This is a genomic window from Nonomuraea maritima, from assembly GCF_900100395.1.
Classification (GTDB): Bacteria; Actinomycetota; Actinomycetes; order Streptosporangiales; family Streptosporangiaceae; genus Nonomuraea; species Nonomuraea maritima.
In genome coordinates this window covers 1-57,671 of the sequence record NZ_FNFB01000003.1, presented here as the reverse complement: position 1 = coordinate 57,671, position 57,671 = coordinate 1, and the positions used below count along the sequence as shown (strand labels likewise).

45 protein-coding genes (1 of these 45 running past the window's edge) are annotated in these 57,671 nt (G+C 71.3%); 24 read left to right on the top strand and 21 right to left on the bottom strand.

Translation table 11 applies throughout. From position 1 onward, the window contains the following. Positions 1–2,269, top strand: the 3' portion of a protein-coding gene (locus BLR04_RS07115; protein ID WP_218128752.1) for a S8 family serine peptidase. 1,424 nt of this gene lie to the left of the window's left edge; 2,269 of the gene's 3,693 nt are visible here — the last part of the coding sequence; the start codon falls outside the window, past its left edge; the stop codon is at positions 2,267–2,269. Between the two features lie 76 nt (positions 2,270–2,345). On the opposite strand, the gene BLR04_RS07110 is transcribed toward BLR04_RS07115, so the two are convergent. Beyond that, positions 2,346–2,813 (bottom strand): adenylyltransferase/cytidyltransferase family protein, encoded by a 468-nt coding sequence (locus BLR04_RS07110; RefSeq protein ID WP_090760929.1) that lies wholly within the window; start codon positions 2,811–2,813, stop codon positions 2,346–2,348. 154 nt (positions 2,814–2,967) lie between these two features. Between BLR04_RS07110 and BLR04_RS07105 the strand changes: the two genes are divergently transcribed. Next, entirely contained in the window at positions 2,968–3,489 is a 522-nt protein-coding gene (locus BLR04_RS07105) for an ATP-binding protein (protein ID WP_090760927.1), read from the top strand. Positions 3,490–3,510: 21 nt separating this feature from the next. Here the strand turns inward: BLR04_RS07105 and BLR04_RS07100 are convergent, their stop codons facing one another. The 6 genes from BLR04_RS07100 to BLR04_RS07075 all read right to left on the bottom strand — a co-directional run bounded on the left by BLR04_RS07100 (position 3,511) and on the right by BLR04_RS07075 (position 12,994). Continuing rightward, complete coding sequence (locus tag BLR04_RS07100) at positions 3,511–4,530, bottom strand: C-terminal binding protein (protein WP_176902980.1); 1,020 nt, start codon at positions 4,528–4,530, stop codon at positions 3,511–3,513. After that, a complete protein-coding gene (locus BLR04_RS07095) occupies positions 4,517–6,277 on the bottom strand; it encodes an IlvD/Edd family dehydratase (protein WP_090760925.1) in 1,761 nt (586 codons plus the stop codon). Before BLR04_RS07095 ends, BLR04_RS07100 begins: the two co-directional genes overlap by 14 nt. Next, positions 6,277–7,647 (bottom strand): glucose-6-phosphate dehydrogenase, encoded by a 1,371-nt coding sequence (locus BLR04_RS07090; protein ID WP_090760923.1) that lies wholly within the window; start codon positions 7,645–7,647, stop codon positions 6,277–6,279. The genes BLR04_RS07095 and BLR04_RS07090 overlap by 1 nt, the downstream gene beginning before the upstream one ends. Before the next feature lie 272 nt (positions 7,648–7,919). Further along, a complete protein-coding gene (locus tag BLR04_RS07085; RefSeq protein ID WP_090760921.1) occupies positions 7,920–9,740 on the bottom strand; it encodes a glycoside hydrolase family 15 protein in 1,821 nt (606 codons plus the stop codon). Between the two features lie 285 nt (positions 9,741–10,025). Then, a complete protein-coding gene (locus tag BLR04_RS07080) occupies positions 10,026–11,138 on the bottom strand; it encodes an acyltransferase family protein (protein ID WP_245740079.1) in 1,113 nt (370 codons plus the stop codon). Positions 11,139–11,203: 65 nt separating this feature from the next. Beyond that, positions 11,204–12,994 carry an AMP-dependent synthetase/ligase gene (locus tag BLR04_RS07075; protein ID WP_090760919.1) on the bottom strand — a complete coding sequence of 597 codons (1,791 nt, stop codon included), beginning with the start codon at positions 12,992–12,994 and terminating at the stop codon, positions 11,204–11,206. Between the two features lie 350 nt (positions 12,995–13,344). Between BLR04_RS07075 and BLR04_RS07070 the strand changes: the two genes are divergently transcribed. Together BLR04_RS07070 and BLR04_RS07065 are read left to right on the top strand one after the other, a co-directional pair. Beyond that, a complete protein-coding gene (locus BLR04_RS07070; protein WP_245740120.1) occupies positions 13,345–15,729 on the top strand; it encodes a phosphoketolase family protein in 2,385 nt (794 codons plus the stop codon). A gap of 146 nt (positions 15,730–15,875) precedes the next feature. After that, complete coding sequence (locus BLR04_RS07065) at positions 15,876–16,484, top strand: TetR/AcrR family transcriptional regulator (protein ID WP_090760915.1); 609 nt, start codon at positions 15,876–15,878, stop codon at positions 16,482–16,484. A gap of 25 nt (positions 16,485–16,509) precedes the next feature. Here the strand turns inward: BLR04_RS07065 and BLR04_RS07060 are convergent, their stop codons facing one another. After that, the gene (locus BLR04_RS07060) at positions 16,510–17,961 is read right to left on the bottom strand and encodes an amidase (protein ID WP_090760913.1); all 1,452 of its coding nucleotides are present in this window, start codon (positions 17,959–17,961) and stop codon (positions 16,510–16,512) included. Positions 17,962–18,402: 441 nt separating this feature from the next. On the opposite strand from BLR04_RS07060, the gene BLR04_RS07055 reads away from it, so the two are divergent. Beyond that, positions 18,403–19,116: an SDR family NAD(P)-dependent oxidoreductase gene (locus tag BLR04_RS07055; RefSeq protein WP_090760912.1), complete on the top strand. Its 714-nt coding sequence runs from the start codon at positions 18,403–18,405 to the stop codon at positions 19,114–19,116. A 27-nt stretch (positions 19,117–19,143) separates the two neighbouring features. Next, a complete protein-coding gene (locus BLR04_RS07050) occupies positions 19,144–19,494 on the top strand; it encodes an SgcJ/EcaC family oxidoreductase (protein WP_090760909.1) in 351 nt (116 codons plus the stop codon). A 15-nt stretch (positions 19,495–19,509) separates the two neighbouring features. Here BLR04_RS07050 and BLR04_RS07045 read toward each other — a convergent pair whose 3' ends face one another. Beyond that, complete coding sequence (locus BLR04_RS07045) at positions 19,510–20,481, bottom strand: helix-turn-helix transcriptional regulator (RefSeq protein WP_090760907.1); 972 nt, start codon at positions 20,479–20,481, stop codon at positions 19,510–19,512. Between the two features lie 164 nt (positions 20,482–20,645). Between BLR04_RS07045 and thrS the strand changes: the two genes are divergently transcribed. The 4 genes from thrS to BLR04_RS07030 all read left to right on the top strand — a co-directional run bounded on the left by thrS (position 20,646) and on the right by BLR04_RS07030 (position 25,358). Next, positions 20,646–21,896: a threonine--tRNA ligase gene (gene thrS, locus BLR04_RS07040; protein WP_281191346.1), complete on the top strand. Its 1,251-nt coding sequence runs from the start codon at positions 20,646–20,648 to the stop codon at positions 21,894–21,896. Between the two features lie 89 nt (positions 21,897–21,985). Next, positions 21,986–23,932, top strand: coding sequence for a TRAP transporter permease (locus tag BLR04_RS41245; RefSeq protein WP_218128750.1), 1,947 nt, complete (start codon positions 21,986–21,988; stop codon positions 23,930–23,932). Further along, a complete protein-coding gene (locus BLR04_RS41240; RefSeq protein WP_218128749.1) occupies positions 23,929–24,879 on the top strand; it encodes a TAXI family TRAP transporter solute-binding subunit in 951 nt (316 codons plus the stop codon). Before BLR04_RS41245 ends, BLR04_RS41240 begins: the two co-directional genes overlap by 4 nt. Positions 24,880–24,947: 68 nt before the next feature. Then, positions 24,948–25,358 (top strand): DUF1850 domain-containing protein, encoded by a 411-nt coding sequence (locus BLR04_RS07030; protein ID WP_090760903.1) that lies wholly within the window; start codon positions 24,948–24,950, stop codon positions 25,356–25,358. Here the strand turns inward: BLR04_RS07030 and BLR04_RS07025 are convergent. After that, a complete protein-coding gene (locus BLR04_RS07025) occupies positions 25,336–26,304 on the bottom strand; it encodes a magnesium transporter CorA family protein (RefSeq protein ID WP_245740077.1) in 969 nt (322 codons plus the stop codon). The genes BLR04_RS07030 and BLR04_RS07025 overlap by 23 nt on opposite strands. Beyond that, positions 26,304–27,011, bottom strand: coding sequence for a DUF72 domain-containing protein (locus BLR04_RS07020; protein WP_090760901.1), 708 nt, complete (start codon positions 27,009–27,011; stop codon positions 26,304–26,306). The genes BLR04_RS07025 and BLR04_RS07020 overlap by 1 nt, the downstream gene beginning before the upstream one ends. Positions 27,012–27,080: 69 nt before the next feature. Here BLR04_RS07020 and BLR04_RS07015 point away from each other — a divergent pair, with 69 nt between their 5' ends. The 3 genes from BLR04_RS07015 (at position 27,081) to BLR04_RS07005 (ending at position 34,520) form a co-directional block, all read left to right on the top strand. Beyond that, positions 27,081–28,454 (top strand): YibE/F family protein, encoded by a 1,374-nt coding sequence (locus tag BLR04_RS07015; RefSeq protein ID WP_090760899.1) that lies wholly within the window; start codon positions 27,081–27,083, stop codon positions 28,452–28,454. A 160-nt stretch (positions 28,455–28,614) separates the two neighbouring features. Beyond that, positions 28,615–29,772, top strand: coding sequence for a HupE/UreJ family protein (locus BLR04_RS07010; RefSeq protein ID WP_090760897.1), 1,158 nt, complete (start codon positions 28,615–28,617; stop codon positions 29,770–29,772). A gap of 29 nt (positions 29,773–29,801) precedes the next feature. Beyond that, positions 29,802–34,520: an outer membrane protein assembly factor BamB family protein gene (locus tag BLR04_RS07005; protein WP_090760895.1), complete on the top strand. Its 4,719-nt coding sequence runs from the start codon at positions 29,802–29,804 to the stop codon at positions 34,518–34,520. An 82-nt stretch (positions 34,521–34,602) separates the two neighbouring features. Here BLR04_RS07005 and BLR04_RS07000 read toward each other — a convergent pair whose 3' ends face one another. After that, positions 34,603–35,460, bottom strand: a complete 858-nt coding sequence (locus BLR04_RS07000) for an NAD(+)/NADH kinase (protein WP_090760893.1) — start codon at positions 35,458–35,460, stop codon at positions 34,603–34,605. Between the two features lie 89 nt (positions 35,461–35,549). On the opposite strand from BLR04_RS07000, the gene BLR04_RS06995 reads away from it, so the two are divergent. Beyond that, the gene (locus BLR04_RS06995) at positions 35,550–36,410 is read left to right on the top strand and encodes a DUF72 domain-containing protein (RefSeq protein WP_090760889.1); all 861 of its coding nucleotides are present in this window, start codon (positions 35,550–35,552) and stop codon (positions 36,408–36,410) included. Positions 36,411–36,417: 7 nt separating this feature from the next. Here BLR04_RS06995 and BLR04_RS06990 read toward each other — a convergent pair whose 3' ends face one another. From BLR04_RS06990 to BLR04_RS06980, 3 genes are all read right to left on the bottom strand, one after another. After that, positions 36,418–37,743, bottom strand: coding sequence for an enolase C-terminal domain-like protein (locus tag BLR04_RS06990; protein WP_245740076.1), 1,326 nt, complete (start codon positions 37,741–37,743; stop codon positions 36,418–36,420). A 9-nt stretch (positions 37,744–37,752) separates the two neighbouring features. After that, positions 37,753–38,667 carry a 5-dehydro-4-deoxyglucarate dehydratase gene (gene kdgD / locus BLR04_RS06985; protein WP_090760887.1) on the bottom strand — a complete coding sequence of 305 codons (915 nt, stop codon included), beginning with the start codon at positions 38,665–38,667 and terminating at the stop codon, positions 37,753–37,755. 139 nt (positions 38,668–38,806) lie between these two features. Continuing rightward, entirely contained in the window at positions 38,807–39,718 is a 912-nt protein-coding gene (locus tag BLR04_RS06980) for a LysR family transcriptional regulator (RefSeq protein WP_090761511.1), read from the bottom strand. Positions 39,719–39,825: 107 nt separating this feature from the next. On the opposite strand from BLR04_RS06980, the gene BLR04_RS06975 reads away from it, so the two are divergent. Beyond that, positions 39,826–41,115 (top strand): enolase C-terminal domain-like protein, encoded by a 1,290-nt coding sequence (locus tag BLR04_RS06975; RefSeq protein ID WP_090760885.1) that lies wholly within the window; start codon positions 39,826–39,828, stop codon positions 41,113–41,115. A gap of 1 nt (position 41,116) precedes the next feature. On the opposite strand, the gene BLR04_RS06970 is transcribed toward BLR04_RS06975, so the two are convergent. Both BLR04_RS06970 and BLR04_RS06965 read right to left on the bottom strand, forming a co-directional pair. Next, the gene (locus BLR04_RS06970) at positions 41,117–41,857 is read right to left on the bottom strand and encodes a FadR/GntR family transcriptional regulator (protein WP_245740075.1); all 741 of its coding nucleotides are present in this window, start codon (positions 41,855–41,857) and stop codon (positions 41,117–41,119) included. A gap of 25 nt (positions 41,858–41,882) precedes the next feature. Continuing rightward, positions 41,883–43,010: an L-talarate/galactarate dehydratase gene (locus BLR04_RS06965; protein ID WP_090760883.1), complete on the bottom strand. Its 1,128-nt coding sequence runs from the start codon at positions 43,008–43,010 to the stop codon at positions 41,883–41,885. Positions 43,011–43,096: 86 nt separating this feature from the next. Between BLR04_RS06965 and BLR04_RS06960 the strand changes: the two genes are divergently transcribed. From BLR04_RS06960 to BLR04_RS06950, 3 genes are read left to right on the top strand one after another with little or no spacing between them, the layout of a single operon-like run. Continuing rightward, entirely contained in the window at positions 43,097–43,915 is an 819-nt protein-coding gene (locus BLR04_RS06960; protein WP_090760881.1) for an ABC transporter ATP-binding protein, read from the top strand. Positions 43,916–43,926: 11 nt separating this feature from the next. Next, positions 43,927–44,919, top strand: a complete 993-nt coding sequence (locus tag BLR04_RS06955) for an ABC transporter substrate-binding protein (RefSeq protein WP_090760879.1) — start codon at positions 43,927–43,929, stop codon at positions 44,917–44,919. Further along, on the top strand, positions 44,916–47,000 hold the full coding sequence (locus tag BLR04_RS06950; protein ID WP_090760878.1) for an iron ABC transporter permease: 2,085 nt from the start codon (positions 44,916–44,918) through the stop codon (positions 46,998–47,000). Before BLR04_RS06955 ends, BLR04_RS06950 begins: the two co-directional genes overlap by 4 nt. Before the next feature lie 61 nt (positions 47,001–47,061). Here the strand turns inward: BLR04_RS06950 and BLR04_RS06945 are convergent, their stop codons facing one another. Beyond that, positions 47,062–48,018 (bottom strand): ROK family protein, encoded by a 957-nt coding sequence (locus BLR04_RS06945; protein WP_245740074.1) that lies wholly within the window; start codon positions 48,016–48,018, stop codon positions 47,062–47,064. A 103-nt stretch (positions 48,019–48,121) separates the two neighbouring features. Here BLR04_RS06945 and BLR04_RS06940 point away from each other — a divergent pair, with 103 nt between their 5' ends. The 5 genes from BLR04_RS06940 (at position 48,122) to BLR04_RS06920 (ending at position 55,126) form a co-directional block, all read left to right on the top strand. Next, positions 48,122–49,126 (top strand): LacI family DNA-binding transcriptional regulator, encoded by a 1,005-nt coding sequence (locus tag BLR04_RS06940; protein ID WP_090760874.1) that lies wholly within the window; start codon positions 48,122–48,124, stop codon positions 49,124–49,126. Positions 49,127–49,478: 352 nt separating this feature from the next. Continuing rightward, on the top strand, positions 49,479–51,026 hold the full coding sequence (gene mmsA / locus BLR04_RS06935; RefSeq protein ID WP_090760872.1) for a multiple monosaccharide ABC transporter ATP-binding protein: 1,548 nt from the start codon (positions 49,479–49,481) through the stop codon (positions 51,024–51,026). Next, entirely contained in the window at positions 51,023–52,318 is a 1,296-nt protein-coding gene (mmsB, locus tag BLR04_RS06930; protein WP_090760870.1) for a multiple monosaccharide ABC transporter permease, read from the top strand. The genes mmsA and mmsB overlap by 4 nt, the downstream gene beginning before the upstream one ends. Before the next feature lie 65 nt (positions 52,319–52,383). After that, the gene (locus BLR04_RS06925; RefSeq protein ID WP_090760868.1) at positions 52,384–53,490 is read left to right on the top strand and encodes a substrate-binding domain-containing protein; all 1,107 of its coding nucleotides are present in this window, start codon (positions 52,384–52,386) and stop codon (positions 53,488–53,490) included. A 451-nt stretch (positions 53,491–53,941) separates the two neighbouring features. Further along, positions 53,942–55,126, top strand: coding sequence for an aldose epimerase family protein (locus BLR04_RS06920; RefSeq protein ID WP_245740073.1), 1,185 nt, complete (start codon positions 53,942–53,944; stop codon positions 55,124–55,126). A gap of 236 nt (positions 55,127–55,362) precedes the next feature. Here the strand turns inward: BLR04_RS06920 and BLR04_RS06915 are convergent, their stop codons facing one another. After that, on the bottom strand, positions 55,363–55,668 hold the full coding sequence (locus tag BLR04_RS06915; protein ID WP_090760866.1) for a 4a-hydroxytetrahydrobiopterin dehydratase: 306 nt from the start codon (positions 55,666–55,668) through the stop codon (positions 55,363–55,365). A gap of 91 nt (positions 55,669–55,759) precedes the next feature. Continuing rightward, entirely contained in the window at positions 55,760–56,098 is a 339-nt protein-coding gene (locus BLR04_RS06910) for a DUF5997 family protein (protein ID WP_245740072.1), read from the bottom strand. An 87-nt stretch (positions 56,099–56,185) separates the two neighbouring features. On the opposite strand from BLR04_RS06910, the gene BLR04_RS06905 reads away from it, so the two are divergent. Next, positions 56,186–56,908 carry a LysR family substrate-binding domain-containing protein gene (locus tag BLR04_RS06905; RefSeq protein WP_090760862.1) on the top strand — a complete coding sequence of 241 codons (723 nt, stop codon included), beginning with the start codon at positions 56,186–56,188 and terminating at the stop codon, positions 56,906–56,908. An 8-nt stretch (positions 56,909–56,916) separates the two neighbouring features. Here BLR04_RS06905 and BLR04_RS06900 read toward each other — a convergent pair whose 3' ends face one another. After that, positions 56,917–57,510 carry a hypothetical protein gene (locus BLR04_RS06900; RefSeq protein ID WP_090760860.1) on the bottom strand — a complete coding sequence of 198 codons (594 nt, stop codon included), beginning with the start codon at positions 57,508–57,510 and terminating at the stop codon, positions 56,917–56,919. Positions 57,511–57,671 lie beyond the last annotated feature (161 nt).

Genomic DNA, 57,671 nt, shown 5'->3' with positions numbered 1-57,671 from the left:
CCTGGTCAACACCGTCAAGACCACGCCCGACTACACCACGTACCAGGCGGGCGCGGGCCGGGTGGACGTCAAGGCGGCCGTGGCGGCCGCGGTCGTCGCCACCGCGTCGGCCTACGTCGGCAACTACCCGCTGAACCACCCGCCGGCGCAGCCGCCGACCAAGACGGTGACCTGGACCAACGAGTCCGGCTCCGACGTCACGCTCGACCTCGCGCTGCGGGTGCCGAACCTGCCGGACGGGCTGCTGTCGCTGTCGGCCGACCGGGTCGTCGTCCCGGCGCACGGCACCGCCGAGGTGACGATCACGGCGAACCTCGACGGGATCGACACCAAGGAGAACTGGGCCGGCCGGCTCGAGGCCTCCAGCGACGGCGGCGTCGTCACGCGCACCGTCGTCGGCATCGGCACCACCGACCAGCCCCGCCACCTCGTCATCAAGGCGACCGACCGCGACGGCACGCCGGTCACCGGCACGCTCGGCATCTACCGTGCCGGCGACCGCTCCGGCTCCTACAACATCTACTTGATGGGCACCGAGCCGCTCGACCTGCTGCTGCCGGAGGGCACCTACTCGGTGTGGATGTGGGCCGACGTGCAGGGTGACCACGGCCCCGGCTCGCGCGGTGCCGCCCTGCTGCGGCAGGACGAGATCGACCTGCAGGCCAACACGACGGTGAACCTCGACGCCGCCACGGCCAAGAAGATCACCGCCGTCACGCAGCACGAGACCGTGGACGTCGACTACCGCATGGACTTCTACCGGTCGTTCAGCGAGACGTCGGAGGTCACCGACTCCTTCCTCATCGACCCCTCGTACGACAGCATCTGGGCGCAGCCCTCCGCACGGCCGAAGACCGGCGACGTGTCGCTCAACGTGCGCTGGCACAAGACCCAGCCGCTGCTGAAGCTGAGCGGTGACGACCGGCACGCCGAGCCGTACCAGGGCCTGTGGGTGGACCCGCGGTCGGCTGTGCTGCCCAAGGGCAAGCACGACATGAAGGCCGTCTTCGCCGGTGACGGCGCCGACTACTCCAAGGTCGACGCGAAGGGCCGGGTCGCGGTGGTCAGGCGGGGCGACGACCTCGCGAGCCAGGTCACCGCGGCGCAGGCGGCCGGCGCGAAGCTGCTGCTGGTCGTCAACGACCAGCCGGGCCGGCTCGTCGACACGGGCGCGACGCCGCTGCCGGTGGCCACGCTGACCCAGGACGAGGGCGAGCAGCTCATCGCGCGGCTCGCGAAGGGCGAGGTGCGGCTGCACGCCGAGAGCCACCCCACCCAGGACTACGCCTACGACCTGGTCCAGCGCTGGGATCACCGCCTTCCCGACCAGCTGACCTACCGCCCGGGGCGGGCTGACCTCGCCGAGGTCGACGTGCGCTGGAACTACGACCTGGGTGCGCGCATCGACGGAGCCCGTATCGACAGGATCCCCCGTACCGGCTACACCGCGGCCACCTACCAGCCGGTCCCCGACCAGCAGCGGCGCACCGAGTACGTGACGGCGAGCGCCGGCGGCGACAAGGTTCTGTGGCAGTCGGCCTGGGAGATGCTCACCACGAACGAGCTGCAGTACGGTCCGACGGTGACGTACGAGCCGGGCGGCTCGACCACCGAGAAGTGGTTCGGCCCGGTCCGGCGTCCGCGCGTGAACTCGCCGGGCTCGGCCACGCGTCAGGGTGACTCCCTGCTGGCGCAGATCCACTCCTGGGGCGAGGCCGGGAACGCCAACACGGGATTCTGGACGCACGGCGCGATCGGTCAGACGACGAGCCTGTACCAGGGCGACACCCTGCTCCTCGAGAACCCCTCCGACTTCGTCTTCGCGCAGCTCAAGCCGGAGGCGCTGCCGTACACGCTGGTGACCAAGGCGGAGGTCGACGCCGCGGTCGACCCGTACTCCCCCCACACCGAGACCCGGTGGGGCTTCACCTCGGGCACCACGGAGGAGAGCAAGCCGCTGCCGCTGATCCAGCTCGACTACGACGTCGACACCGACCTGTCGGGCAAGGCGGCCCGCAACGCCAAGCTGACCGTCGTCCCCATCCAGCTGGAGGGGGTGTCCGCCAAGATCGTCTCGGCCGGTCTTGAGGTCTCCTACGACGACGGCGCGACCTGGCAGGACGCGAAGCCGAAGCACTCGGGCGAGGGCTGGAAGGCCACGCTGCACGCGCCGCGTGACGCGCAATTCGCCACGCTGCGCGCCTCGGCGAAGGACGCGGACGGCGACACGGTGGAGCAGACCATCGTGCGCGCCTTCGGCCTGAAGTGACGGCAGGCGCCCGTCCCGGGATCCGTCCCGGGACGGGCGCTCGCGCCGTTTCGAAGGGCTTCGTCCGTACGGACGATCAGGACTTGGCGGCGGCGTCGACGATGCGGGTGGTCGAGCGGCCGGGGATGGCGTCCATCTCCCAGCACTCGGCCGAGAGGATGGCCGCCGCCGTGGCGCGGGCCCCCGCGTGGGGGTCGCCGGCCGTGTGGGCCAGCGCGCCGGGGCGCATGGGCGCGAGCAGGTCGATGTAGTCTTCTGGCCCGTGCGCCTCGGGCGGGCCCGTCACGATGAACACCCCGGACACGAACCGGAGCGCGGCAAGGACCTCGGCGCGCTCCGGCGCCGGGTTGAGCGGGCGGGTCGGCCCCTTCCAGGCGCGTACGCGCGGGTCGTCCTCCACGCCGACGACCAACGGCAGCCCGCGCGCCGCCACCGCGCCCAGGTAGCGCACATGGCCCACGTGCAGGATGTCGAAGACGCCGGTCACCACCGCCGCACCCGGTCGTTCGTACGGCTGGACCCAGACGGCCTCCAGGCTGCTCACGTGACCCTCCTGCTCCCTGCTGGGCCTAGACGACTCGTCGATCGCAGCGTACTCGGTCGGCGCGGGCAGTCGTGCAGGCGACCTTGGAAAGGCCATTCCTACCTTTTCGCGATACTCTCTGGCCCCCTCGCGGCGCGTCTCATAACGTCGCCGGATGTTGGGGGAGGTCGCCGTGGCACCGCAGGACACGCGCACCATGGGGGATGATCAGGATCTCGTGGCTTGCCTGCCGGGCACGCCGTCACAGGTGTCCAGGGCCAGGGGGCTCGTGCGGGACGCGCTGGGCCGCGACCATCCGTGCTACGACGACGTGGTGTTGCTCACCAGCGAACTCGCCACGAACGCGATCCTGCACACCAGGTCGGGCGACGGGGGCTCGTTCACGGTGGCGGTGCGCAGTTCGGACAGCTCGGTGCGGGTCGTCGTCTCCGACGCGGGGTCGGACGGGCCGCCGTGCGTGTGCCGTACGAGTGCCCACTCGACCAGCGGGCGCGGCCTGCCGCTGATCGAGGCGCTCAGCCACCGCTGGGGCTTCACCCGCGAGGACGGCTCCACGACCGTCTGGTTCGAACTTCTGCACTCGCACATGCCGGCGGGGGTGCCCGTCCAGGCCCAGGTCCCGCGCGATGGGCGCCACGGCTGCGGCTGGCCGCCGGCGCCCGGCACAGGGCGCTGACGGTCGCCTGAAGGCGGTCTCCTAGCCGGGGTTCCGGAAGAGAGCCGCCGTCACGTCGTTGACCGGGCTACGGGCGCCCTGCCCGGTCAGGACTCGTACGGCCTCTTCCGCGGCGATGCGCCGCACCATCGTGACGGCTTCCTCGGAGTAGTAGGCGGCGTGCGGTGTGACGATCACATCAGGGCGGCCGAAGAGGGGGTTGAGCGGGCGCCAGTCACGTTGTTTCGCCGGCTCCTCCTCCAGGTCGTCCAGCGCCGCGCCGGCGATCCACCCTTCGGTGAGCGCCTCGTAGAGCGCCCCGTCCTCCACGATGGGCCCCCGCCCGGTGTTGATCAGGATGGCGTCGGGCTTCATCCTGCGCAGCGTCGCACGATCGAAGGCATGGTGTGTCTCCGGGGTGAGCGGCGCCTGGATCACGAGGTAGTCGGCGCCTTCCACGAGTTCGTCGAAGGACACCGGCCGCACCTGGCGCGATCGCATCTCGGACTCGTCGACGAACGGGTCGTGCGCCCAGACCTCGACGCCGAACGCTGCGGCGCGTTCGGCGACGAGCTGCGCGATGGCGCCGAAGGACAGCAGGCCGAACACCTGTCCTCGCAGCCGCCGGATCGGCCTCCCGCTCTGCCACTGCCACACGCCCCGCCGGGTCGCCCGGTCGTATGCGCAGATCTTGCGGGCGGCGGCCAGCCAGAGCGCGACGGCGTGATCGGCGACCTCCTCCGCGCACCACTCGTTCGGCGCGTTCGTGACCTGGATGCCCCGCCGGGTCGCGGCATCGACATCGACGGTGTCCACGCCCGTGCCGTAGCGAGCGATCACCCGGCACCGGGTGAACGCGTCGATGGCGCGGGCACCGACCCGGGCGTACTGGGTGAGCAAGCCGTCGACGTCCCGGCCCTTCTCGATCACCTCGTCCTCGCTCTTGCACTGTGCGGCGAGCAGCTCGAATCCGGCGCCCTCGACGATCGCGCGTTCGATGTCCACATCGCCGAAGTCGAAGTCGGCGATCATGATCGTGCCTCTGGCATCAGTGCGAGTCACGGGGAATCCCCTTGGTGTGTACGAGGTCCTGGTACGACAGGGCGAGCTCCAGGCAGCCACCGCTGTCGAGCTGCCCGACCGTGGAACGGTAGATCTCCTGCCACGGCGTCTGGTTCTCGAACACCGGTTCCACGTGGTCGGCCCACCGCGCGGCGATCTCGTCGTCCGACAGCAGGACGTCGACGCGCCCGTTGTCGATGTCGACGCGGATGCGGTCGCCGGTGCGCAGGATCGCGAGATTGCCGCCCGCGGCGGCCTCGGGACTGGCGTTCAGGATGGACGGCGCGTCCGAGGTGCCGCTCTGCCGGCCGTCACCGAGGGTCGGCAGCGTGGTGACGCCCTGCCGGATCAGCGCGGCGGGCACCTCCATGTTCACGACCTCGGCCGAGCCCGGATAGCCGATCGGCCCGGTGTAGCGGATGACGAGCATGCAGTTCTCGTCCAGGCCAAGGTCTGGGTCTTCGATGCGGGCGTGGTAGTCCTCGGGACCGTCGAAGACGACGGCCCGGTACTCCGCCACCACGCGGAAGTCCTCGGACAGGACCGACGTCTTCATGACCGCGGAGTCGAACAGGTTGCCCGTCATGATGAGGAGTCCGCCGCGCGCGGCGACCGGCTCGTCGAAGGGACGGATGACCGTCGGGTCGGCGGGCGGGGCGTCGGCCAGGTCCTCGGCCAGGGTACGACCGGAGACGGTGAGCACGTCGCCGTGCAGACGCCCTTCCATGAGCAGCGACCGCATGACCGCGGGGACACCGCCGGCGCGGTAGAAGTCCTCGCCGAGGAACTCACCGGCGGGGGCGACGTTCGTCAGCACCGGGATGTCGGCTCCGACGCGTTGCCAGTCCTGGATCGACAGCGGAACCCCGACGTGTCGCGCGATCGCGTTGATGTGGACGGGCACGTTGGTGGAGGCGGCGATGGCGGAGGCGACCACGATGGCGTTCTCGAAGGCCGGCAAGGTCATGATCTTGCGGGGAGTGAGGTCCTCGCGGACGAGGTCCACCACCCGGCGGCCGGTGTCGTAGGCCATCTGCGCTCGCCGGCGGTAGGGAGCCGGGATCGCCGCGCAGCCCGGCAGGGACATCCCCAGTGCCTCTGCCAGGCTGTTCATCGACAGCGCGGTGCCCATCACGTTGCAGTGGCCGATGCTGGGCGCGGAGGCGGCCACCCGCGCCATGAATTCGTCGTAGTCGATCTGCCCGGTGGCCAGTAGCCGCTTCGACTGCCAGATCACCAGCCCCGAGCCAGAAGCGGCGATCCGCCGGCCCTGGTGATAGCCGTTGAGCATCGGCCCGCCGGACAGGACGATCGCCGGGATGTTCACCGTCGCGGCCGCGGCCAGGCAGGCCGGCGTGGTCTTGTCGCAGCCTGTCGTCAGCACGACCCCGTCGAGCGGATATCCGTAGAGCACCTCCACGAGCCCGAGGTAGGCGAGGTTACGATCCAGCGCGGCAGTCGGGCGCTTACCGGTCTCCTGCAGCGGATGGACGGGGAACTCCAGCGGGATGCCGCCGTTGTCACGGATGCCGTCCCTGACCCGATCGGCGAGGGCAAGGTGGTGGCGGTTGCAGGGAACAAGGTCGCTGCCCGTCTGGGCGATGCCGATGATCGGCCGGCCGGACTGGAGTTCGGCCGGGGTCAGCCCGAAGTTGAGGAAGCGTTCGAGATAGAGCGCCGTCATCTCCGAGTTGCCCGCGTTGTCCCACCAGGCCTGGCTGCGCAGCGGGGGCTTCGTCGGCGGCATCAGCTGTCCCTCGCTGCGGCGGGCCCGTCGGATCCGGCCGGGTATTCGGCAAGCGGCACCAGGTTCCTCGACCAGGCCGACATGACCGGCGCGAGGACCCGCCAGGCCTCTTCGGCTTCGTCACCGCGGATGGACAGGGCCGCGTTCCCGTGCAGGACGTCCAGCAGCAGCCTGCCGTAGGCCGGCAGGTCGGGGGGCGGCGGCTGCGCCGTGAGGGTCAGCGGGGCGAGGGTGTGGGCGCCGGAGCCGACACCGGTCAGCGCCAGGGCCATGTTCTCCGGCTCAAGCCCGAAGCGCAGCACGTTGGGCTCCGCTTCCTCACCGAGGCCGAAGGGCAGGTGCGGTACGGGCCGGAAGCGTACTGCGACCTCTTTGCGGTCACGGCCGAGCGCTTTGCCGGTACGGAGCCGGAAGGTCGTGCCGGACCAGCGCCAGCTGTCGAGTCGCAGCTCCACCTCGGCGAAGGTCTCGGTACGGCGCTGCGGGTCCACGCCCTGTTCATCGGCGTAGGCGGGAACGTCCCGATCCCCGATACGGCCCGCCAGGTAGCGGCCGCGGCGGGTGTGACGTACGACGTCCTCGTCCGTCAGAGGGCGTACCGAGCGCAGCACGTCGATCTTCCGGTCACGCAGGTCACGCTCGCTGAGGCTGAACGGTGGTTCCATCGCCACCAGGCACAGCACCTGAAGCAGGTGATTCTGCACCATGTCCTTGAGCGCCCCTGCGCCGTCGTAGTAGCCGGCTCTGCCTTCCAGCGCGAGGGACTCGTCCCAGACGATCTCCACGTCGGCGATGTGCGCGCTGTTCCAGATGGGCTCCAGCACCCGATTGGCCAGGCGGCTGCCGAGCACGTTCTGCACGGTCGTCATGGCCAGGAAATGGTCGACCCGGAACACTGCCTGCTCGGGCACGACCTCTGCCAGCAGCCGGTTCAGCGCGACAGCACTGTCCAGATCCTCGCCGAACGGCTTCTCGAGCACGATTCGGCTGCCCTTCGTCAGACCCGCGTCCCGAAGAGCGGCCACCGTCCCCGGGAAGACCGCTGGGGGGAGGGCGAGGTAGGCGGCTACGGGACCATCACCCACGACAGCCGACGCGACGTCGGCGACGTCGGTGGCGTCCGCCCGCAGGTAGCGCGCGGACTCCGTGATCGCTTTCCTGGCCTCGGCGGGCGAGGAGCGGTCATGCCGCTCCAGCTGCTCGGCCGCCCAGCGCCGGAACTCCTCGTCGGTCCAGTCCACCCGGCCCACACCGGTCAGCTGGAAGCGGTCGTCGAGATGTCCAGCCGCCCGCAGGGCGGTCAGTGCCGGCAGCAGGTACCGCGCGTTGAGGTCGCCGGTGGCGCCGAAGACGACGAGCCGGTTGATCATGCTGCTGTTCCCACTTTCGCTCGTGCTGCCGCAGCCTGGACAGGCACCGGTGTTCCGGCTGACGGACACCCGAGCAGCCGGCGCCCCTGTCGGCCGGTGGCTGGCCTACCCGATATCAACCTGAAGTAATCAAATCACTCCGCTAAGTCACCATATTTCCGTCAGTCAGGGCCACACGCGAGTCCAGGGCCGGATGCCCCTGTAGGGGTCGGGTAGCCGCCATTCGACTCCGCCGGTCCCCCAGGACCCGGCCGATGGGGTTGATCAGGGCGTCACGCCTGGCTCGCTCGCGCGAGTGTGACGCCGCTGGCGATGACCCCGATGTGGCTGAACGCCTGGGGGAAGTTGCCCATGAACGCGCCCGTCGCCGGGTCGATCTGCTCGGGGAGCAGCCCGAGCGGGCTGGCACGGGCACACAGCGACGCGTACAGTTCCTCGGCTTGCTCGACGCGGCCTTGCAGGACAAGGTTGTCGACCAGCCAGAAGCTGCACAGCAGGAAGCCGCCCTCGTCGCCGGGCAGGCCGTCGGGCGAGCGGTCATGCAGGTAGCGGTAGAGCAGGCCGTCGCCGGCGGACAGGCGTTCGGCGACGGCCGCGGTGGTGGCCACCATTCGGGGGTGGTCGGCTGGGACGACATGGCGCAGCGGGAGCGCCAGCAGGCTGGCGTCGAGGCCACCGCTGCCGTCGAGGTGTTCGCTCAGGGACTGGGTGTCCTCGTTCCACGACTGGTCGAGGATGAGCTGACGCAGTTTGTCGGCCGTGGCGCGCCACGTCGTGACCTGTCCGGGCAGGCCGAGCCGTTCGCCCATCGCGGCGGCCCGGTCGAGGGCCACCTGGCACATTCCGGCCGAGTAGGTGAAGACGCGGCCCGTGCTGCGGACCTCCCAGATGCCCTGGTCCGGTTGTCGCCATGCGCTAGCGGCGGCCTCGGCCAGTTCCGCCAGGCCCGACCACAGCGCGGGCTGGATCTCACCGCCGCTGCGCTGCCACTGGTCGGCGCAGTCCAGCACCTCACCGTAGACGTCGTGCTGCCGCTGGTCGGCGGCGCCGTTACCCCATCGCACGGGAGCGGAGCGCCGGTAGCCTTCGAGTTCGGCGTCCCGGATCTCCTCCGGTACGGGCTCGCCGCGCAGGCCGTACATGATCCGCGGATGGCGGCTCTGCTCGAAGGCATCCAGGACCCAGCCGAGGAAGGCGTCGGCCTCGCCGTCGAATCCGATGCGGCGCAGCGCGAACACGGTGTAGGCGGCATCCCGGATCCAGGTGTAGCGGTAGTCCCAGTTGCGTACGCCGCCGATCGGCGCGGGCAACGAGGACGTGGGGGCAGCGACCAGCGAGCCGTTGACCCAGTCGTCGCACAGCTTCAACGTGATCGCGGCGCGCCGGACCAGCGGTGACTCCGGGCCGCTGTAGCGGAAGCTCCTCATCCAGCGGCGCCATGCTTCGGCGGTCCCGCGCAGCATGGCCGGAGGGTCGAACCGGTGGTGGCGGTGAATGCGGCCCCAGGACAGTACGAGATCGAGGCGGTCGCCCTGTCGCAGATCGTGGATGGTGCGCAGGCCGGTCATGGGCAGGTTGGAGCGCAGATGCAGGCGCAGGTCCGGCCGCCGGGACGCCTGGACCTCCAGGCCGCTGGCCCGCATCTCGGCCTGGCCGCCGCCGCGGGGCAGCAGCTCCGCCCGCATGCGGACGCTTCCGTCCAGCACCCGGGCGGAACGGACGAGTTCTTCCCGGCTCGCACCCGCGTCGTCGCTGAGATCCGCGCCGGCGCGCACGGCCAGCGCGTCGGTGATCTCGACCAGGCCGGTCGAGCTGCGCAGTTCCGTCACCAGCACCGCGGTGTCGGGCACATAGCGTTGCCGGGCTTCTCGCAGGTCCTCCACCGTCAGCGTGAAGTGCCCGCCTCGTGCGTGGTCCAGCAAGCCGCACAGCAAAGGATCGCTGTCGAAGGAGGGCAGACACAGCCACGGGATCGAGCCGTCCAGGCCTACCAGTGCGGCGGTCGTGCCATCCCCGATCAGCCCGAGATCCTCCAACGGCAGGTAGCCGTCCCGGCGTCGGACTCGCCGGAATGGCGGATCTGGATCGAGCATGCGGATTCCTCTTGTCGTACGGCGCCCCGCCAGAGGCACCGCTCCTTACGGCGATGCGTACGCCTCAGAGGACTTCCAGCATCGCCCGAGCAGGCAGCACCGTGCTGCGCCGGCGAAAGCCCGACCCACGCTCAGCGGCCACGTTGCACCGGTCCTGGGCGAGCGCCCTGACGGCCGATGAGTGGCCTACCCGCGCGGCCTCATCACCTAAACGCCGCGGCAACCTGGCACCGATCAGGCGCCGGTGCTGCTTGTTCGGCACCGAGGCGTGGCCGGGTGCCGAACTCAGCGCGCCGCCCCTTTCCGCGGTCGGCGGGCGGCCAGCTCGACCCGGACGAACAGGACGGCCAGCACAGCCAGCACCGCCATCGGGGCGAGGAGCCACAGCCAGCGCTGGGCCCACCAACCGGCGGTCGGCTCGGCCGCCAGGGTGCCGCCCAGCCCTTCGAAGGCCCACAGCACCACCAGGTACGCGGTCATGTGCCAGAGGAAGACGGTCAACGCGCCCACGTTGACGACCACCACCGGCTTCCAGGCAGCCGGCCGGCGCAGCAGGCGCTCGGCGACCGGGGTGAGCAGAACGAGCAGCCCGAGTTGGAAGACGGCCAGAGCGGCGATGGCGGCGTTGGTCGGAAAGATGTTGGAGTCGGTGCCGGTCGTCGACACCATGGAGAGGGGGTAACCCGCTCCCACGGTCAGCCCGACCAGCCCGGCCAGTCCGACCCCCACGACCGCCAGCCGCTGCGCCGGCGGCCGCCGCCCCAGATCCCAGCTACGCCAGGCGTGGCCGAGCTGGTGGCAGAACAGCCACACCAGGGCGGCGGTCACCCAGGCTGCCCAGGCCAGACCGGCACCGCGGTGCGCCACGCTGCCGACAGCGATCAGCAGCACCAACGCTCCCAGGACCCAGGCTCCGTAGCGGGCGTTCAGGGTCGCGGTGATCGGCACCACGGCGATCAGCAGGCCGTACACGCCCAGGAACCACAGCGGCGTCAGGTAGCCGGGGAACCACTGCCACATCCACCGGTGCGGGCCGGGCAGTGCGGCCGCGATCAGCTCGCCGGCGAGCCAGACCAGGGCCCAGACGACAGTCGGCCAGAGCAACCGGCGCAGCCGGCCTCGGACGAACTGTCCTGCCGTCGTCCCTCGACCCTGAGCACGTTGCCAGCCGGCCAGGTTGGCGAACCCACCGACCAGGAAGAACACCGGCATGATCTGCAGCACCCAGGTGGCCAGCCAGCCCCCGGGCACGGCATGGATCGGGTTGGGCATGGTCAGGCTGCCGTCGGCGGTGCGGTGGGTGACCGACAACGTCCAGTGCCAGACGGTGACGACCACGATGCACAGCGCGCGGGCGGCGTCGACCACCCGGTCGCGGGACGCCGGCGTGGCCTCCACCAGCCGGTCCAGCGTCGAACGTCCGCCCGCGACGCGGCCGGACAGCCGGCCTTGGCGCTTGTCGCTCAGCGGTACAGCTCCTCGATGTCGGCCGCGAAGTCCTTGTGGACCAAGGCACGCTTGACCTTCATGGTCGGCGTCAGATATCCGTTCTCCTCGGTCAGGTCGACCGGAAGGATCCGGAACCTGCGAATCGACTCGGGCCGGCTCACCGCCGTGTTGGCCTCGTCCACGGCCGTCTGCAACTGGGCCAGCAGGTCCGGATCGTCGCGAAGCTCGGCAGGACCGGCATGCTCGGGCCTGCCGACAGCCCGCTTCCATGACGTCATCGCCTCGGCGTCCAGTGTGATCAGTGCGGCGGTGTACGGTCGCCGGTCGCCGACGACCACGGCTTGGCTGATGAGCGGGTGGGCGCGCAGGCGGTCCTCGATCGGCTCCGGGGCGAGGTTCTTGCCGCCGGCGGTGACGATGATCTCCTTCTTGCGGCCGGAGATGGTCAGGAACCCGTCTTCGTCCAGGGCGCCGAGGTCGCCGGTGCGCAGCCAACCGTCCGCGGTGTGGCTCTCCTCGGTCGCCTGCTCGTTGCGCCAGTATCCCTGGAACAGGATCGGGCCCCTGATCAGGATCTCGCCGTCGTCGGCGATCCTGATCTCCACCCCGGGGAGGGGCGGCCCCACCGTGCCGATCTTCAGCGCGTGGGGCAGGTTCACGGTCGCGGAGGCGCTGGTCTCGGTCATCCCGTAGCCTTCCAGCACGGTGATGCCGCTTCCTCTGAAGAAGTGCCCCAGCCGTACGCCCAGCGGCGCCCCGCCGGAGATCGCGTAGCCGACCCGGCCGCCGAGCGCGGCCCGCAACCGCCGATACACCAGCCGGTCGGACAGGCGGTGTGCCAGACGCAGGCGCAGGCCCGGCCGCCCGTTGTCCAGCGCCTGGCTGTAAGCCACGGCGATCCTGTCGGCCCAGTCGAAGATCCTGCCCTTGCCCCGCGCCCGGGCCCGCTGCTGAGCGCCGTTGTAGACCCGCTCGAACACCCTGGGCATCGCCAGCAGGAACGACGGTTTCAGTGCGGCCAGGTCCTCGGTCAGTCCGGCCTGGTCGGCGCTGTGCGCCAAGCGTATCCCCCGCTCCACGCAAGCCACCTGGATCACGCGCGCGAACACGTGCGCCAGCGGGAGGAACAGCAAGGTCGAGGAGTCCCGACCGAAGATCCGCTCCAGGCTGTCGATCGCGACCCGAGCCTCGTACAGCAGATTGCCGTGGCTCAGCATGCAGCCCTTCGGGCGGCCGGTGGTGCCCGAGGTGTAGATGATCGTGGCGAGGTCGTCGGCTGACACCGCTCTGCGGCGCTCACGCAGCTGGGCGTCGGTCACGTCCAGCCCGTCCTCGCGGAGCCGGTCCAGTCCACCGTCGTCGATCTGCCATACGCGCAGCGGCTTGGACAGGCCCTCGGCCACGTCCTCGACCAGGCGGCGATGCGTCTCGCGCCCGACCACCGCCGCGACCGGGCCGGCGTCCTCCAGCACCCAGCGGACCTGCTCCGCCGAGGAGGTCTCGTAGATGCGGACCGGCAGCGCCGCCACCGTCCACAGGGCGTAGTCCACCAGCGTCCACTCGTAGCTGGTGCCGGCCAGCAACGCGACCCGGTCGCCGGGCTGGATGCCGGCGGCGAGGAAGCCGGCGGCCAGGCTGCGAACGTCGGCCGCGAACTGCCCGGCCGTCACCGGATGCCATCCGCCGGCCGACCGGCGCTGGAACAGGACCATGTCGCCGTTCACCCGGTCGTCGGCGAAGACCACGTCGGCGAGCTGGGTGTCGGGTGCGACGACTGTCGGGGCGGGGTCCGCGTGGACACGCATCGTCCACCTCCCTGTGCGGAAATGCCGACCAGCGGCACGGGTGCCGCATGTACGGCGGCGAGAAGCAACCACCCAGCCTGCTTCCCCCCGTCACCGGGCGCACACTTGACGGGGGACGGCCGTAGAACGGCCCCGGCATCATGCCTCCATCTGCCCGCGCCAAGCTGGAGCCCGGCTCATGGGTGGCAGACCCTCGTCCTCGCCGGGGAAACGAGGGACAAGTGGAATGATGCCCGGGACCTGGGGAAATGTCTGGTCAGAACCCCGGGAACAGCGTGAGCACGACATCCTGCTGGATGGAGACTCTCGTGGCAACCACCAAGACCGAGCGCCGGACCGCCACCGTCGACCTGCTGGACCGGCTCGCCCACCCCACTGACGCCGACGTCGCCGCGGTCGACGCGTGGTGGCGCGCCAACAACTACCTGACCGTCGGCCAGATCTACCTGATGGCCAACCCGTTGCTGCGCGAGCCGCTGGCGGGCGAGCACATCAAGCCGCGGCTACTGGGCCACTGGGGCACCAGCCCTGGCCTGGCTCTGGTGTACGCGCACGCGTCCCGGCTGATCCGCCACACCGGGCAGCAGATGATCTACCTGGCCGGTCCTGGGCACGGCGGCCCGACCCTGGTCGGGGCCGCCTACCTGGAGGGCACGTACACCGAGATCTACCCGCACGTCACCATGGAGGAGCAGGGGCTGCTGCGGCTGTTCCGTCAGTTCTCCACGCCCGGCGGGATCCCGAGCCACGCGTCGGTGCAGACCCCTGGCTCGATCCACGAGGGCGGCGAGCTCGGTTACGTGCTGCTGCACGCGTTCGGCGCGGTGATGGACAACCCGGACCTCATCGCACTGGCGGTGGTCGGCGACGGGGAGGCGGAGACCGGTCCGTTGGAGGGGTCGTGGAACGGGGTCTCCTTCCTGAACCCGGTCCGCGACGGCGCGGTGCTGCCGGTTCTCCACCTGAACGGCGCGAAGATCGCCGGGCCGACCCTGCTGGCCCGCAAGGACCCGGACGAGGTCAGGTCCCTGCTGACCGGGCACGGATATGACGTGATCGAGGTCGGGGGTGACGACCTGCCCGGCATGCATCACCGGTTCGCCCACGCGCTGACGCGGGCGTGGGCGTCGATCAAGGCGATCCAGGCGGCCGCCCGCGGCGGCGACTGGGACGGCACCCGGCCTCGGTGGCCGATGATCGTGCTGCGGACGCCGAAGGGCTGGACCGGACCGGACGTGGTGGACGGGGTCCAGGTCTCGGGCACATGGCGTTCGCACCAGGTGCCGTTGGCCGGGATGAAGGACAACGAGGAGCACCTACGGATGCTTGAGGACTGGATGCGCTCCTACCGGCCCGAGGAGCTCTTCAACGTCCACGGCGCGCCCGAGGCGCGGACGCTGTCGATCAACCCCGAGGGAGAGCTGCGGATGAGCGGCAACCCGCACGCCAACGGGGGGCCGCTCACCGTCGACCTGGACCTGCCCGATTTCCGCGACTACGCGGTCGCGGTGAAGGCGCCGGGCCGGGACCGGCTGGAGTCGACCCGCAAGCTCGGGGAGCTCATGCGCGACACCTACCTACGCAACCCGGACCGGTTCCGGCTCTTCTGCCCGGACGAGACGAAGAGCAACCGGCTGCAGGCGGTGTTCGAGGCGTCCGACCGCGCGTTCGCGGAGCGCGTCACCGAGGACGACGTGGCGGTCTCGAGGGACGGCCGGGTGATGGAGGTGCTCTCGGAGCACGCCTGCCACGGCTGGCTGGAGGGGTACACGCTGACCGGCCGGCACGGCTGGTTCGCCACCTACGAGGCGTTCGCCATGGTGTCGGCCTCGCAGACGGTGCAGCACGCGAAGTGGCTGCAGGAGGCGCAGGATCTCGCCTGGCGAATGCCGGTGCCTAGCCTGAACATCCTGCTGACCTCGACCGCCTGGCGCCAGGACCACAACGGTTTCAGCCACCAGGGGCCCGGCCTGATCCAGAACGTGATCACCCACCGCGGCACGGTCAGCCGGGTCTACCTGCCGCCGGACGCCAACACGCTGCTGTCGGTGGCCGACCACTGCATGCGGTCGCGGTCGAGGGTCAATCTCGTCGTCATCGACAAGCAGCCGCAGCTGCAGTGGCTGACCATGGACGAGGCCGTGGTCCACTGCGGCCGCGGTGCCGGGGTGTGGGCGTGGGCAGGCACCGAGGACGGGCGGTCGGACCCGGACATCGTGCTCGCGTGCGCCGGGGACGTGGTCACCATGGAGACCGTCGCGGCGGCGAACATCCTGCGCGGGCGGCTGCCGCACTTCGCCACCCGGGTGGTCAACGTGGTGAACCTGATGACGTTGTCACCGCGCACGGTCCATCCGAACGGCATGGACGACATCCTGTTCCGCGAGCTGTTCACCGACCACGTCGACGTGGTGTTCGCCTTCCACGGTTACCCGGGCGCGATCCACCAGCTGGTGCACGGCCGGCCGGAGCCGGACAGGTTCCATGTGCGCGGATTCGTCGAAGAGGGCACGACCACGACCCCGTTCGACATGGTGGTGCGCAACCGGGCATCCCGGTACCACCTGGTGATCGACGCGCTGAACGCCGCGCGGCGGGTCCCGGCCGGGGCGAGCGAGCTCAAGGCATGGTGTGAGCGGCAGCTCCTCCGCCACGAGCGGTACGTCGTCGAACACCTGCAGGACATGCCGGAGGTACGGGACTGGTCGCTGGGCGACTGGGCTGAACAGGGCTGAGCAGCGTGGGCCGGGGACGAGCCGCCGGGGTGGGCCAGGGCAGTGTCGCGGTCTCTGCGGGCGCGAGCTCGTGCCGGCCCCTTCCTGGAGACGTCACCCCACCTCGCACCAGCCGACCGGTCGGGTAGCGGTCGTACACTCGGGGCATGGGACGAACCAGCGACGCCAAGGAGAAGATCCTCGACGCGGCGCGGTCGCTCATCGAGCTGCGCGGCTACTCCGCCCTCGGCGTGGCGGAGATCTGCAAGGCGGCGGGCGTGCCGAAGGGCAGTTTCTACTACTTCTTCCCCTCCAAAGAGGCGCTCGCCCTGGCCGTCATCGACGAGCACTGGGCCGCCCAGGAAGGCGACTGGAAGCGGATCCTGGGCGGTGCGGCGCCGCCGCTGGAGCGGCTGCGGCACCTGTTCGAGGCGACGGAGGCCACCCTGGCCGGCGGGCAGCAGGACTGCGGCAGCGTCGCGGGGTGCATGTTCGGCAACCTGACGCTGGAGCTGAGCAACCAGACCGAGGCGATCAGGGCGCGGCTGCAGGAGATCTTCGACGCGCACGTCGTCCTCATCGAGGCGGTCGTCGCCGAGGCCGTCGCGCGCGGCGAGGCGAGCGTGGCCGACACCCGCGAGGCCGCCCGGTCGGTGATGGCGCAGCTGGAGGGGCAGGTGCTGTTCGCCAAGCTCTACAACGACCCCCGTCGGCTCGGCCCTTCCTGGCTCAACTGCCTGGCCCTGCTCGGCGCGCGCGCTCCCGTCGCCTCCTGACACCGACCGCCCGTCCAGCGCGTCCCTATCGCGGCGCCAGGAAGCCGCCGAGCCGCTGTTCGAGCAGCTCGGCCAGCCGCAGTGGGGTGCGGTCCTCGAACATCGGGCCGACGATCTGCACTCCCACCGGCAGCCCCTCGGACGACCGGCCCGCCGGTACGGCGGTGGCGGGCAGGCCGGGCATGGTGGCCAGGCCGGCCCAGACGAGCTGGTCGAAGTACGGGTAGGCGGCGCCGTCGATGTCGATGCGCCGTTCCAGCGGGTTGGGGTGGTGGTCGTGCGGGAACGCCGGAGTGGGCGTGATCGGGCACACCACGGCGTCGAACTCGGCGAACAGCTGCCGCCAGAGGTGGCGGTGGAGCTCGCGGCGGTTGTCCGCCCGCATCCAGTCGCGGTGGCTGGACACCATGGCGCGCAGCCGCACGGCCTCAAGACTCCGGTCGTCCGCGCTCAGCCCGGCGACGCGGGCCCGCAGCTGCTCGTACGAGTCGATGGGGAAACGCGCGACGGAGCTCGAGATCAGCAGTTGCATGTAGAGCGTCGCGGCCTCGGTCAGGTCGGGCAGCAGCGGGCTGTGCCGTTCGACGCGGGCGCCGCCGTCGGCGAGCGCGGCGGCCACCCGGTGCACGCCCTCCCGCACGGCGGACCCGGTCGGCAGGAGCGGATGCTCGTCGAGGACCAGGACCCGGAAGTCGCACAGCCGCTCGTGGCGGGCGGGCGGCAGCACCAGGCGGTGCGCCACCCCGTACGTCAGCGGGTCCGGTCCGGCCATGACGTCGAGCAGGAGCGCGAGGTCGCGGGCGGTGCGCGCCATCGGGCCGACGACGGCGAGGTCGAGGTCGACGGGCCAGGCCGGCTCCGCGGGCGCGACCATGCCGCGGCTCGCCACCAGCCCGAGCGTCGGCTTGTGCGCGTAGACGCCGCAGAAATGCGCCGGGGTGCGCAGCGAACCGGCGAGGTCGGAGCCGATGGACAGCGCGCCGAACCCGGACGCCAGGGCCGCCGCCGAACCGCCGGAGGATCCGCCCGACGTGCGAGCGTGGTCCCACGGGTTGGTGGTGGTGCCGTAGAGCTCGTTGTAGCTCTGGATGTCCTGCAGCCCCAGCGGCACGTTCGTCTTGCCGAGCACCACCGCGCCCGCGGCCTTGAGCCGTGACACCTGCACGGCGTCCTCGGCCGGCAGGTGGCCGCGGTGCTGCGGCATGCCCCAGGTCGTGGGCAGCCCGGCGACGTCGTACGACTCCTTGACCGTCACCGGGATGCCGAGCAGCGGCCGGTCCTCGCCGCGGGCGCGGGCCGCGTCGGCGGCGCGCGCGGCGGCCCGCGCACGGTCGAAGTCGGGCACGCAGATCGCGTTGATCACCCTGTCGTCCCGTTCGACACGGGCGATCGCCTCGTCGGTCAGTTCCATCGAGCTCACTTCACCGGCACGCAATGCGGCAGCGAGTTCTTCGGCCGCATGAAAACTCCATTCCATGGCTGAGGACCTTAACGGCCCGCCGCAGACATTCCGCCCCACCCCAGTCGCGGGAAAAGCAGAAACGCCTGGCCGCTGACCCGCCGAAACCGCATCTCCCCAGTTCAGCGGGGTCGACACCACTGATAAGGGCATGAATTTCCCCTTCGCACAACGAGACACATATCTCTTTTCTCATGGAGCTCGAAATATCGGTTCAGCCGCAGGGCACGGCGCGCGGGAATTGTCCAGTGAACCAGGAAATTCATCTGAGCGGCCCCGCACCGGGCCGCGTCCGTCCCGGCTCACGAAGCGGCCACCTGCGGTAGGAGGTTCCGCCTCCTAGCTGGGAGGATTTCGGTCCCAGCCGAAGGGCCCTCCCGCGTTGACGCGCCTCGTGACGACCTCCTACGTTGGCTGCAAATAGACGACCGACCGTCTACTAACAGAGAGCAGACCATCATGAACGCACAGCAGCAGAAGGCAGTCATCGTCACCGGTGCGTCACAGGGCATCGGGGCCGCGCTCGTCGAGGGCTACCGCAAGCTCGGTCACGCCGTCGTCGCCGTATCGCGCACCATCGCCCCCTCCGCCGACCCCGACATCGTCACCGTCCAGGGCGACATCGCCGACCGCACCACCGCAGAGCGCGCCGTCGCCGTGGCCGTGGAGCGGTTCGGCCGCCTGGACACCCTGGTCAACAACGCGGGCATCTTCGTGGCCAAGCCGTACACCGACTACACCCTCGACGACTACGCCGCCGTGCGCGGGGTGAACCTCGACGGCTTCTTCCACATCACCCAGCTCGCCACCGCGCGCATGCTCACCCAGGGCGGCGGGCACGTGGTCACCATCACCACCAGCCTGGTCGACAACGCCGACGCCCGGGTGCCGTCCGTGCTGGCCTCGCTCACCAAGGGCGGCCTGCAGTCGGCCACCAAGTCGCTGGCGATCGAGTACGCCACGCGCGGCATCCGCGTCAACGCGGTCTCACCCGGCTCGATCAAGACGCCCATGCACCCCGAGGAGACCCATGAGACCCTGGCGGCGCTGCACCCGGTCCGCCGGATGGGCGAGCTCGGCGACGTCGTCGACGCCGTCCTGTACCTGGAGAACGCGCCCTTCGTCACCGGCGAGATCCTCCACGTCGACGGCGGCATGAGCGCCGGCCACTGACCCGCACCGAAGCGACCGGAGACTGCCATGAAGATCATCGAAGAGGTCCTCGACCGGTGGAAGGCGGGCATCGACGCTCATCAGCCGCAGCAGGTCGCCGCCCTGTTCACCGAGGACGCGATCTTCCAGGGGCTGCGTCCCTACAGCGTCGGACGGCCGGAGGTGGCCGCGTACTACGACTCCCAGCCCCTCGGGCTGACGGCCGAGTACCGCCTGGTGGAGACCAGGACCGTCGCCGACGACGTCGTCCTCGGCTACGCGGCCGTCGACTTCCGCTTCACCGACCGGCCGGACATCAGCGTCCATCTCGGCGTGCTGCTCAAGCGGACGGACGAGGGCTGGCGCATCGCCCACTACCAGGTCACGCGCCTCGACTGAGGACGTGACCCACCGCTAGACGTCGAGGCGGCACAGGCCCTCCGCGAGGGCCTTGGTGGTGAGCCGGGTACGGCTGTCGCAGCGCAGTTTGGCGAAGATGTGCTCCAGGTGGGTGGTCACCGTGCGCACGCTGAGCACGAGCGCGGCGGCGATCTGGGGGTTGGAGTCGCCGGCCGCCACCCGGGTGAGCACGTCGATCTCGCGGCCGGTCAGGTCGTACGGCAGCGAGCAGGGCCGCTCGGCGACGACGGCGCCCTGCAGCGTCCCCTGGTAGCCGACGCCCGCGCGGACCAGCCGCAGCTCGTGCCAGCCGCCGTCGGGCCCGAGCCACAGCCCGTGGCGGCTCAGCTCGCGGGAGTCGATGAACGCCCGCGCGTAGGCGGCCACGGCCCGGTCGTCCCAGAGCACGGGTGAGGCGTCGTGGCCCGGCACCCGGCGGCGGGCGCCCAGCCGGTCGAAGGCGACGGCGTGGAAGCCGGGCGGCAGCCCGACCGGGTCGATGACGCACCGGCTCAGGTCGGTCAGGTGGGCGAGGGTCGGGCTGATCGCGGCGAGCAGGGCCGCGGCGCGCTCGGGGAACGGCTCTTTGGCGGCGAGGTGCAGCAGCCCGGTGAAGCGGCCCCCGCTCAGGAACAGCGGCGTGGTCAGCCCCGCCCGCCAGCCGTAGGGGGCGAGGTGACGCCGGAAGTAGCGTTCGGTGCCCGGCTCGGGCATGGCGACCGGCGCGCGGGTGGCGAGGGCTCTGCGGTAGGCGTCGAGCCCGGCGTACTCCTCGGCGGCGTCGCTGTCGATGCGGGGGTGGCCGTCGGCGACGACGCTGTGGTGGCGGCCGGTGGCCGGGTCGAACGCGACGAACTCGTACGCGTCGAGCGGCACCACCCCGCGTAACGCGGCCATCGCCCCGTGGGCTCCGCCGCCGCCCGCGACCTGGTATCCGACCTCGGCGAACGCCCGCAGGTGGCGTACGTCCAGGAAGATCTCGGCCACGGAAGCTTTATATCATTTTCGGATTTCCAGCCGAGAACTTACCGAACAGGGCGGTACTCGGCAGGCGGAAATCCGCATGCCGGCACCCGCGGCCGGATGCTAGGGTGCTGTCCATGCAGCGCGCTTTCGTCACGACGACGCCGGACCTCGTCCCGGCGCGCTGAATCCATGCATCCCGGGCGGACGCCCGGGAGCTGCGGTCGTTCGCCCTTTCCCAGCAAAGGACGATCATGAACGACCACCGCAGACTCGGCCGCGAGCTCGGCATCTTCGACACCGACCCGCTGATCGGCTCCGGCCTGCCCTACTGGCTGCCCGCCGGGGCGGCCGTGCGCAAGGCCGTCGAGGACTACGTCCACGAACTGGAACGCCGCCACGGCTACCAGCACGTCAACTCGCCCGTCCTGGGCAAACGCGAGCTGTACGAGCGTTCCGGCCACTGGGCGCACTACGCCGAGGACATGTTCCCGCCCATGAAGGTGGGCGGCGAGGAGTTCGTGCTGCGGCCCAGCCTGTGCCCGCATCACGCGCTCGTCTACCGCTCGCGTGGGCGAATCCGCCGCGAGCTGCCGCTGCGCATCGCCGAATTGGGCGGGATGTACCGCTCGGAGCTGTCCGGGGTGCTGGGCGGGCTGACCAGGGTGCGGGCCATCCAGCTCAACGACGGGCACGTGTTCTGCGCGCCGGAGCAGGCCGCGTCCGAGGTGTCGCTGGCGCTCGACCTCATCGAGGCCGCGCACGCCCAGCTGGGCATCCGGGCCGCCCGCTACCGGCTCTCGCTGCGCGGCGACGGGGCGAAGTTCGTCGACGACCCCGACCTGTGGCGGCGGTCGGAGGCGGTCCTGCGCGAGGTGCTGGCCGAGCGCGGATGCGACGTCGAGGAGGAGCGCGGCGAGGGCGCCTTCTACGGGCCGAAGATCGACATCCAGATCGCCGACCCGGCCGGGCGCGAGACCACCCTGTCCACCGTGCAGGTCGACTTCTTCCAGCCAGAACGCTTCGACCTGCGCTATGCCGACAGCGACGGGGTAGGCCGGCCCGTCATGGTGCACCGCAGCGTCATCGGGGGCATCGAGCGGCTGGTCGCCCATCTCGTCGAGGTGCACGGCGGCGCGTTCCCGGCCTGGATGGCGCCCGTGCAGGCCGTGGTGCTGCCGGTGTCGGACGCCGAGGGCGCCGCCGCCGACGCGCTGCTGCGCCGGTGCCTGGCCGCCGGGCTGCGGGCGGAGTCGGCCCCTGCCGACCGGGGCAGTCTCGGGGCCAGGATCAGGGCGCACCGGCTGGTGCCGTACCAGCTGGTGGTGGGGGCGCGCGAGGCGGCGAGCGGCGGCGCGTCGGTGCGGATGCGGGACGGACGGCAGGTCGGCGACGTGCCCGTCGAGGCGCTGGCGGCCGAGGCCCGGCCGCGCTTCTGAAGAAAAACCCAAAAAACTGACCGGCTCTTCCCTGGCGCGGTAACCCGCTCGTAAAGTCCGTGCAAAATGCCGTGCCCGGGAGGAGTGTCTTGACCGAGCTGAGCAGCCGTGAGGCCGAACTCGTTTCCGCTCACGACCAAGAAAGACCGGCGCGGCAGCTCGGCGGACCCCTGCGGCTCGGCGTGTGGATCGCGGGCGGCCTGCTTTCCGCCTATTCGCTGGTGGTGGTGTTCAGACCGGTCGAGGCGCTCGAACATCGCATGACGTTCCTGGCGGTCGCGCTGCCGCTGCTGTTCCTGTGTTATCGCTCCGGAGTGTCGCGCCGCGAGCGGCCGGAGGGCGCGCCCGCCACGGAGTGGCCGAGCGTCGTCGACTGGCTGCTCGCCGCGGCCTCGCTGGTGGTGCTGGTCTACCCGCTGCTGGACATCGACGCGTTCCGCGACCGCGGTTCCGGCGCGGCGCTGACGGACCTCGACATCGTGGCGGGTCTGGTGCTGACGGCGCTCCTGCTGGAGGCGGTACGGCGCACTGTCGGATGGTCATTGACCATCATCTGCATACTTTTCCTGATTTACGCCTATTACGGCGCATATCTGCCTATTTCGTGGACGATCGGGCATCGCGGCTTCGACCTGAGTCAAATCGTCTCGCAGCTCTACACCGGCACCGAGGGATTCTTCGGCGTCCCCATGCAGGTGGCCGCCAGCTACATCATCCTTTTCACCATCTACGGCGCCGTCCTCAACTATTCGGGCGCCAGCCGCTTCTTCATCGATCTGAGCTTCGCCGCCTTCCGCAGGTCGCGCGCCGCCCCCGGCCGTACGGTGACGATGGCCGGCTTCCTGCTCGGCACGGTGTCGGGCTCGGGCGTGGCCACCACGGTCAGCCTCGGCAGCGTCGCCTGGCCGGTGCTGCGCCGGGCCGGCTACCCCAGGGAGCCGGCGGGCGGCATCCTCGCCGCCAGCGGCATCGGCGCCATCCTGTCGCCGCCCACGCTGGGCGCGGCGGCGTTCATCATCGCCGAATACCTGCGGGTCAGCTACCTGGAAGTGCTGCTGTACGCGACGATCCCCACGCTGCTGTACTACCTCGGCATCTTCCTGGCCATCGAGATCGACTCGCGGCGCTTCGGCACGCACGCCGTGGCGGTGGACGCGCCCAAGGCAGGCCGGCTGCTGCTGCGCTTCGGCTACCACTTCAGCTCGCTCCTCCTCATCGTCGTCCTGATGGCGCTCGACCGGTCAGCGTTCCAGGCGGTCACGATCGCCACGGCGGTGGCGTTCGTGCTGTCGTTCCTCGACCCGGCCAACCGCATGGGCCCGAAGCGCGTCGGCGAGGCACTGGCCAAGGGCACGCTGGAGGTGCTGCCTGTGACCGCGGTGTGCGCGGCGGCGGGCATCATCGTCGGCGTCATCACCCAGACCGGCCTCGGGCTCAACCTGGCCGACATCATCGTCGAGCTGGCCGCGGGCAACCTCGTGCTGACCACGGTGCTGGCCGCCGTCGCGGTGATGCTGCTCGGCCTCGCCGTGCCGGTCACCGCGAGCTTCATCATCGCCGCCGTGATCATCGGGCCGGCGCTGTTCGCCCTCGGCGTCTCGCAGGCCGAGGCGTACATGTTCGTCTTCTACTACGCGGTGCTGTCGGAGGTGAGCCCGCCGACGGCGCTGTCGGCCGTCGCGGCGGCGGCGATCACCGGCGGCAACACGTACCGGACGATGATGATGACCTGGCGCTACACGCTGCCGGCGTTCCTCGTGCCGTTCGCCTTCGTGCTGACGCCCAACGGGCAGTCGCTGCTCGGACAGGGCCCCATCGGCACCGTGCTGCTGATGACCGCGGTCTCGGCGGTCGCGGTGGCCGCGCTCGCCGCGGCGACCGGCGGGCTGAGCGGCCTGCCCGAGCGGCTACTCGCGGCGGTGGCCGCGGTGCTGCTGCTGTTCCTGGAGCCCGTCCCCATCGTGGCCGGTCTGGCTGTCCTGGCCGTGGCCGCCGCCGTGCACCTCGTCAGAAGAAGGAGAAGGAACTCACCGTGAAGCGAATTCTCACCATCGTCGCCGCGGCCGTCCTGGCCGCCGCGGGCTGCGGCGGCGGAGCCTCGGGCGGCGGCTCGGGCAACCGGCTGTCGATCGCCACGGGCGGCACGACGGGCGTCTACTACGTCTACGGCGGCGGCCTGGCCAAGCAGCTCTCGTCGAACATCGCCAACACCCAGGCCACGGCGTCGGTCACGTCGGCCTCCGTCGAGAACATCAAGCTGCTCGCCTCCGGCAAGGCCGACATCGCCTTCTCGCAGTCCGACACCGCCGCCGACGCGATCAACGGCAAGGACACCTTCACCTCCAAGCAGCCGATCAAGGCCATCGCCCGCATCTACGACAACTACGCGCACGTCGTGGTCGCCCCCGGCGTGGACGCGGGCACCGTCGCCGAGCTGAAGGGCAAGCGGGTCTCGCTCGGCCCGGCCAACTCCGGCACCCAGGTCGTGGCCCGCCGCATGCTGGAGGCGGCCGGGCTGAACCCCGACACCGACATCACCAAGCAGCAGCTGTCGATCAACGAGTCGGTGCAGGCCGCCAAGGACGGCATCATCGACGCGTTCTTCTGGGTCGGCGGGCTGCCCACGGCCGGCATCACCGACCTGGCCGCGAGCAAGCCGGACATGAAGATGCTCGACACCTCCGACGTGCTGCAGAAGATGCAGGAGACCTACGGCGAGCAGTACGTCTCGCTCGACGTCGACATGGGCGTCTACAAGCTGTCCGGCGCGATCAAGACCGTCGGCATCGCGAACGTGCTGCTGGTGCCCGACTCGATGGACGAGCAGCTCGCCTACGACATCACCAAGACGCTGTTCGCCAAGAAGGCCGAGCTGTCGGCCGTGCACCCCGAGGCGCAGAAGCTCGACCCGGCGCTCGGGCAGCAGGTGGCCCCCGTCCAGCTGCACCCGGGCGCCGCGCGCTACTACCAGGAGCAGGGCTGATCCGGCTGCTGGCGGCACTGGGCGCGGTCGCGGCGCTCTGCTCCGGCGGCGGCTCAGGAGCCCCGACCGTGAACGGGCTGCCGGTGACCAGCGGGACTTTCGCGATCGCGTACGTGCACTCGATCTACAAGGCGCCCTCCGCGGAGGTGTTCACCGTGGAGGGCCGCCGCTTCACCATGCGGACGGTCATCTCGCGTAACTCGAGCGTGCTCGACTACTACGCCCTGGACGGCGAGCGGTCCCGCACCCCCGACGGCCGGTGGCTGCTGCGCCTGGCAGAACCGGCGACGTACGAGGAGCTGTCGCTGCTCACCACCTCGATCGGCCGCAGGACGGTGGTCTCCGGCGGGCGCTGCCTGCCGCTCTACCCGGCGCGCGGCGCGGACGAGGTGCGCCTCGCCCTGCGGGCCACCCTCGACGTACGGGGAGAGCCCTGCCGCCCGCCCTTCGACACCATCACAACCAGTCGTTCCGCTTGAAGATCGAGTACAGCGACACCGACACCACCGCGACCAGCACCGTGGACACCCAGAACCCCCACGGCTCGCCGGAACCGGGGAACGGCAGGTTCTGGCCGTAGAAGCCGGTGATCAGGGTCGGCACCGCGATGATCGCGGCCCAGCTCGTGATGCGCTTCATGACCTCGTCGAGCCGGAACCCCTGCTGCGCCAGCCGCATCTCGCGGGCGCTCGCCAGCATCTCGCGGACCGCCTCGACCCCCTCGCCGACGCGCAGCACGTGGTCGCGCACGTCCGCGTAGTACGGCGCCAGCACGTGGTCGCCGACGATGTCCTGGTCACGGCGGATCAGCGTGCCGAGCACCTCCCGCATCGGGACGGCGACCTTGCGCAGCCGGGAGGTGTCCTTGCGCAGCGCGTACATCGCGCGCTGCATCTTCCTGCCGTCGCACACCTCGTCCCCGAACAGCGACTCCTCCAGCTCCTCGGCCCGCGCGTCGAGGTCCTGCACCAGGTCGAGGTGGGTGTCGACCACGTAGTCGAGCAGGCCGTGCAGCAGGAACGTCACGCCGTGCCCGGCCAGGCGGCGCTGGGTGTCCCAGCGGCGGGTCACCTCGCCGATGTCGAAGCGCTCGCTCGCCCGCACGGTGACCAGGGCGTTGCGGGTGACGAAGACGTCGACCTCGACCGGGACGACGCGGCCCGCGTCGCAGTGGACGCCGTAGACGGTGAGGAACAAGTGGTTGTCGTAGACGTCCACCTTGGGCCGCTGGTGGCCGGACAGGACGTCCTCGACGGCCAGCTCGTGCACGCCGAGCTCCTCGGCGAGCAGCCTGAGCTCGTCCGGCGAGGGCGAGCACAGGTCGAACCACACCGTGTTGCGGCGGTCGGCGACGTGCCCGGCGACCTCCTCGACCGGGAAGCCCTCCTTCGTGAGGACGCCGTCGCGGTACAGGCGGGTCTGCACTAGACCAGCCCGGTGAATCGTCGCGCGTTGCGCACTGCCGCGCCCCCTGGGTCGTTGTTGAAGTAGACGTAGGCGTCGCGCCAGCCCGCCTCACGCACCCGCCGGGCCCACGTCCGCAGCGCGGTCTCGCCGTAGGCGAAACCCGCCCGGCCCTCGTGCAGGCGGACGTAACCCCAGTCCGCCGTACGCCAGAACGGGCTCTGCGGCCTGCCGAGCCGGTCGGCCCAGCACAGCGCGGCGCCGCGGGCGCACAGGACGTCGCGGACCTCCGCCGTCCACCACGACTCGTGACGCGGCTCGACGGCCACCAGGACGTGCTCGGGGAAGCAGGCCAGGCAGCGGTCGAGTCGGTCGGGGGCGGCCCGCAGGGTCGGCGGCAGCTGCAGCAGGACCGGGCCCAGCTTGTCCTTCAGCTCGGAGGCGACCCCCACGAGACGCCGTACGGGCTCCTCCGGCTCCGCCAGCCGTCTGATGTGGGTGAGGAACCTGCTGGCCTTGACCGCCATCACGAACGCGGGCGGCGTGCGGTCGCGCCAGGACGCGAACGTCCCGGCGCTCGGCAGCCGGTAGAAGGCGTTGTTGTTCTCGACCGTGGGGAACTCGTCCGCGTACGTCTCCAGCCAGAGCCGCTGCGGAACGCCCTCCGGGTACAGCACTCCGCGCCAGTCCTTGTACTGCCACCCCGAGGTGCCGACCAGCAACGTCATGCGTTTGCGCCTACCCCGCGCGGCGGCGTGCAGTACTGTCCTCCTCGTACTGAGGAGGACCTGCACCCCATGGGCGCCCATCACTCTCACGGCCCCGCCGTGCCCATGTCGCGGCGCGCGGTGGTCGCCGTCCTGTCCGTCCTCGTGCCGCTCGCGGTCGTCACGCTGGGCGCGCTCGTGTGGCTGTGGCCGGACGGCGGACGGCAGGACGACACGGCGCAGGCCGGCGTCGAGCGCCGCACCGGCACGATCGTCGCCGTCGCGCTGAAACGCTGCGCCGCCGTCCCCGAGGGCTCGCCCCGCCCCGACCCCGCCACCTGCGGCCGGGCGACCGTCACGATCACCGCGGGCCCGGACGCCGGCCAGGACGTCGAGCTGCGCCTGCCGAGCGGGCCTGGCGCCCAGCGCTTCGCCGCGGGCGACGACGTGATCCTGCTGCACGCCGCCGACGGCGAGTACCAGATCTCCGACCACGACAGGGCCGTGCCGCTGTGGGTGTTCGGGGCGGCGTTCGCGCTCGCCGTCGTCGCGTTCGGGCGCTGGCGCGGGCTCACCGCGCTGGTGGGCCTCGCCATCACGTTCGTGCTGCTGCTGACGTTCGTCATCCCCGGGATCCTGGAGGGGCGGCCGCCCATGCTGGTGGCCGTCGTGGGGGCGGCGGCGATCATGCTGTCGGTGCTCTACCTGACCCACGGCTTCTCGCCGACCACCTCGGTGGCGGTGCTCGGCACGCTGGCCAGCCTGGCGCTGACGGGGCTGCTGTCGTACGGCGCGCTGGGGTTCGCCCGGCTGAACGGGGTCACCGACGACAGCGCGCTCGCGCTCGACATGAGCCTGCCGATCGACACCCAGGGGCTGCTGCTGGCGAGCATCATCATCGGCGCGCTCGGCGTGCTCGACGACGTCACGGTCACGCAGTCGGTGACGGTGGCCGAGCTGGCGCGCGCCAACCCTTCGTACGGGTTCGCCCGCCTCTACCGGGCGGGCGCGCGGGTCGGCCGGGCCCACATCGCCTCGGTGATCAACACGATCATCCTGGCGTACGCGGGGGCGTCGCTGCCGCTGCTGCTGCTGTTCAGCATCGGGCAGCAGCCGCTGGGCCAGGTGCTGACGACGCCGGTGATCGCCCAGGAGATCGTGCGCAGCGTCGTCGGCACCCTCGGGCTGATCGCCGCGGTGCCGGTCACCACGGCCCTGGCCGCCCTCATCGCCACCCGCCGCGCCGCGCCCGCGGGAGACGACACCCCGCCTGGGACGCCACAGCCGGACCGCCGGTGGACCCGGCCCACGGCCGCGACACCGCACGACGACGACCTCTTCGCCCCGCTCCCCGACGACGACTTCTTCTCGCCCAGGGAGCGGCGGGTCGACCCACCAGGAAACGCGCTGCCCGTGGCCGAACCGGATCGCCCAGCCCGGCACCGCCGCCGCGTGGACGGTTGATCCGCCTGTTTCGGCTCGCCGGGAGACCTTGTTCCGGACAGGCGGTGACCGGCGGCGGAAGGGTCGATGAACAAGGTCATCTGGAGTTGCCGAGCGCTGAGCGATCACTGCAGGGTTGGGAAACGACCGCCGTTCCCCTCCACGACGGAAGTGCTCTCCCGTGCGTCTCCTGGCGTTTCTCGCCGCCCTTGCCACCGCGTCCCTCGCCGCATTTCTCGCCGCCTTTCTCGCCGTGTTCCTCCTCGCCGCTCCGGCGCAGGCTCACGTGCGCGCGACCTCGGTCGCGGTCGACCTGCGCAGCCAGGGCGACGGCGTCGCCGCCGTCGTCGACGTCGAGTACGACGTCCTCGCCCGGCTGCTGAGCCTCGACGGCGCCCTGAGCCCGGACGCGGACCCCAACACCGCCGAGGTGCCGGCCGAGGTGCGGCGCCGCTCGCTGGACGCGCACGCGGGCGACGCGGCGGCCTACGTCGGCGAGCGGCTGCGGCTGAGCCGCGGCCTGATCGGGTGCACCGCCGAGGACGGCGCCCGCGTCGAACTCGCCGACTCCGGCGCGGTGCAGGTCGCGCTCGCCTACGAATGCCCGGCGTCCGGCGCGCTCACCGTCCGCAGCGACATCTTCCAGGCCTCCGACGGCGTCGTGGACGAGACCACGACGATGGTGGCCTACGCCATCGACGGACGCCGCGGTTCGACGCTGCTCGACACCGCCCGCACCAGCGTCACGGTGGGGCACACCGACCTGCTCAGCGAGATCCCGCGGTTCGTCAGGCTCGGGGCGGAGCACCTGCTCACCGGGCTCGACCACGTGCTGTTCCTGCTGGCGCTGCTGCTGGGCGCGAAGCGGCTGCGCGACGTCGTCCAGGTCGCCTCGGCCTTCACCATCGCGCACTCGGTGACCCTGGTGCTGGCCGCGATCGGCTGGGTCAGCGTGCCCGGGTGGATCGTCGAGCCGCTCATCGCGCTGTCTATCGCGTTCGTCGCGCTCGACAACCTGCTCTCGCCGACGGCTCGCCACCGGCTGCCCGTGGTGTTCGGCTTCGGGCTGCTGCACGGGCTCGGCTTCGCGGGCACGCTCACCGTCGACGGGCCGCTGTCGGCCTCGACGCTCGCCGACCTGGTCTTCTTCAACGTCGGCATCGAACTCGCCCAGCTGGCGATCATCGCGCTGTTCTTCCCTGCGCTGCTGTTCGTGCGCAGGGTGGCGACCACGCCGGTCGCCGCTCGCGCCCTCACGCTCGGCACCGTCGCGGCGACCGTAGCGGTCGCCGGTGCCGGTCTGGTCTGGTTCGTCGAACGCTCGCCGTTCCTGGCCTGACACCCACCCACCCACGCAAAAGGATTGTGATGTCCTCGTTAACCTGGACACGCGCGCGCCTGCGCGTCGTCCTGTACACCACCACGCTGGGGCTCGCCGCCGGCGTCGTGGGGGGCCCGCTCGCGTCGTACGCGGCGGCCGCCATAGACCCGCCGGAGGCCACCGTCAGCGGCGTCGTGTACGTCGACGCCAACGGCGACGGGCAGCGCAACCCCGGCGAGGCCGGCCTGGCCGGTGTGCGCGTCTCCGACGGCAAGGTCGCCACCACGACCGCCGCCGACGGCTCCTACTCGCTGACGATCTCCACCGACCGTCGCAGGACGGACATCGTGTGGGCCAGTCAGCCGCGCGGCTACCGGTTCGGCCTGGACCAGTACAAGGAGCCGAAGTTCTGGGCCAACCTCGGCGAGCTCGCCGACGACGCCACCGCGACCGCGGACTTCGGGCTCGTCCGTGACGAGCTCTCCGACGGCAACGCCTTCTCCTGGGCCAACATCGCCGACCCGCACGTCAACGCGCAGCTGCCCGACCAGATCCGCGAGATCAACTCCACGGGCACCGACCTGCGCTTCATCGCGGTCAGCGGCGACCTCACCAACGACGCCAGCCAGGGCCAGTTCGACACCTACCGTCGCGGCGCCCAGCAGTCGGCCGTCGGCGTGTGGCCCGCCGTCGGCAACCACGAGTACGGGAGCGGCTCGGCGTACGCGGAGCGGATCGAGAACTACCGCAGGAACGTCGGCCCCGAGTGGTACTCGTTCAACTACGGCAACCGGCACTTCGTGGTGCTGGAGAACAACGGCTCGGCCCCGTTCGAGGAGGAGCTCGCCTGGCTCCAGGACGACCTCGCCGCGAGCGTTCCGCTCGGCAAGGACCAGAAGGACAAGATCGAGCTGGTCGTCCTCACGCACCAGCCGATGAACGTCCCGTTCGGCTCGCCGTCGGAGTACGACGCCTTCGGTGACGTGCTCGAGAAGTACGACGCGCAGCTGATCCTGGTCGGCCACGAGCACTCCAACCACGTCGAGAAGAACTCGAAGTTCGCCTCGACCGCCAAGCACATCCAGACGGTGTCGAGCTCGTACACGATCGACAACGCGCCCCGCGGCTTCCGCTACATCCACATGGCGGGCCCCGGCTTCGACAACCCGTTCCGGATGTACGGCGAGAACGAGCACCTGACCATCGTCAGCCCCGCGCCCGGCTCGACGGTGCCGGCCGTGAAGTTCCCCGGCATCCAGGTCAACGCCTACGACACCGGCGACGAGGTCGTCTCGGCGAGCTACCGGCTCGACGGCGACCAGAAGTGGTCGCCGCTGCGGCACACCGGTGAGTTCACCTGGCAGGCCGACCTTCCCGCCAACCGGCAGAAGGCCGGTGACCACCGCGTCGACGTGCAGGTGGTCGACGCGGCGGGCAAGACCTGGACCAAGTCGGCGGACTTCACCCTCACCCACGGCCCGGGCCTCAAGCCGGTCGCCGGGGACGACTGGGACCAGCACCACGGCGACGCGGCGCACTCCGGCATCGCTCCGGCGCAGGAGGCAGGCCGCCGGCTGGCCTGGAGCTTCCGTACCGAGGGCACCTTCCTCACCGGGTCGCCGGTCATCCACGACGGCGTCGTCTACGCGGGCACCCGCGACGAGAACGGCGACGGCAACAGCCGCCTCCACGCCGTCCGGCTGAAGGACGGCAAGGAGCTGTGGAACTACGAGGTGCCGCAGTCGATCCACGGCAGCCTCGCCTACGGTGACGGCCTGGTCCTCGCACCGACCCTCGGCTCGGAGCTCTACGCCGTCGACGCCAAGAAGGGCGAGCTGCGCTGGAAGGCCGTGCCCGAGGAGGCACCGGCGCCGAACAACCAGCGCACCTACGGCTACTACTCGCCCGCCGTCTCCGGCCACACGGTGCTCTGGCCGTACCAGACCCGCTTCGGCATCGGCAGCCAGGGCGTACTCAAGGCGCTCGACACCAGGACCGGCAAGCAGATCTGGGCCTCGCCGATGTCCGGCAACCAGATGAGCGACGGCACCCCTGCCGTCATGGACGGCACCGTGTACGTCGGCAACCAGACCGCCGACCGCGTGCTCGCCTACGACCTGGCCACCGGCGCCCGCAAGTGGACCGGCACCGAGTCACTCGGCAGCTGGCAGGACGGCGTCCCGACCGCGGCCGATGGCAAGGTCTTCATCGGCGCCAACAACGGCATCGCCGCGCGTGACGCCAAGACCGGCGAGACGCTGTGGACGTACACGAGCCCGCGCTCCTCGCTCGTCTCGAGCGGCTCGACCCCGAGCGCCGCGGCCGTCAAGGACGGCGTCGTCTACATGGGCTTCCCGAGCGGCGCCGTCGTCGCCCTCGACGCCAGGACCGGCAACGTCTTCTGGGAGCGGGCGCTGCCCGGCGACATCTACCACGGCGGCGTCATGTCCAGCCCGGTCGTGGCCGGTGACACGCTCTTCGTCGGCGCGAACAACGGCAGGTTCTACGCCCTGGCCACCGACACCGGCCAGATCCTGTGGAGCCACGAGATCGGCACCTGGGTGGGCGCCGGCCCGGCCGTCAGCGGCAACACCGTCGTGACGGGCACCTGGGACGGCAACCTCTACGCCTACGTGCCCGGCGGCGAGTCCGCCCAGCGCTGGGCGACCGTGACCGGCACGGTCAGCGACCCGGAGACGGGCGCCGCGATCGCCGGCGCGAAGGTCACCGCCGTCGCCGACGGCCAGGACACCGCCGTCACCACCACCGACGCCAAGGGCCACTACCGGATCGGCCTGCCGGCGGCGACCTGGACCGTCACCGCGGCCAAGCGCGGCCTGATCGCCGACGAGCGCTCGACCGTCGCCGTCACGGTCCGCGCCACCGGCAGCGCGAAGGCCGACCTGAAGCTGATCAAGGTGAACCACCCGGTCGCCGGGAAGTCGACGTACGCGCCGGACTACGGCAACGGCAGCACGCGCACGGACGTCGTCAACGGCAAGGAGTACTTCTACCTGGCCAACGACAAGGTCCGGGCGTCGGTGACGCCGTACGCCGCCGGTGACAACGGCGTCGGCGGCAACAACGGCGCCGGCGGTCTGGGCCAGGGCGCGCTGTCGGACCTCATGCTGGGCGACGCCAACGGCGCCGAGACTCTCGACTGGGGCGAGATGTTGCTGCGTCCGAGCCTGACGCCGCCCGACTCGTGGGAGCGGCCGAACGACCAGCTCGACCTGCCCGGCCTCGCGGTCGACGGCGCCGCCGTGGTCGGCGACGGTCAGTACCGGGCCGACCCGTCGATCAAGGCGCGGGTGCGCTACGAGACCCTGCCCGACGCCCCGATCGTGAAGATGACGGTCAAGCTGACCAACACCGGCACGACGGCCTACCAGGGCTACTTCAACTACATGATCGACCCCGACAGCTCGGTCGACAACGCCAGGATCCCCGGGTTCGCCGGCGTCAACCCGGGTCTGAAGACCTCGGGCTGGACCGGGAACTACGTCTACGTCGGCGCCGACACGGCCACCACGAACGGCCAGGCCGCCCACGCTCTCGCGTGGGCGCAGGACACGCCGGCCGCGGTCGGCGGGTTCGGCTACGTCGACGGTCTCTACTACGACGCCTCGATGGCGCCCGGCGCCACCAAGGAGTTCAGCTTCTACCACCTGACCGACTACGCGACGTCCGGCGGCGACCCCACCGGCAACATCGCGCGGTGGGTCGACGAGATCGACCTGCACGACACGACCGTCCCGGACGCCGCCCGCGCGGCCGGCACGATCACCGCGGGCGGCTCGCCCGTCCCCGGCGCCCGGGTCGTCCTGGAGCAGGCCGGCACGGCGGTCGCGAGCACGGGCAGCGACGCCCAGGGCACGTACCTCGTCAAGGCCCCGGCCGGCGAGTACGACGTCCGGGTGTCCAAGGTCGGCTACCAGACGGCGACCGGCAAGGTCACCGTCCCGGCGGCCGGCAGCGGCGGCGCCGACGTCGAGCTCAGCCCGGTCACGGTCGAGGCGAGCTACGGCAAGCAGATCGGCTCGGGTCTGGTCGAGGCGGGCCCCGGTGACGTCATGCTCGAGAACGACAAGCTCTCGATGGCGATCGCCGACGCGTACAACGACTCGCAGCTGTCCGGCGGCACCCGCGGCAAGCCGGTCGACCTCGCCGTCCGCGGCATGGCCGACCAGTTCGACTGGATCAACCTGCCCTACGTGTCGGCTGCCCAGCCGACCGGCACCAGCGCGTGGGACATCCGGTCGGTGGCGGCCACCGACGTCAAGATCGTCCAGGCGACCGGTGACCAGGCCGTCGTTCAGGTGTCCGGGCCGGTCAAGGGCTTCACGGGCCTGACGGCGACGACGACGTACACGCTGAAGCCGGGCGACGACTTCGCCACGGTCTCGACGGAACTGAGCAACTCCGGCTCGGCCCCGCTCAACGTGTGGACCGGCGACGCGATGGACCACGACGCGGCCGGCCAGGCCAGCGTCATCCCGGGCGCCGGCATCGTGCCGGCGGGCGCGACGGCGGAGTACAAGCCGACCAAGCCGTACTTCGGCATGACCGGCACCGATCCGCAGGTCTTCGGCCTCGTGTACGGCACGCCGTCCGACGCCTTCGACGTGTACGCCGCGGGCAACTGGGTGATGAGCCGGTTCAACGTCGACGTGCCGGCGGGCGGCTCCTACACGCTCACCCGCAAGCTCGTCGTCACGCCGGGCAGCGACGCGGTGAGCGTCCTCGACGGGGTCACCGCGCCGTAACGCACCTCCACCGCACCCCCACAGAACCGGCCCGGACGCCATCCGGGCCGGTTCCGTTTTTCCAGGTCCGGGTGGCGCGCGGTCAGCAGGGGTCGACGCCGCCGTCGACGCGGAGCTTGCGGCGGGCGCGTTCGTAGAAGGTGGTGCCGAGCCGGACCACCTTGGCCGCGCCCGGCCAGGCCTTCACGGTGATGCGGTCGCCAGGTGACAGGTGGCCGACCACGTTGCCGTCGACCTCGACCGCCAGGCGCCCGTTCGTCGGCCCCACCTGGAGGGCGACCTCCTCGTCGGCGGGCAGCACCAGCGCCCGGTTGAACGCCGAGTGAGCGGCCGCGGCCACCACGAGCACCGCCTCGACGCGGGGCGAGACCAGCGGCCCGCCGGCCGAGAAGCTGTAGGCGGTGGACCCGGTGGAGGTGGCCACGATCACGGCGTCGGCGGCGTACCGGACGAAGGGGCTTCCTGCCGGGGTGACCGTCACCCCGGCGAGCCCCTCCCCCGGGATGCGGACGAGCGCGATGTCGTTGAACGCGGTCACCTCCGCGCCCCCGACGGTGGCGCGGATCGCCATGCGCGGCTCGATCGTGTACGCGTGGGCGTCGATGGCCGACAGCGTCTGCTCCAGCTCGTCGACGTCGATCTCGGCGAGGAACCCGAGCCGTCCGAGGTTGACCCCCAGGATGGGCGTCGGCCGCCCGGCGATCAGGCGCATGGTGCGCAGCATCGTGCCGTCGCCGCCGATGCCGACGAGCAGGTCGGCGCGCTCCACGAGCGTCGCGGCGTCGACCGCCACCGCCGTGCAGTCGATGCGCCCGACCTCGTCGTGCAGGCCCAGCACGGTGACCCGTTTCTCGACGGCCCACCGCAGGATGGTGTCGATCGCCTTCTTGGAGTCGCGGCGAGGGTGTAGCACCAGCCCGACCGTCCCGACCATGCCCATGCGCCCAAGCCTACGTGGCCCCCGCGGTGGCGATGGCCCCGGTATGTCCCGTGCGCGCGACGGGCGCGGGCTTCGATAGCGTCGGCGTCATGCGGCTTCATGTGGGATGCGCGATGTGGACGCACGCGCGCTGGCAGGGGCGTTTCCTGCCCGCCCGGCTCTCCCAGGGCGAGCGCCTGCGCGCCTACGCCTCCTGGTGCGACGCGGTCGAGGGCAACACGACGTTCTACGCGACCCCGGCGCGCGAGACCGTCGAGTCGTGGGCCCGGCAGACCGCCCCCGGCTTCCGTTTCGTGGTCAAGATCCCCAAACCCGTCACCCACGAGCACCGCCTGACCGGCGGTGACGACGTGCTGGGCACGTTCCTCGACGCGATGGAGCCGCTGGGGCCGCGCCTGCACGCCCTGTGGGTGCAGCTGCCCGGGTCGTTCGGCCCGTCCGACGTCGGCGCGCTGGCCGCGTTCCTGAACAGGCTGCCGCGCGGCCACCGCTACGCCGTGGAGGTGCGCCATCCTGCGTTCTTCGCCGACGAGCGCGCCGCGCACCTGCTCGAACGCGTGCTCGCCGGCGCGGGCGCGGAGTGGGTGCCGTTCGACACGACCGTGCTGTTCCGCAGCCCGCCGACGAGCGACGCCGAGCGTGACGCGTGGGTGAAGAAGCCCCGGGTGCCGCGGCGTACGCGGGCCCTGACCGGCCACCCGATCGTCCGCTACCTCGGGCGCGACGCCGAGGAGCTGACGGCCGAGGGCTGGCGGCCGTGGGTGGACACGGTCACGGAGTGGCTGCGCGAGGGCCGCTCCCCGACCGTGTTCGTGCACACGCCGGACAACGCCGACGCCCCCGCGCTCGCCCGCCGCTTCCACGACGAGGTGCGTGCCGGCCTGCCCGGGCTCGCCCCGCTCCCTGAGCCGGTCGCCGCGGCGGAGGAGCCGCCGCTGACCCTCTTCTGAGCAGGGCTCAGCGGACGAGGCAGGGCCGCTTCGGGTCGAACGTCCAGCCGGGGACGAGGTAGCTCATGGCCACGGCGTCGTCGCGGGCGCCGAGCCCGTGGGCGAGGTAGAGCTCGTGGGCCGCGGCGAGGGCGTCGCGGTCGAGCTCGACGCCCAGCCCAGGCGTGTCGGGCACGTCGATGCCGCCGCCGGTGATCCGGAACGGCCGCGTGGTGAGCGCCTGGCCTTCCTGCCAGATCCAGTGGGTGTCGAGCGCCGTGATCTCGCCCGGGGCGGCCGCGCCGACGTGCGTGAACATCGCCAGCGAGATGTCGAAGTGGTTGTTGGAGTGCGAGCCCCAGGTCAGCCCGAAGTCGTGGCAGAGCTGGGCGACGCGTACCGAGCCGGCCATCGTCCAGAAGTGCGGGTCGGCGAGCGGGATGTCCACGGCGTCCGACCGTACGGCGTGGGCCAGCTCGCGCCAGTCGGTGGCGATCATGTTGGTGGCGGTCGGCAGGCCGGTGGCCCGGCGGAACTCGGCCATCGTCTCGCGCCCGGAGAAGCGGCCCTCGGCCCCGCACGGGTCCTCGGCGTAGGCGAGCACGCCGCCGAGCCCGCGGCACAGCCTGATCGCCTCGCCCAGCGGCCAGCCGCCGTTCGGGTCGAGCGTGATCCTGGCCTCGGGGAAGCGGCTCGCGAGCGCCCGGACGGTCTCGACCTCGTCCTCACCGGCCAGCACGCCGCCCTTGAGCTTGAAGTCCGTGAAGCCGTACCGCTGCTGGGCGGCCACGGCCAGCGCCACCACGGCGTCGGGGGTGAGCGCCTCGGCGCGGCGCAGCCGCGACCAGCGGTCGTCAGGGAACACGTCGTCGACCACGTAAGGAAGGTCGGTCCTGCAGGGGTCGCCGACGTAGAACAGGTAGCCGAGCACGGGCACGCGGTCGCGCTGCCGGCCCTCGCCGAGCAGTTCGGCCACCGGCACGCCGAGGTGCTGGCCGTGCAGGTCGAGCAGGGTCGACTCGAGGCCGGCGACGGCGTGCACGGTGGTGCGCAGGTCGTACGTCTGCTGCCCGCGCCCGCCGGCGTCGCGGGAGGCGTACCGTTCGGCGACGGCGCGCAGCAGGCTGCGGCGGCGGGCCACGGGCCGGCCGATCAGCAGCTCGGCCGCCTCCTCGACGGTGCGCCGGATCGCCTCACCGCCGGGCGCCTCGCCGAGTCCGGTGCGGCCGTCGGAGTCGGTGGTGATGACGACGTTGCGGGTGAAGAACGGCGCGTGCGCGCCGCTGAGGTTGAGCAGCATGCTGTCGTGCCCGGCGACGGGGACGACCTCGACGCGCTCGATGGTGGGCGGCACCGGGGGCTCCTAGCTGATCTTGTGGATGAGGGCGGTGAGGTCGGCGAGCTCGCCCTCGGTGAGGTTCTGCAGCGGCGGCCGCACCGGTCCGGCCGGACGCCCGACGGCGGCCAGGCCCGCTTTGATGATCGAGACGGCGTAGCCCTTCATCCGGTCGCGGATGTCGAGGTAGGGAAGCACGAACTCCCTGATGCGGCGGTAGACCGCCGCGCGGTCCTGGGCCCGGACGTCGGCGTAGAAGTCGAGCGCGTACTGCGGCACGAAGTTGAAGATGGCCGAGGAGTACGTGCTCATGCCGAGCTGGAGGAGCGGCAGGGCGAACGTCTCGGCGGTGGGCAGGCCGCCGATGTAGGCCAGGCGGTCGCCGACGGTGGCGTAGATGCGGGTGAGGCTCTCGATGTTGCCGACGCCGTCCTTGAAGCCGATGAGCGTCGGGTTCCGCTCGGCCAGGATCTGCACCGAGCGGTCGGTGAGGATCGCGTTCGACCGGCTGTAGACGACGACGCCGAGGCCGGTGGCGCGGCACACCGCCGAGACATGCTCGACCAGCCCCGCCTGGCCCGCCTCGGTCAGGTAGGGCGGCATGAGCAGCAGGCCGTCCGCGCCGGCCTCCTCGGCCGCGCGGGCCTGCGCCACCGCGTTCGCGGTGCCGCCGGTGGCGGGGGCCATCACGGGCACCCGGCCGCCCACCTCGCTGACCGCCGCGCGGACGACCCGGTCGATCTCGGACGGCGTCAGCGAGAAGCCCTCACCCGTGCCTCCGGCCGCGAACAGGCCCGCCACCGGGTAGCCGCTCAGCCACGCCAGGTGCTCGCGGTAGCGGGGTTCGTCGAACTCGAGGTCGTCGGTGAAGTGCGTGACGGGGAAGGACAGCAGTCCGCTCCTGAGCTGCGCGGCGAGTTCCTGTGGGGTGTAGGCGGGCATGGCGGGCGCTCCTTGTCGTGACATGCGGGCTCGGGACTCCCCCACAGTGCCGGTAAGGTCTGACGATCGCCAGGCTAGGAAGCCGCGGCGATTCCTGTCCAAGTGCGATTCTGTATCCGGCGATGCCGCCTGAGCATCGTCAGGCCTCCCGGTCGGGCAGCAGTTCCAGCACGCGCGCGAGGGCCGGGTTGGTGGAGTTGCGATCCCAGATGACGTGCAGCTCGACGGGCTCCCCCGCGGCTCCCTCGTGGAGGGGGTCGCCGCCGCCGCGTACGAGGTCGCAGAACGCGATGCCCTCGATGCCGAGGGAGCGGGCGCTGGCGGGCACCAGCGCGACGCCTCGCCCGGCCGCCACGAGCAGCACGGCGGTGAGGATCTGGTGCACCTGCTGCTCGATCCTGGGGTGGGCGTTGGCGAGGAACCGGACGGTCAGCTCGTGGAAGTAGCGCGCCTGGCCGGGGTGGTAGCCGATCACGGGCAGGCCTGCGAAGTCGCCGGGCGTGAGGGGGCGGCCGAGCCGGGCCAGGGGGTGGCCCTCGGGCACCGCCGCGCACAGCGCCTCGCGGAAGACGACGCGGGAGTCGAGCGTGGCGACGTCGAACGGCGGGCGGGCGAGCCCCAGGTCGAGCTCCCCGCGCAGCAGGCCCTCGACCTGGCCGTCGGTCACCCGCTCGTGCAGGAGCACGTCGATGTCCGGCAGTTCCTCCGACAGCCGGCGCAGCAGCGCGCCGAGCATGCTGATGGCCGAGACGGCGGTGAACCCGAGCCGTACGGTGCCGGCCGCGCCGCCGGCGATCCGGCGGGCCCGGTCGCCGGCGGTGTCGACGAGCGACAGCATGCGGCGCGCGTCCTCCAGGAAGCCCCGGCCGGCGTCGGTGAGGACGACCCGGCGGTTGTCACGTTCCAGCAGGGTCACGCCCACCGCCCGCTCCAGCTTCTGGATGTGCCGGCTGAGCGGGGGCTGCGTCATGCGCAGCCGGGCGGCGGCGCGGCCGAAGTGGAGTTCCTCGGCCACCGCGACGAAAGCTCTGATCTGGTCAAGCGTCACCACGATGCGCAAACCGTATCACTTGACACCGAAATTGGGCTGGACAGGCATCGAGCGACGTCCCTGATGTCCGAGCGGACAGACGCCCCGCGGGCGAAGGAGAACCGCCGATGCCGACCTCCCGGCCACCCCACGACCTGCCAGGACGCGTCAGCCGGGTCGTCGTCACGCCCGTGGCCTTCCGCGACCCGCCGCTGCTCAACGTCGTGGGCGTGCACCAGCCGTACGTGCTGCGGGCCGTGGTCCAGGTGCACGCCGACGAGGGCCTGGTGGGCCTCGGGGAGACGTACGCCGACCAGGCGCATCTCGACCGGCTCGAAGCGGTCGCGGCGGCGCTGCCCGGCGCGGACGTGTTCGATCTGAACGGCCTGCGCCGCGTTGTGGTGGAGGCGCTGGGCGCGTCCACGGGCGGCGCGGGCGCGAGCTTCGGCGGCATGCTGGAGGTCTCCAGCGCCGTCGACACCGTGGCCGCGCCCTTCGAGGTCGCCCTGCTCGACCTGCAGGGCAAGGCGCTCGGCCGGCCGGTGAGCGACTTGCTGGGCGGGGCGGTGCGCGAGCGGGTGCCGTACTCGGCGTACCTGTTCTACAAGTGGGCCGGCCACCCCGGGCACGGCGAGGACGACTGGGGTGAGGGCCGCACGCCCGAGCAGCTGGTCGCCCAGGCGCGGCGCATGGTCACCGAGTACGGCTTCACCGCCGTCAAGCTCAAGGGCGGTGTGCACGAGCCCCGCCACGAGATCGAGACCGTCGAGGCGCTGGCGGCGGAGTTCCCCGGCCACGCGCTGCGCATCGACCCGAACGGCGCCTGGACGGTCGGCACCTCGATCGAGGTGGCCGGGCGGCTCGCGGACGTCCTCGAGTACCTGGAGGACCCGACGCCGGGCATCGAGGGCATGGCCCTGGTCGCCGAGCGCACCGAGCTGCCGCTGGCCACGAACATGTGCGTCATCGCGTTCGAGCATCTCAGGCCGGCGGTGGCCGCCGACGCCGTGCAGGTGGTCCTGTCCGACCACCACCTGTGGGGCGGGCTGCGGCGCTCGGCGCTGCTGGGCGGCATCTGCGAGACGTTCGGGCTCGGGCTGTCGATGCACTCCAACTCCCACCTGGGCATCAGCCTCGCGGCGATGACCCACCTGGCGGCGGCCACCCCCAACCTCACCTACGCCTGCGACACCCACGACCCGTGGAAGACCGAGGACGTGGTCAGGCCGGGCGTGCTGGAGTTCCGCGACGGGAGCGTGGCCGTGCCGACCGGGCCGGGGCTCGGGATCGAGCTGGACGAGGACGCCCTGGCCGCCCTGCACGAGCAGTACGTCACCTGCGGTCAGCGCGGACGCGAGGACACCGCGTACATGCGGTCGATCGTCCCCGGCTTCACGCCGAACACCGCCCGCTGGTGACTCAGGGGGCCTGCAGCCGCGCCCGCGAGTTGGACAGGTGCAGCCGCATCGCGGCGCGTGCCGCGGCGGGGTCACGGTCGGCGATGGCGCGGTAGACGTTCTCGTGCTCCAGCGCCACCCGCGTGCGGTGGGTGGCGTCGGAGACGGTGTAGGCGGGCCCGAGGCGGGTGCGCGGCAGCATGATCATCATGGGGCCGAGCGAGGCGAGCAGGTCGGAGTAGAGCCGGTTGCCCGAGGCCAGCGCGACCTTGAGGTGGAAGGCGAAGTCGGCCTCGACGTCGCGGCCCGGCTGCTCGCCGGAGCGGCCGAGGTCGGCCAGCGCCCGCTCGACGGCCTTGAGCTGCAGCTCCGTACGCCGTTCCGCGGCCAGCCCGGCGGCCTCGGACTCGACGCCGATGCGGAAGTCGATCATGTCGAGGACGTCACGGTGGGTGCGGACCCTGGACGTCTCCACGGCGAAGGCCGTCGAGGCGGGCACGTCGAGCACGAACGAGCCGCGCCCCTGGAACGTCTCGACGAGCCCCGCCGCCTGGAGCCGGGAGATGGCCTCGCGGACCACCGTGCGGCTCACGCCGAACTCCTGGATGAGCAGCGACTCGGTGGGCAGCTTCTGACCGGGCCGGATCTCGCCCGCCAGGATGCGCGCCTTGAGCCGCTCGACGAGCTCGTGGGCCAGCCCGCGCCCGGTGCCACGCTCGAGCTTCTCCCCTGATCGGGGCCCGGGTCTCAGATCGCGTGGCACGCCTGCCAATGTACCGGCCCAGGGTTCAGAGCTTGCCGAACTCGACGCCGTCCACGGCCCACCTGCGGCACTGCTCGCTCAGGGTGACGCCCAGCCCCGGCCGGCTCGGGACGAGCATGCGGCCGTCGCGGATCTCCAGCCGCTCCTCGAACAGCGGGTCGAGCCACTCGAAGTGCTCGACCCAGGGCTCGCGCGGGTAGGCGGCGGCGAGGTGGACGTGGATCTCCATGGCGAAGTGCGGCGCGAGCTGCAGCCCGGCGTGGTCGGCGAGGGCGGCGAGACGCAGGAACGGGGTGATGCCGCCGACGCGGGGGGCGTCGGGCTGGAGGATGTCGGCCGCGCCGGCCTCGATGAGCCTGACGTGCTCGGCGACGCTGGAGAGCATCTCGCCGGTGGCGATCGGGGTGTCGAGTGCGGCGGCGAGCCGGGCGTGGCCCTCGGCGTCGTAGGCGTCGAGGGGCTCCTCGATCCACACCAGCCCGAGCTCCTCCACGGCCCTGCCGAAGCGGAGCGCGCTCACCCGGTCCCACTGCTGGTTGGCGTCCACCATGAGCGGCGTGTCGGGGCCGATGTGGTCGCGCACGGCCGCGAGCCGCCGCAGGTCCTCCCGCATGTCGGGCTGGCCGATCTTGATCTTGATGCCGCCGATGCCGTCCGCCAGGGAGCGCGCGGCGCGCTCCTTGACCTCCTCGACCGGCGCGTGCAGGAAGCCGCCCGAGGTGTTGTACGTCCGCACGGAGTCGCGGTAGGAGCCGAGGAGCTTGGCCAGCGGCAGGCCGGCCCGCTTGGCCTTGAGGTCCCACAGGGCGATGTCGATCGCGGCCAGCGCCTGGGTGGCCACCCCTGACCGGCCCACGGACGCGCCCGCCCACAGCAGCGTGTCGTACACCTTGCCGATGTCGGACGGGTCCTGGCCGAGCAGGTTCTCGGCCACCTCCTTGGCGTGGGCGTACTGCGCCGGGCCGCCCGCCCGCTTGGAGTAGCTGAAGCCGACGCCGCCGTGGCCGTCCTCGGTGCACAGCTCGGCGAAGAGGAAGGCGATCTCCGTCATCGGCTGCTGCCGCCCGGTCAGCACCTTGGCGTCGCTGACGGGGACGTCGAGCGGCAGGGTGACGGACGACAGCGAGACGTGGCGGATGCGGTCGGAGGCCATGGCAGTCATCGTACGAGTGCCCAACTCATACGACAACAGTCCCATAGGGGGTCTACAAAGAGGCAAGGTTAGGCTAACCTAAGCCCATGACCGAGGAGATCGCCCTCCGCGGCGCCGAGCTGTGCCTCAGCTACCACGGCACCCCCGTGGTGACGGACGGGCACATCACGCTCCGCCCAGGGCACGTCACCGCCCTGGTGGGCCCGAACGGCAGCGGCAAGTCCACGCTGCTGCGCGCGCTGGCCCGGCTGCACCTGCCCGACAGCGGCGCCGTCACGCTGTCCGGCGGCGCCGACGCGGCCGTTCTCACGGCGCGCGACTTCGCCCGGCGCGTCACGCTGCTCACGCAGAGCCGCCCCACGCCGGGCGGCGTGCGGGTGTCCGACGTCGTCGGGTACGGCCGCCACCCCTACCGGCGGCGCTGGCGAGCCGGAGACCCCGACGGCGCCGCGGCGGTCGCCAGGGCGATGGCCCTGACCGGCGTGACGACGATGGTCGACCGGCCGGTCGACGAGCTGTCGGGCGGCGAGCTGCAACGCGTCTGGCTCGCCACCTGCCTGGCCCAGGACACCGGCGTGCTGCTCCTGGACGAGCCCACCACGTTCCTCGACCTGCGCTACCAGGTGGAGCTGCTGGATCTCGTCCGCGACCTCGCCGACGAGCACGGCGTGGCGATCGGCGTCGTCCTGCACGACCTCAACCAGGCCGCCGAGATCGCCGACCACGTCGTCCTGCTGCACGGGGGCCGGGTCCGCGCGGACGGGCCGCCCGCGCAGGTGCTCACCGAGAGCCTGCTCAGCGAGACGTACGGGATCCGCATCGAGGTCAGCCACGACGCAGCGACCGGAGCCTTGGCCACCCGGCCGGTCGGCCGGCACAGCAGAACCACCCCCGCGACGACATGACAGGAAACACCATGCGCACTGCCCTGACGGCCATCACCGCCGCCGTCCTCCTCGCCGCCTGCGGCACGACCGAGGCCCCCGTGACGGCCCCCGCGACGGAGCCGGCCGCGTCCGGCGGCGCGAGCCCGACGGCGGCGCCCGTGACCGTCACCGACAGCCGGGGCAAGCAGATCACCCTCGACCGCCCGGCCACCCGGGTCGTCACCCTGGAGTGGGGCGAGACCGAGATGCTCGCCGGGCTCGGCGTCATGCCGGTGGGCGCCGCCGACGTGAAGGGGTACGCCGTCTGGAACACCGCCGTCAAGCTCGACCCGTCCGTCAAGGACGTCGGCAACCGGCAGGAGCCCAGCGTCGACTCCATCAGCGCGCTGCAGCCCGACCTCGTGATCATGGAGGCCGAGCGCGACTCGGCGCTGGTCCCGCAGCTGGAGGCGTTCGTGCCGGTCCTGGTGACCAAGGGCAGCGACGCCTCGCGCAACCTCGCCCGCATGCGCGAGGACCTCAACATGATCGCGACCGCGGTCGGCAGGACGGACGAGGCGGCCGAGCAGCTGGCCGACTTCGACGCGGCACTGGCCGAGAGCAAGCAGAAGATCGCCGCCGCGGGCGCCGCCGGCAGCCCGTTCGTCATGGCCGACGGATGGAAGCAGGGCAGCACGATCTCGATCCGCCCGTTCGGCGAGGGCGCGCTCGTCTCCGACGTCGCCACCGAGCTCGGCCTGAAGAACGCCTGGACGGGCGAGGTCGACCCGCAGTGGGGGCTCGGCGCCACCGACGTCGAGGGCCTGACCGCGCTCAAGGACCCCGCGATCCGGCTGTTCTACAACGCCTCGGACGGCGTCGACGTCTTCGCCGACGGGCTGGCCGCGAACGCCATCTGGAAGTCGCTGCCGTTCGTGAAGAAGGGGCAGGTCACGAAGCTGCCCAACGGCATCTGGACCTTCGGCGGCCCCCTGTCGTGCCGCCAGTACGCCGACGCCCTCGTGAAGGCGTACACCGGGTGAGCACCGACGTCCTGACCCCGGCGCCGCCCGCCACGCCGCTGCGCCGGCTGGGCACGGCCGGGGTCTTCCTCGTCGCGCTGGCCGCCACCGTGCTGGTGTCCGCCGTGCACGTGACCCAGGGGACGTCGTCGGTCGGGGCGCTCGACCTGCTCGCGCTCCCGTTCGGCGGCGACGACGAGGCGGCCCGCGTGCTGCTCGCCTCCCGGCTGCCCCGCCTGCTGGCCGGCGTCTGCGTCGGCGTCGCGCTGGGCGCCGCCGGGGCGTTGCTGCAGGCCGTCGCCCGCAACGCGATGGCCTCCCCCGACACGCTGGCCGTCAGCTCCGGCGCCTACGCGGCGGTCGCCGCGGCGGCGGCGTTCGGCCTGACCCTGCCGGTGCCGCTGTCGGGCGGCCTCGCGCTGCTCGGCGGGCTGGCCGCAGCCGCTCTGGTGCTGGCGCTGTCGGCCGGCGGCCGGACGGGGACCACCCGGCTGATCCTGGCGGGCTCCGCGACCGCCCTCGCGCTCAGCTCGCTCACGAACCTGCTCATGATCCTGTTCGAGGAGGAGACCACCGGCCTGTTCGCCTGGGGCAGCGGCTCGCTCGTGCAGAGCGACCTCGACGCGGTCACGCAGCTCGGGCCGCTGATCGCGGTCGCGCTGGCGGCGGCCGTGCTCGCCGGGCCCCGCCTCGACATCCTCGGCCTGGGCGACGACACCGCGACGGTGCTCGGCGTGAAGGTGCGCCGGCTGCGGCTGTGGCTCACCCTCCTCGCGGTGCTGCTGTCGGCCGCCGCGGTGACGATCGCCGGGCCGATCGGGTTCGTCGGGCTGTGCGCCCCGGTGATCGTGCGGCTGCTGCCGTCGTCCGTCCCTGGGCTGCACCGGCACCGCGTCCTCGTGCCGCTGTCGGGGCTGGCCGGTGTGCTGGTGGTGCTGGGCTCCGACATCGCGCTGCGCGCGGTGCTGGGCGCGCAGGCGGGTGTCGAGGTGCCGCCGGGCGTGGTGACCACCGTGCTCGGCGCGGCGGTGATGATCTGGCTGGCCCGCCGCTACCGCGACGCGGGCCCGACCCGCCGCCCCCCGGCCGTCCGTACGGGCGCCACCCGGTCGCGGGCGGCGTTCCTCGTCGTGGTCGCCGTCCTCGCCGCGCTGCTGGCGGGCGCGATCGTCCTCGGCCTACTGGGCGGCGACAGGTGGCTGCTCATGGGCGACGTGGCCAACTGGCTGCAGGGACGCAGCGGGCGGGCCCTGACGTTCGTGCTGGACCAGCGCTGGCCCCGGGTCGGCGCGAGCGTCCTGGCCGGCGCCGCGCTGGCGGTCGCCGGGGCCGCCGTGCAGGCCGTCTGCCGCAACCCGCTGGCCGAGCCCGGCATGCTGGGCGTCACCGCCGGGGCGGGCGTCGCCGCCGTCTCGCTGCTCACCTTCGTGCCGCTGGCCGGCGTCTGGACGATGTCCGCGGTCGCCGGCGGCGGCGCGCTGGTCGCCTTCGCCGTGGTGTACGGGCTGGCCTGGCGCGGCGGGCTGAGCTCCGACCGGCTGGTGCTCATCGGCGTCGGCGTGCAGGCGGCCTGCACCTCGGCGACCGTGCTGGTCATCGTGCTGTCCGACCCCTGGAACACCGCCAAGGCGCTGACCTGGCTGTCGGGCTCGACGTACGGCCGCGTGCCCGTCCAGCTGATCCCCGTCGCGCTGGCGCTCGTGCTCACCGTGCCGCTGCTGACCTGGCTGCGCCGCGACCTCGACCTGCTGTCCCTGGACGAGGACACCCCCCGCGTCCTCGGCGTCCCGCTGGAGCCGGTACGGCTGGCCGCGCTCGCCTGCGCCGTGCTGCTCACCGCGACGGCGGTGTCGGCGGTCGGGGTGATCGGCTTCGTCGGCCTCGTGGCCCCGCACGCCGCCCGCGCCATGATCGGGGCCCACCACGTCCGGCTGATCCCGGTCGCCGCGCTGCTTGGCGCGGTGCTGGTGAGCCTCGCCGACACCCTGGGCCGTACCGTCATCGCACCGGCCCAGGTGCCCGCGGGCCTGGTGACGGCGCTGATCGGGACGCCGTACTTCGTCTGGCTGCTCTGGCGGGCCCGCGCCCGACGCGAGGCCTGACCGCCGGGCAGGCCTCGCCTGCCCGGCTTCACCGCCGGCTTGACATCGTTGTCAAGCCGGCTCAGGCGAGCGAGGCGACTCCACGGCCGACGTACGCCTCAGGGACGAGCACGAGGGCCGCGGCGCCGACCAGCCCGGCCGCGTTACCCAGACTGGCCGTCGTCACGGACAGGCCGCGCAGGAAGTCGAGTCTGCCGTGCTCGGTGAGGGCCTGCCGGAGCGGCGGGAAGAGCAGGTCGTGCGCGGCCGCGACGCCGCCGCCGATGAGCACCCGGGACAGGTCGCAGATGGCCGCCGTGGAGACGATGCCCGCCGCGAGCGCCCGTCCGGACCGCCGGAACGCCTCGCTCGCGTGCGGGTCGCCCGCGCGGGCGGCCTCGGCGAGCTCCACCCCGGTCGGGGCCGCCACCGGCGCCTGCCAGCCGGCCTTCAGCGCCCACTCCACCATGCTCGGGCCGCTGCTCATCGCCTCGACGCAGCCGCGCCCGCCGCAGGGGCAGGGGGCGCCGTCGAGGTCGACGACCACGTGGCCGAGGTGACCGGCGTTGCCGGTCGGGCCGGCGACCAGGCGTCCGGCCTGGATGAGTCCGCCGCCCACACCGGTGGACACCACGATGCCCAGCAGATCGTCCACACCCTGACCCGCACCGCGCCAGTGCTCTCCCGCCACGGCGCAGCTGCCGTCACCGGCCAGCCGTACGGGCACCCCGGGGACCAGCTCGGCCAGCCGCTCCAGCAGCGGGAAGCGACGCCAGGCGGGGATGTTCACCGGGCTGATCGAGCCCTCCGGCAGGTGGATCGGGCCCGCCGATCCGACGCCCACACCGATCACCCGAGCCGTACCGGCCGCCGCCCGCAGCTCGGCGACGAGCTCGGCCAGGGGCTGCCACACCGCCTCGGCGTCCATGGACACCGCAGTCGGCCGCACCCGGCGCTCGGTGATGCTCCCGTCGGGAGTGACGAGGGCAGCCGCGATCTTCGTTCCCCCGATGTCGAGGGCGAGGGCGAAATCAGACAAGGGGGCTCCTAGGGGAAGAGACAACGTTGTCAGATTAGCGCTACGCGTACGGAGTATGGTTCCGCTCATGGCTAGCGACGTCGGGCGAACAAAGCGACCTACCATGGCGGACGTGGCAGCTCGCGCCGGAGTGAGCCTGAAGACCGTCTCACGGGTCGTGAACAACGCGCCACACGTCCAGCCAGAACTCGCAGAACGCGTGCTCGCCGCGGTGGCCGAGCTGGGCTTCCGCCGCAACCTCCTGGCCAGTTCCCTGCGCTCGGGGCAGGCCACCGCCACCATCGGGCTGCTGATCGAGGAGATCGCCAACCCGTTCTACGCGACGATGGCCGAGGCCGCGGCCGAGATCGCCGGGCAGCACGACACGATGCTCGTCATCGCCAGCTCCGAGGAGGACCCGGCCCGCGAGCGGCAGCTGCTGCGCGACATGTGCGCCCGCCGGTTCGACGGCCTGCTCGTGGTGCCGGCCGGCGACGACCACTCGTTCCTGCGCGCCGAGGTCGAGCTCGGCACGCCCGTCGTCTTCCTCGACCGGCCGCCCGGCGGGCTGCTGGCCGACACGGTGCTGCTCGACAACCGGGGCGGCGCGCGGGCCGGGGTCGGCCGGCTCATCGAGGCGGGCCACCGCAGGATCGGCATCCTGCTCGACTCGATCGGCGTCTACACGATGCGCGAACGGCTCGACGGCGCGCAGGACGCGCTGGCCCCGGCCGGTGTGCCGTACGACAGCCGGCTGATCCGCGACGGCGTCGGCGACCCGGCCTCGGCCGCGCGGGCGGTCGCCGAGATGCTGGAGCGGCCCGACCCGCCGACGGCATTCTTCAGCCTGAACAACCGCATCACCCTCGGCGTGATCGAGGAGCTCTACCGGCGCGGCAGCGACGCCACGGTGCTCGCGTTCGACGACTTCGACCTGGCCCGGCTGCTGCCGTATCCGATGACGGTCATCGCCTACGACACCCGTGAGCTGGCCAGGACCGCGGCCGAGCTGCTGTTCCTGCGGATCGGCGGCGACCGGTCGTGGCCGCGTACAGTGGTGTTGCCCACCGAGCTGGTGTCGCGTGGCGTCACGCCGGGTGCGGCTCCGGCCGCCCTGGAGCCCACATGACGTGCGCGTTACGAAATGGCCACAGAGAAACGGGCCAAGTTGACACGATCGTCACGTCGGAGCAGTCTCTACCCGCTGCCTGATGATGACAACGATGTCACGACGCTCTAGGGGGGACCGTCATGATGGTTGGCCTCTCCCCCGGCGTGATCCCCGCCCGGCCGCGTGACGCGCGCAGGCGGGACGTCCGGCCCGCAGGAACGGGAGCTCGTACTCCCGGCGCCGTGGGACCCGGCGCACCCCCCTTCGTTCCCGAACCATGGATTCAGGCCATGACGTTGCCTGAGCCGACGACGACCCGGAGGCAACAGATGTCAAGGGTGACGTGGCGCCGAAGTGAGGCGAGCTCGTCATGAGCGACGCACCCGTCCTGCTGGAGATGCGTTCGATCACCAAGGAGTTCCCCGGGGTCAAGGCGCTCTCGGACGTCAACCTCGTGGTGCGGGCCGGTGAGATCCACGCGATCGCCGGCGAGAACGGCGCCGGCAAGTCCACCTTGATGAAGGTGCTGAGCGGCGTCTACCCGTACGGCTCCTACTCCGGCCAGATTCTCTACCAGGGCTCGGAGAGCCGGTTCTCCGACATCCGGGCCAGTGAGAACGCCGGAATCGTGATCATTCACCAGGAGCTCGCCCTGGTGCCCGGCCTGTCGATCACGGAGAACATCTTCCTCGGCAACGAGCCGCGCCGCGGCGGGGTGATCGACTGGAAGACCGCCAACCGCCGGGCGGCCGAGCTCATGGCCATGGTCGGGCTGGAGGAGGACCCCGACACGCTGATCGGAGACATCGGCGTCGGCAAGCAGCAGCTCGTCGAGATCGCCAAGGCGTTCGCCAAGAACGTGAAGCTGCTCATCCTCGACGAGCCCACCGCGGCCCTGAACGAGGACGACTCGCAGCACCTGCTCGGCCTCATGCGGGAGTTCAGGCAGCGGGGCATCACCTCGATCATCATCTCGCACAAGCTCAACGAGATCGCCGAGACCGCCGACTCCATCACCATCCTGCGGGACGGCCAGACGATCGAGACGCTCGACATCAAGGCCGACGGCGTCGACGAGGACCGGATCGTGCGCGGCATGGTCGGCCGCGAGCTGCACAGCCGGTTCCCCGACCACACGCCGAACATCGGCGAGGTCTTCTTCGAGGTCCGCGACTGGACGGTCCGGCACCCGATCGCCGCCGAGCGCCTGGTGTCCAAGAACGCCTCCTTCACCGTGCGCCGCGGCGAGATCGTCGGGTTCGCCGGCCTGATGGGCGCCGGGCGGACCGAGCTCGCGATGAGCATCTTCGGCCGCTCGTACGGCACCTACGTCTCCGGGCAGATCATCAAGGACGGCCAGGAGATCGTCATCAAGTCGGTGTCGGACGCGATCGCGCACGGCCTCGCGTACGTCAGCGAGGACCGCAAGTCGATCGGCCTCAACCTGCTCGACGACATCAAGACCTCGGTGGTGTCCGCCAAGCTGTCCAAGGTCATCAGCCACGGCGTGATCGACCAGGTGCGCGAGCACCGGGCGGCCGAGGACTACCGTAAGAGCCTTCGCGTCAAGGCCCCCTCGGTCGACGACCCGGTCACCACGCTCTCCGGCGGCAACCAGCAGAAGGTGGTGCTCGCCAAGTGGATGTTCACCGACCCTGACCTGCTGATCCTGGACGAGCCGACCCGTGGCATCGACGTGGGCGCCAAGTACGAGATCTACGGCATCATCCAGCGCCTCGCCGACCAGGGCAAGGGCGTCGTCGTCATCTCGTCGGAGCTCCCCGAGCTGATCGGCCTGTGCGACCGGATCTACACGGTGTTCGAGGGGACCATCACCGGCGACATCGCCCGCGCAGACGCCGACCCGGAACTCCTGCTGAAGCAGATGACCTCAGTGAAGAAGGCACAGCGATCATGAGCCGCGTGAAAGAACTCCAGAAGTCCCTGTTCGGAGGGACGACCTCCAACGCCCGGCAGTTCGGGATGATCTTCACTCTGGTGGCGATCGTCCTGCTGTTCGAGATCCTCACCAACGGCCTGACGCTGAACCCCGGCAACCTCATCTCGCTGGTGAGCCAGTACTCCTACATCCTGATCCTGGCCATCGGCATGCTGATGGTCATCGTGGCCGGGCACATCGACCTGTCGGTCGGCTCGATCGCCGCGTTCGTCGGCATCGTGGTCGCGAAGGTCATGCAGGACTACTCGCTCCCGTGGTTCGTCGCCATCCTCGTCGGCCTGGCGGTCGGCGCCCTCATCGGCGCCTGGCAGGGCTTCTGGGTGGCGTACGTCGGGGTGCCGGCGTTCATCGTGACGCTGGCCGGCATGATGCTCTTCCGGGGCGGCAACCAGTTCATCGGCAACGCCAACACCATCCCGGTGCCCGAGGGCTTCCGCGTCATCGGCGCCGGCTTCCTGCCGGAGATCGGCCCCGACACCGGCTACAACAACCCCACGCTTCTGCTCGGCCTGGTGGCCTGCGTGGCGATCGTGATCAGGGAGTGGCGGGGCCGCCGCACCCGCCGCGAGATGGGCGCCGACGTCGCCCCCATGTGGATCTCGGTGATCCGCGTGGCCGTGCCGCTCGTCGTGGTCGTCTTCGCCACCCTGCAGTTCGCCGGCGGCCGCGTCGGCACCAGCTTCCCGGTCTCGGGCATCATCCTCGCCGTCCTGGTCGTCATCTACTCGTTCATCACCCGCAACACGGCGGGCGGCCGGCACATCTACGCCGTCGGCGGCAACGCCCGCGCCGCGGAGCTGTCCGGCGTCAAGCTCAAGCGGGTCAACTTCATGGTGATGATGAACATGTCGATCCTGGCCGCCCTGGCCGGCATGATCTTCGTCGCCCGCTCGGCCGCCTCCGGCCCGCAGGACGGCATCGGCTGGGAACTGGACGCCATCGCCGCCGTGTTCATCGGTGGCGCGGCCGTCTCCGGCGGTCTCGGCACGATCAGCGGCTCCATCGTCGGCGGCCTGGTCATGGCCGTACTCAACAACGGCCTGCAGCTGCTCGGCGTGGGCTCCGACCGGGTGCAGATCATCAAGGGCCTGGTGCTGCTGCTGGCCGTCGCGTTCGACGTCTACAACAAGAAGCAGGGACGTTTCTCCGTCATCGAGTCGCTGATGCGTCCGTTCCGCCGTGACACCCCCGCGCCCGCCTCCCCCGCCGAGGCGGAGCAGGAACGCGGTAAGAGTCCGGTTGCCGGCTGACGGCCAACCGATCAGACGGGCGGTAAGCCTCCGTCCCGTCATATTTCCAAGAAGGGCATGTGTTGATGCGCAATTTCCTGATCAGGGGTGTGGCGGCCGGAGCCATCGCTCTGCTGTCTCTCACCGCCTGTTCCCAGCGGTCGGAAGAGGGCACCACGAGCGCCGGCACGACCGAGGCCGCCAAGGGCTTCCCCGCCGACTCGCTGATCGGCGTCGCGCTGCCGGCGAAGACCTCGGAGAACTGGGTGCTGGCCGGTGACCTGTTCACCGACGGCCTCAAGGAGGCCGGCTTCCAGTCGGACGTCCAGTACGCCGGTTCCTCCACCACGGTCGCCGACCAGCAGTCGCAGATCCAGGCCATGGTCACCAAGGGCGCCAAGGTCATCGTGATCGGCGCGACCGACGCCGCCCAGCTGAGCACCCAGGTCGAGGCCGCCAAGGCCGCCGGGGCGAGCGTCATCGCCTACGACCGCCTCATCAAGAACACCCAGGGCGTCGACTTCTACGTCGCCTACGACAACTTCAAGGTCGGCCAGCTCCAGGGCCAGGCCCTGCTGGACGGCATGAAGGCGAAGAAGCCCGAGGGCCCGTACACCATCGAGCTGTTCTCTGGTTCGTCCGACGACAACAACTCGGCGGTGTTCTTCGACGGCGCGATGAGCGTGCTCAAGCCGCAGATCGACAACGGCACCCTGGTGGTCGGCTCCGGCCAGACCGACATCAAGCAGACCGCCATCGACGCCTGGAAGCCGGAGAACGCCCAGCGGCGGATGGACTCCCTGCTGACCTCCACCTACACCAGCAAGACCCTGGACGGCGTGCTCTCCCCGAACGACACGCTGGCCCGCGCCATCCTCACCTCGATCAAGGGCGCCGGCAAGCCGCTCCCGATCGTCACCGGCCAGGACTCCGAGGTCGAGTCGATCAAGTCGATCATGGCTGGTGAGCAGTACTCCACGATCAACAAGGACACCCGCAACCTGGTCAAGCAGACCATCCAGATGGTGAAGGACCTGCAGGCCGGCAAGCAGCCGGAGATCAACGACACCAAGTCGTACGACAACGGGGTGAAGGTCGTCCCGTCGTACCTGCTCGAGCCGCAGATCGTCACCAAGGACAACGCGGCCGAGGCGTACGCCAACGACCCCAACCTGGCTCCGCTCACGAAGTAGTGCGGTGGGTCCCGTCCCCGGGACCCACACCTGTCGCCGTCACCCCCAGGTGTGACGGCGATTTTCTTTTGCCCGGGTTCCCGCCGGGCGGCCACATGCTGGACCACCCCTTCCTTGCCAAATCGGACATGTGATAGCAAATAGGCATAAAACTCGCGTGGGGAGTGTGGAAGGAGCCGTCCTTTCGTGGCAGCAGGCGAACAGGATGCACAGCGGCGGCAGACCCCCAGCCGCCGCGCCGCCGCACCCGTCCGCGAGTCGTCAGAGCTTCCTCCTGCCTCTGCCGAGCAGGAACACGGCTTCGTGGAGTACGCAGGGCATCGGGCGAGCAGCCGCATCGAGCAGCGACCGACGCGCCGCCCTCGCGCCTTCATCCAGGCGTCCGGAATCAGCAGATCCGCGACCTACCCATGCTGACGTGGATCAGCAGCATCCGAAAGGGAAACCGTTCATGCCGAGCAGAACCCGTGCCCGAAGCACGCTCGCCGCAGCCGTCAGGGTCGTCCTGGCGGCCGTGGTCACGATGGCGCTGAGCCTGGCCGTCGTGCCGCAGGCACAGGCCGCCGCCGCCAAGCCGAGCATCACCAAGAAGTACTTCGGCACCATGCCCGACGGCAAGAAGATCGACATCTACACCCTGCGGAACTCCCGGGGGATGCGGGTGAACATCCTCACCTACGGCGGCATCATCCAGTCGATCGACGTCCCCGACAAGCGCGGCAAGTTCGCCAACGTGGCGCTCGGCTTCAACAACCTGCCGGACTACGTCAACAAGAGCCTTTACTTCGGCGCCATCATCGGCCGGTACGCCAACCGCATCGCCAAGGGTCGCTTCAGCGTCGCCGGCAAGACGTACCAGCTGCCGGTCAACGACGGCCCCAACAGCCTGCACGGCGGCACCAAGGGCTTCGACAAGCGGGTCTGGGCCGCCCACCCGTTCAACCGGCACGGCAGCGTGGGTCTCGAGCTCACCTACACCAGCCCGAACGGCGAGGAGAACTACCCGGGCACGCTGCGGACCAAGGTCGTCTACACGCTGACGAACGACAACAAGATCCGCATGGACTACAGCGCCACCACCGACCGGACCACGGTCGTCAACCTCACCAACCACACGTACTTCAACCTGCACGGTGAGGGCGACGGCCGGATCCTCGACCAGCGGCTGCAGATCAACGCCTCCCGCTACACCCCGATCGACAAGACGCTCATCCCCACCGGGCAGATCGCCCGGCTGAGCGGCACGCCGCTCGACTTCCGCCGTCCCACCACCATCGGCGCGCGCATCAACCGCAAGAACCAGCAGCTCGAACGAGCCGGCGGGTACGACCACAACTACGTCCTCGACCGCCACGGGCGCGGACTGCAGCTCGCGGCCAAGGCCGTGGACCCGCGCAGCGGGCGCGTGCTCGAGGTCATCACCGACCAGCCGGGCCTGCAGTTCTACTCGGGCAACTTCCTCGACGGCACCCTGCGCGGCACCGGCGGCCACCTGTACCAGAAGCGGTCCGGCTTCACCCTGGAGTCGCAGCACTACCCCGACTCGCCCAACCACAAGAACTTCCCCTCGACCGTCCTACGCCCAGGAGACACCTACCGCACGACGACCATCTACGCCTTCTCCACAACCCGCTGACCCCACACCCACGCCCGGGCCGCCCAGCCGAAGCCGTTCCTGCCACGGCCAGGCCAGGCGGCCCGGGTCCCGCACGACGACAAGCCACCACCCATGCCGCATGCTGAGCCACGGCTCAGGTCGCATGATGAGCCACGACGTCGGTCGCCGCCCGCACGAAGGCGGCGACGGCCTCGCAGCAGGCCCCGGACGCGTAGCTCGCACCGGGGCCGGGGAACGCGCCGCCTGGGCCCGGGTCAGCCGCGGTCGCGGGCGGCGCCCTCCAGGACGTGGTCGATGCGGGCGGCCAGTTCGACGTCTCGCGCGGTGACCCCGCCCGCGCTGTGGGTGGCCAGCCGGAACCGGATGCCGTCCGGCGTGGACGCGATCTCGGGGTGGTGGTCGAGGACCTCGGCCTCGTTCATCACCGCCTCGCGCAGCCAGCCGTGGCTGTCCGGCGTCGCCGGGACGTCCTTCACCAGGGCCTCCCCGTCGTGGCGCCAGCCCTGCAGCGCCGCGAGCGCGGTGTCGATCTCCTCGTCGGTCAGGACCCCCTCGGCCATGCCGCCTCCCCTGTCGTCGTTCCAGGAGAAGGGGCTACCACCGTTCGGCGCCTTCACACCTGACCGGCCAGACCATGAGGAAGCGGACCGCTCAGCCCTCCTTGAGGCGGAGCGCCTCCTTGCGGTTCTCGGCCTGGACGGCCTGCTCGTGCTCCAGCCACGCCGGGTTCTCGGCCTTCAGCGCCTCGATCTCGGCCGTGGTGAGCGGCTCGGTGATGCCGGCCCTGCGCAGGCCGGAGATGGAGACCTTGAGCTTGGCGGCGACGACCTGCTTGGGGTGGGGGCCGTTGCGGCGCAGGTCGGTGAGCCACGTGGGCGGCTTGGCCTGCAACTCGTTCAGCTCGTCCCTGGAGACGACACCCGCCTGGAACTCGGCGGGAGTGGCCGAGAGGAGGACGCCCAGCTTCTTGGCCGCGGTCTCGGGCTTCATGGTCTGGACTGTCTTCGGTTTGGGCGAGGTCATGGCACCAAGGGTAGTCAGTCCGGACGGGTCCCCCTGCATCAGTACGCTGAGGGCGTGACTGACGAAAAGACCGGCACGACGTTCCGGCTGGCGTACGTACCCGGAGTGACACCCGCGAAGTGGGTCAACATCTGGACGGAGCGGCTGCCCGACGTGCCGATCACCCTGACCGCGGTCCCCACCGCCGACGCGGTCACGCTCCTGCGGGACGGCGGCGCCGACGCCGGTTTCGTCAGGCTCCCCATCGACCGCGACGGGCTCAGCGTGATCCCGCTCTACGTCGAGACCACGGTCGTCGTGGTGCCGAAGGACCACGACCTGGCCGCCGCCGACGAGGTGACCCTCGCCGACCTGGCCGAAGAGGAGGTGCTCCACCCGCTCGACGACACCATCGAGTGGACGGAACGGCCCGGTCTGCCCGCGTTCACCCGTCCCGACACGACGGCGCACGCCGTCGAGCTGGTCGCGGCCGGCACCGGCCTCCTCGTGGTCCCGCAGTCGCTGGCCCGCCTGCACCACCGCAAAGACCTCACCTACCGGACGGTGACGGACGCCCCGCAGTCGCAGGTCGCGCTCACCTGGCCGGCGGACGCCACCACCGACCTGATGGAGGACTTCATCGGCATCGTCCGCGGCCGCACGGCGAACAGCTCACGCGGCCGCACCACCGCGCCCGCCGAGAAGCCGGCGCCGAAGCCCAGGAAGTCCCCGCAGCAACGCACCGCCCGCCGGCCCACGCAGCCCGCCCGCAAGAAGAAGGGCAACCGCTCGCGTTGACCCCCGCGTCAGGCCAGGCGTTCCAGCTCGTCCGCTCGACGCAGGTCCTTGGGACGGCCCACCGCGCGGCGCATCCGGATCAGGTCCTGCCGGGTGAGGTAGTGGACCTCCAGGCCGCCGGGGCCGACCGCGGTCATCGCGCGGTCGAGAAACTCCCGGACCCGCAGGTCGCCCCAGGGAAGCGCCGGCGTGCAGCAGTCGCCGCCGACTCCGGGCGAGGTGAAGTCGACCTTGGGACGGAGAAAGGCGGCCGGCTCAAGGACGACGTCGTCGGCGAGCCGGGCACCGACGGACGCGAACGCCGCCGCGAGGGCCGGGGCCTGGGCCGGATCGCCGTCCCAGAGCAGGTCGAGATCACCGGTCAGCTCGGTGGATCCGTGCATGATGCCGGCGACCTGCCCGATCACCACGGCCCGCACGCCGTTCGCGTGCAGGGCTCTCAACAGGGGGAACGGGTCGAACCCGACGGCGCCGTCCGTGCCGATCGTGCCGACGTCGTCATCGGCGTCGTCGTGGCCGAGGCCGGTGGCGGCCCGCTCGCGGGCGAGTTCGCGCGTACGGCGTGCGGCGTCGTGGAGTCGTTCCAGCGGATCATCGAGCATCCGCTCATGCAACACCAAGCGCACTCGCGACGCACCCCGTTTTCCGGCGCGAGGCCGTCCGGTTCCTCACCGTTGCTTTGAGTCTCAAGGACTCTCAGCATCCCGGGCATTTCGGCCCGGGAGGTCCGTCCCTTCACCAGAGCGTCAAAGGCTCGGCTTGA

Bases quoted from the DNA above. Each gene is read 5' to 3' on its own strand.
- BLR04_RS06955 (WP_090760879.1), top strand. From the start codon at position 43,927: ATGCGCACTGCCCTGACGGCCATCACCGCCGCCGTCCTCCTCGCCGCC.
- mmsA (WP_090760872.1), top strand. From the start codon at position 49,479: ATGAGCGACGCACCCGTCCTGCTGGAGATGCGTTCGATCACCAAGGAG.
- BLR04_RS06960 (WP_090760881.1), top strand. From the start codon at position 43,097: ATGACCGAGGAGATCGCCCTCCGCGGCGCCGAGCTGTGCCTCAGCTAC.
- BLR04_RS06995 (WP_090760889.1), top strand. From the start codon at position 35,550: ATGCGGCTTCATGTGGGATGCGCGATGTGGACGCACGCGCGCTGGCAG.
- BLR04_RS07000 (WP_090760893.1), bottom strand. From the start codon at position 35,460: ATGGGCATGGTCGGGACGGTCGGGCTGGTGCTACACCCTCGCCGCGAC.
- BLR04_RS07085 (WP_090760921.1), bottom strand. From the start codon at position 9,740: ATGCTCGATCCAGATCCGCCATTCCGGCGAGTCCGACGCCGGGACGGC.
- BLR04_RS07015 (WP_090760899.1), top strand. From the start codon at position 27,081: ATGGGCGCCCATCACTCTCACGGCCCCGCCGTGCCCATGTCGCGGCGC.
- BLR04_RS07075 (WP_090760919.1), bottom strand. From the start codon at position 12,994: ATGCGTGTCCACGCGGACCCCGCCCCGACAGTCGTCGCACCCGACACC.
- BLR04_RS06920 (WP_245740073.1), top strand. From the start codon at position 53,942: ATGCCGAGCAGAACCCGTGCCCGAAGCACGCTCGCCGCAGCCGTCAGG.
- BLR04_RS06940 (WP_090760874.1), top strand. From the start codon at position 48,122: ATGGCGGACGTGGCAGCTCGCGCCGGAGTGAGCCTGAAGACCGTCTCA.
- BLR04_RS07055 (WP_090760912.1), top strand. From the start codon at position 18,403: ATGAACGCACAGCAGCAGAAGGCAGTCATCGTCACCGGTGCGTCACAG.
- BLR04_RS07095 (WP_090760925.1), bottom strand. From the start codon at position 6,277: ATGCCGCCGACGAAGCCCCCGCTGCGCAGCCAGGCCTGGTGGGACAAC.
- BLR04_RS06900 (WP_090760860.1), bottom strand. From the start codon at position 57,510: ATGCTCGATGATCCGCTGGAACGACTCCACGACGCCGCACGCCGTACG.
- BLR04_RS06910 (WP_245740072.1), bottom strand. From the start codon at position 56,098: ATGAAGCCCGAGACCGCGGCCAAGAAGCTGGGCGTCCTCCTCTCGGCC.
- BLR04_RS07090 (WP_090760923.1), bottom strand. From the start codon at position 7,647: ATGATCAACCGGCTCGTCGTCTTCGGCGCCACCGGCGACCTCAACGCG.
- BLR04_RS07105 (WP_090760927.1), top strand. From the start codon at position 2,968: ATGTTGGGGGAGGTCGCCGTGGCACCGCAGGACACGCGCACCATGGGG.
- BLR04_RS06925 (WP_090760868.1), top strand. From the start codon at position 52,384: ATGCGCAATTTCCTGATCAGGGGTGTGGCGGCCGGAGCCATCGCTCTG.
- BLR04_RS06965 (WP_090760883.1), bottom strand. From the start codon at position 43,010: ATGGCCTCCGACCGCATCCGCCACGTCTCGCTGTCGTCCGTCACCCTG.
- kdgD (WP_090760887.1), bottom strand. From the start codon at position 38,667: ATGCCCGCCTACACCCCACAGGAACTCGCCGCGCAGCTCAGGAGCGGA.
- BLR04_RS07060 (WP_090760913.1), bottom strand. From the start codon at position 17,961: ATGGAATGGAGTTTTCATGCGGCCGAAGAACTCGCTGCCGCATTGCGT.
- BLR04_RS07020 (WP_090760901.1), bottom strand. From the start codon at position 27,011: ATGACGTTGCTGGTCGGCACCTCGGGGTGGCAGTACAAGGACTGGCGC.
- mmsB (WP_090760870.1), top strand. From the start codon at position 51,023: ATGAGCCGCGTGAAAGAACTCCAGAAGTCCCTGTTCGGAGGGACGACC.
- BLR04_RS07065 (WP_090760915.1), top strand. From the start codon at position 15,876: ATGGGACGAACCAGCGACGCCAAGGAGAAGATCCTCGACGCGGCGCGG.
- BLR04_RS06915 (WP_090760866.1), bottom strand. From the start codon at position 55,668: ATGGCCGAGGGGGTCCTGACCGACGAGGAGATCGACACCGCGCTCGCG.
- BLR04_RS06975 (WP_090760885.1), top strand. From the start codon at position 39,826: ATGCCGACCTCCCGGCCACCCCACGACCTGCCAGGACGCGTCAGCCGG.
- BLR04_RS07005 (WP_090760895.1), top strand. From the start codon at position 29,802: ATGTCCTCGTTAACCTGGACACGCGCGCGCCTGCGCGTCGTCCTGTAC.
- BLR04_RS07050 (WP_090760909.1), top strand. From the start codon at position 19,144: ATGAAGATCATCGAAGAGGTCCTCGACCGGTGGAAGGCGGGCATCGAC.